Annotated in this window: 50 protein-coding genes and 1 tRNA gene (2 of these 51 running past the window's edge); 29 read left to right on the forward strand and 22 right to left on the reverse strand. The window is 68.9% G+C overall.

What is annotated here, in order from left to right; all coding sequences use genetic code 11:
• From L3V18_RS01755 to L3V18_RS01785, 7 genes are all read left to right on the forward strand, one after another.
• Positions 1–920: the 3' portion of an agmatine deiminase family protein gene (locus L3V18_RS01755; protein WP_237052887.1), read on the forward strand. 142 nt of this gene lie to the left of the window's left edge; 920 of the gene's 1,062 nt are visible here — the last part of the coding sequence; its start codon lies beyond the left edge, outside the window; its stop codon occupies positions 918–920.
• A gap of 91 nt (positions 921–1,011) precedes the next feature.
• Positions 1,012–1,527 carry a DUF1697 domain-containing protein gene (locus tag L3V18_RS01760; protein ID WP_255783576.1) on the forward strand — a complete coding sequence of 172 codons (516 nt, stop codon included), beginning with the start codon at positions 1,012–1,014 and terminating at the stop codon, positions 1,525–1,527.
• Between the two features lie 58 nt (positions 1,528–1,585).
• A complete protein-coding gene (locus tag L3V18_RS01765) occupies positions 1,586–2,497 on the forward strand; it encodes a carbon-nitrogen hydrolase (protein ID WP_237052889.1) in 912 nt (303 codons plus the stop codon).
• 2 nt (positions 2,498–2,499) lie between these two features.
• Complete coding sequence (locus tag L3V18_RS01770) at positions 2,500–3,054, forward strand: GNAT family N-acetyltransferase (RefSeq protein ID WP_237052890.1); 555 nt, start codon at positions 2,500–2,502, stop codon at positions 3,052–3,054.
• Between the two features lie 52 nt (positions 3,055–3,106).
• On the forward strand, positions 3,107–3,751 hold the full coding sequence (locus L3V18_RS01775; protein WP_237052891.1) for a TetR/AcrR family transcriptional regulator: 645 nt from the start codon (positions 3,107–3,109) through the stop codon (positions 3,749–3,751).
• 64 nt (positions 3,752–3,815) lie between these two features.
• Complete coding sequence (locus tag L3V18_RS01780; protein ID WP_237052892.1) at positions 3,816–4,697, forward strand: alpha/beta fold hydrolase; 882 nt, start codon at positions 3,816–3,818, stop codon at positions 4,695–4,697.
• 303 nt (positions 4,698–5,000) lie between these two features.
• Entirely contained in the window at positions 5,001–6,215 is a 1,215-nt protein-coding gene (locus tag L3V18_RS01785) for a TraB/GumN family protein (protein WP_237052893.1), read from the forward strand.
• Positions 6,216–6,429: 214 nt separating this feature from the next.
• On the opposite strand, the gene L3V18_RS01790 is transcribed toward L3V18_RS01785, so the two are convergent.
• From L3V18_RS01790 to L3V18_RS01800, 3 genes are read right to left on the reverse strand one after another with little or no spacing between them, the layout of a single operon-like run.
• Positions 6,430–9,519, reverse strand: a complete 3,090-nt coding sequence (locus L3V18_RS01790; RefSeq protein ID WP_237052894.1) for an efflux RND transporter permease subunit — start codon at positions 9,517–9,519, stop codon at positions 6,430–6,432.
• A complete protein-coding gene (locus L3V18_RS01795; RefSeq protein ID WP_237053680.1) occupies positions 9,516–13,034 on the reverse strand; it encodes an efflux RND transporter permease subunit in 3,519 nt (1,172 codons plus the stop codon). Before L3V18_RS01795 ends, L3V18_RS01790 begins: the two co-directional genes overlap by 4 nt.
• A gap of 30 nt (positions 13,035–13,064) precedes the next feature.
• Positions 13,065–14,207, reverse strand: a complete 1,143-nt coding sequence (locus L3V18_RS01800; RefSeq protein ID WP_425493449.1) for an efflux RND transporter periplasmic adaptor subunit — start codon at positions 14,205–14,207, stop codon at positions 13,065–13,067.
• 557 nt (positions 14,208–14,764) lie between these two features.
• Here L3V18_RS01800 and L3V18_RS01805 point away from each other — a divergent pair.
• The 3 genes from L3V18_RS01805 (at position 14,765) to L3V18_RS01815 (ending at position 16,060) form a co-directional block, all read left to right on the forward strand.
• A complete protein-coding gene (locus tag L3V18_RS01805; protein ID WP_237053682.1) occupies positions 14,765–15,166 on the forward strand; it encodes a c-type cytochrome in 402 nt (133 codons plus the stop codon).
• A 14-nt stretch (positions 15,167–15,180) separates the two neighbouring features.
• Positions 15,181–15,630: a c-type cytochrome gene (locus L3V18_RS01810; RefSeq protein ID WP_237052896.1), complete on the forward strand. Its 450-nt coding sequence runs from the start codon at positions 15,181–15,183 to the stop codon at positions 15,628–15,630.
• Between the two features lie 154 nt (positions 15,631–15,784).
• Entirely contained in the window at positions 15,785–16,060 is a 276-nt protein-coding gene (locus L3V18_RS01815; protein ID WP_237052897.1) for a DUF4242 domain-containing protein, read from the forward strand.
• Between the two features lie 45 nt (positions 16,061–16,105).
• Here L3V18_RS01815 and L3V18_RS01820 read toward each other — a convergent pair whose 3' ends face one another.
• A complete protein-coding gene (locus L3V18_RS01820) occupies positions 16,106–17,848 on the reverse strand; it encodes a hypothetical protein (RefSeq protein WP_237052898.1) in 1,743 nt (580 codons plus the stop codon).
• A 21-nt stretch (positions 17,849–17,869) separates the two neighbouring features.
• Complete coding sequence (locus tag L3V18_RS01825; RefSeq protein ID WP_237052899.1) at positions 17,870–18,466, reverse strand: NfuA family Fe-S biogenesis protein; 597 nt, start codon at positions 18,464–18,466, stop codon at positions 17,870–17,872.
• Positions 18,467–18,604: 138 nt separating this feature from the next.
• Between L3V18_RS01825 and L3V18_RS01830 the strand changes: the two genes are divergently transcribed.
• Positions 18,605–18,946, forward strand: coding sequence for a 4a-hydroxytetrahydrobiopterin dehydratase (locus L3V18_RS01830; protein WP_237052900.1), 342 nt, complete (start codon positions 18,605–18,607; stop codon positions 18,944–18,946).
• A gap of 60 nt (positions 18,947–19,006) precedes the next feature.
• On the forward strand, positions 19,007–19,423 hold the full coding sequence (locus L3V18_RS01835; RefSeq protein ID WP_237052901.1) for an energy transducer TonB: 417 nt from the start codon (positions 19,007–19,009) through the stop codon (positions 19,421–19,423).
• A gap of 60 nt (positions 19,424–19,483) precedes the next feature.
• Here L3V18_RS01835 and L3V18_RS01840 read toward each other — a convergent pair whose 3' ends face one another.
• Positions 19,484–20,494, reverse strand: coding sequence for an RluA family pseudouridine synthase (locus tag L3V18_RS01840; RefSeq protein WP_425493450.1), 1,011 nt, complete (start codon positions 20,492–20,494; stop codon positions 19,484–19,486).
• 566 nt (positions 20,495–21,060) lie between these two features.
• Between L3V18_RS01840 and L3V18_RS01845 the strand changes: the two genes are divergently transcribed.
• On the forward strand, positions 21,061–24,354 hold the full coding sequence (locus L3V18_RS01845) for an Rne/Rng family ribonuclease (protein WP_237053684.1): 3,294 nt from the start codon (positions 21,061–21,063) through the stop codon (positions 24,352–24,354).
• 421 nt (positions 24,355–24,775) lie between these two features.
• Here the strand turns inward: L3V18_RS01845 and L3V18_RS01850 are convergent, their stop codons facing one another.
• A complete protein-coding gene (locus L3V18_RS01850) occupies positions 24,776–25,420 on the reverse strand; it encodes a response regulator (RefSeq protein WP_237052902.1) in 645 nt (214 codons plus the stop codon).
• A 203-nt stretch (positions 25,421–25,623) separates the two neighbouring features.
• On the opposite strand from L3V18_RS01850, the gene L3V18_RS01855 reads away from it, so the two are divergent.
• A complete protein-coding gene (locus L3V18_RS01855; RefSeq protein WP_237052903.1) occupies positions 25,624–26,544 on the forward strand; it encodes a M28 family metallopeptidase in 921 nt (306 codons plus the stop codon).
• Positions 26,545–26,556: 12 nt separating this feature from the next.
• Here L3V18_RS01855 and L3V18_RS01860 read toward each other — a convergent pair whose 3' ends face one another.
• Entirely contained in the window at positions 26,557–27,906 is a 1,350-nt protein-coding gene (locus L3V18_RS01860; protein WP_237052904.1) for a DHA2 family efflux MFS transporter permease subunit, read from the reverse strand.
• Positions 27,907–27,973: 67 nt separating this feature from the next.
• Between L3V18_RS01860 and L3V18_RS01865 the strand changes: the two genes are divergently transcribed.
• The gene (locus L3V18_RS01865; protein WP_237052905.1) at positions 27,974–28,609 is read left to right on the forward strand and encodes a TetR/AcrR family transcriptional regulator; all 636 of its coding nucleotides are present in this window, start codon (positions 27,974–27,976) and stop codon (positions 28,607–28,609) included.
• A 238-nt stretch (positions 28,610–28,847) separates the two neighbouring features.
• Here L3V18_RS01865 and L3V18_RS01870 read toward each other — a convergent pair whose 3' ends face one another.
• From L3V18_RS01870 to L3V18_RS01895, 7 genes are all read right to left on the reverse strand, one after another.
• Positions 28,848–29,390, reverse strand: a complete 543-nt coding sequence (locus L3V18_RS01870) for a transglycosylase domain-containing protein (RefSeq protein WP_237052906.1) — start codon at positions 29,388–29,390, stop codon at positions 28,848–28,850.
• Positions 29,391–29,426: 36 nt separating this feature from the next.
• Positions 29,427–29,918, reverse strand: coding sequence for a hypothetical protein (locus tag L3V18_RS01875; RefSeq protein WP_237052907.1), 492 nt, complete (start codon positions 29,916–29,918; stop codon positions 29,427–29,429).
• A 116-nt stretch (positions 29,919–30,034) separates the two neighbouring features.
• Entirely contained in the window at positions 30,035–30,238 is a 204-nt protein-coding gene (locus L3V18_RS19290) for a YegP family protein (protein WP_343226300.1), read from the reverse strand.
• Positions 30,189–30,695, reverse strand: a complete 507-nt coding sequence (locus tag L3V18_RS01880) for an O-acetyl-ADP-ribose deacetylase (RefSeq protein WP_237052908.1) — start codon at positions 30,693–30,695, stop codon at positions 30,189–30,191. Before L3V18_RS01880 ends, L3V18_RS19290 begins: the two co-directional genes overlap by 50 nt.
• Positions 30,696–30,767: 72 nt before the next feature.
• Positions 30,768–31,232 (reverse strand): GlcG/HbpS family heme-binding protein, encoded by a 465-nt coding sequence (locus L3V18_RS01885; RefSeq protein ID WP_237052909.1) that lies wholly within the window; start codon positions 31,230–31,232, stop codon positions 30,768–30,770.
• Positions 31,233–31,851: 619 nt separating this feature from the next.
• A tRNA-Ser gene (locus tag L3V18_RS01890) sits at positions 31,852–31,941 on the reverse strand.
• A gap of 78 nt (positions 31,942–32,019) precedes the next feature.
• Positions 32,020–33,027 (reverse strand): LysR substrate-binding domain-containing protein, encoded by a 1,008-nt coding sequence (locus L3V18_RS01895; protein ID WP_425493451.1) that lies wholly within the window; start codon positions 33,025–33,027, stop codon positions 32,020–32,022.
• Between the two features lie 121 nt (positions 33,028–33,148).
• Here L3V18_RS01895 and L3V18_RS01900 point away from each other — a divergent pair, with 121 nt between their 5' ends.
• The 6 genes from L3V18_RS01900 (at position 33,149) to L3V18_RS01925 (ending at position 43,251) form a co-directional block, all read left to right on the forward strand.
• Positions 33,149–33,733: an FMN-dependent NADH-azoreductase gene (locus L3V18_RS01900; RefSeq protein ID WP_237052910.1), complete on the forward strand. Its 585-nt coding sequence runs from the start codon at positions 33,149–33,151 to the stop codon at positions 33,731–33,733.
• Positions 33,734–33,964: 231 nt separating this feature from the next.
• Positions 33,965–34,546 carry an ECF-type sigma factor gene (locus L3V18_RS01905; protein ID WP_237052911.1) on the forward strand — a complete coding sequence of 194 codons (582 nt, stop codon included), beginning with the start codon at positions 33,965–33,967 and terminating at the stop codon, positions 34,544–34,546.
• A gap of 16 nt (positions 34,547–34,562) precedes the next feature.
• The gene (locus L3V18_RS01910; RefSeq protein WP_237052912.1) at positions 34,563–37,364 is read left to right on the forward strand and encodes a serine/threonine-protein kinase; all 2,802 of its coding nucleotides are present in this window, start codon (positions 34,563–34,565) and stop codon (positions 37,362–37,364) included.
• Positions 37,365–38,568: 1,204 nt separating this feature from the next.
• On the forward strand, positions 38,569–40,017 hold the full coding sequence (locus tag L3V18_RS01915) for a peptidoglycan DD-metalloendopeptidase family protein (protein WP_237052913.1): 1,449 nt from the start codon (positions 38,569–38,571) through the stop codon (positions 40,015–40,017).
• A 289-nt stretch (positions 40,018–40,306) separates the two neighbouring features.
• Positions 40,307–41,149: a hypothetical protein gene (locus L3V18_RS01920; protein WP_237052914.1), complete on the forward strand. Its 843-nt coding sequence runs from the start codon at positions 40,307–40,309 to the stop codon at positions 41,147–41,149.
• Positions 41,150–41,385: 236 nt separating this feature from the next.
• Positions 41,386–43,251: a serine hydrolase gene (locus L3V18_RS01925; protein ID WP_237052915.1), complete on the forward strand. Its 1,866-nt coding sequence runs from the start codon at positions 41,386–41,388 to the stop codon at positions 43,249–43,251.
• 199 nt (positions 43,252–43,450) lie between these two features.
• On the opposite strand, the gene serS is transcribed toward L3V18_RS01925, so the two are convergent.
• Positions 43,451–44,731: a serine--tRNA ligase gene (gene serS / locus L3V18_RS01930; RefSeq protein WP_237052916.1), complete on the reverse strand. Its 1,281-nt coding sequence runs from the start codon at positions 44,729–44,731 to the stop codon at positions 43,451–43,453.
• A gap of 324 nt (positions 44,732–45,055) precedes the next feature.
• Here serS and L3V18_RS01935 point away from each other — a divergent pair, with 324 nt between their 5' ends.
• From L3V18_RS01935 to L3V18_RS01945, 3 genes are all read left to right on the forward strand, one after another.
• The gene (locus L3V18_RS01935; protein WP_425493467.1) at positions 45,056–45,658 is read left to right on the forward strand and encodes an energy transducer TonB; all 603 of its coding nucleotides are present in this window, start codon (positions 45,056–45,058) and stop codon (positions 45,656–45,658) included.
• A 9-nt stretch (positions 45,659–45,667) separates the two neighbouring features.
• On the forward strand, positions 45,668–46,162 hold the full coding sequence (locus L3V18_RS01940) for a GNAT family N-acetyltransferase (RefSeq protein WP_237052918.1): 495 nt from the start codon (positions 45,668–45,670) through the stop codon (positions 46,160–46,162).
• 233 nt (positions 46,163–46,395) lie between these two features.
• Positions 46,396–46,884 (forward strand): energy transducer TonB, encoded by a 489-nt coding sequence (locus L3V18_RS01945; RefSeq protein WP_237052919.1) that lies wholly within the window; start codon positions 46,396–46,398, stop codon positions 46,882–46,884.
• Between the two features lie 26 nt (positions 46,885–46,910).
• Here the strand turns inward: L3V18_RS01945 and aroA are convergent, their stop codons facing one another.
• From aroA to serC, 4 genes are all read right to left on the reverse strand, one after another.
• A complete protein-coding gene (gene aroA, locus L3V18_RS01950; RefSeq protein WP_237052920.1) occupies positions 46,911–48,245 on the reverse strand; it encodes a 3-phosphoshikimate 1-carboxyvinyltransferase in 1,335 nt (444 codons plus the stop codon).
• Positions 48,246–48,470: 225 nt separating this feature from the next.
• On the reverse strand, positions 48,471–49,661 hold the full coding sequence (hisC, locus tag L3V18_RS01955) for a histidinol-phosphate transaminase (RefSeq protein ID WP_237052921.1): 1,191 nt from the start codon (positions 49,659–49,661) through the stop codon (positions 48,471–48,473).
• The gene (pheA, locus tag L3V18_RS01960) at positions 49,658–50,893 is read right to left on the reverse strand and encodes a prephenate dehydratase (RefSeq protein WP_237052922.1); all 1,236 of its coding nucleotides are present in this window, start codon (positions 50,891–50,893) and stop codon (positions 49,658–49,660) included. The genes hisC and pheA overlap by 4 nt, the downstream gene beginning before the upstream one ends.
• Positions 50,894–51,036: 143 nt before the next feature.
• Positions 51,037–52,122 carry a 3-phosphoserine/phosphohydroxythreonine transaminase gene (gene serC, locus L3V18_RS01965; protein WP_237052923.1) on the reverse strand — a complete coding sequence of 362 codons (1,086 nt, stop codon included), beginning with the start codon at positions 52,120–52,122 and terminating at the stop codon, positions 51,037–51,039.
• Between the two features lie 183 nt (positions 52,123–52,305).
• Here serC and msrP point away from each other — a divergent pair, with 183 nt between their 5' ends.
• Positions 52,306–53,274, forward strand: coding sequence for a protein-methionine-sulfoxide reductase catalytic subunit MsrP (gene msrP / locus L3V18_RS01970; protein WP_237052924.1), 969 nt, complete (start codon positions 52,306–52,308; stop codon positions 53,272–53,274).
• An 87-nt stretch (positions 53,275–53,361) separates the two neighbouring features.
• Entirely contained in the window at positions 53,362–53,973 is a 612-nt protein-coding gene (msrQ, locus tag L3V18_RS01975; RefSeq protein ID WP_237052925.1) for a protein-methionine-sulfoxide reductase heme-binding subunit MsrQ, read from the forward strand.
• Here the strand turns inward: msrQ and L3V18_RS01980 are convergent.
• Positions 53,942–54,745, reverse strand: a complete 804-nt coding sequence (locus tag L3V18_RS01980; protein WP_237052926.1) for an FHA domain-containing protein — start codon at positions 54,743–54,745, stop codon at positions 53,942–53,944. The two genes, msrQ and L3V18_RS01980, sit on opposite strands and share 32 nt — an antisense overlap.
• A 112-nt stretch (positions 54,746–54,857) precedes the next feature.
• Here L3V18_RS01980 and L3V18_RS01985 point away from each other — a divergent pair, with 112 nt between their 5' ends.
• Positions 54,858–55,133: a polyhydroxyalkanoic acid system family protein gene (locus tag L3V18_RS01985; RefSeq protein ID WP_237052927.1), complete on the forward strand. Its 276-nt coding sequence runs from the start codon at positions 54,858–54,860 to the stop codon at positions 55,131–55,133.
• Here the strand turns inward: L3V18_RS01985 and L3V18_RS01990 are convergent.
• Positions 55,126–55,866: a DUF8198 family protein gene (locus L3V18_RS01990; RefSeq protein ID WP_237052928.1), complete on the reverse strand. Its 741-nt coding sequence runs from the start codon at positions 55,864–55,866 to the stop codon at positions 55,126–55,128. The genes L3V18_RS01985 and L3V18_RS01990 overlap by 8 nt on opposite strands.
• Positions 55,867–55,962: 96 nt before the next feature.
• Here L3V18_RS01990 and L3V18_RS01995 point away from each other — a divergent pair, with 96 nt between their 5' ends.
• On the forward strand, positions 55,963–57,288 hold the full coding sequence (locus tag L3V18_RS01995) for a patatin-like phospholipase family protein (RefSeq protein WP_237052929.1): 1,326 nt from the start codon (positions 55,963–55,965) through the stop codon (positions 57,286–57,288).
• A gap of 85 nt (positions 57,289–57,373) precedes the next feature.
• On the forward strand, positions 57,374–57,525 hold the start of the coding sequence (locus L3V18_RS02000; RefSeq protein ID WP_237052930.1) for a phasin family protein. It continues 472 nt past the right edge of the window; the window shows 152 of its 624 coding nt (coding positions 1–152); its start codon is at positions 57,374–57,376; its stop codon lies off the right edge, out of view.

The following is a 57,525-nucleotide window of genomic DNA, read 5'->3' on the forward strand; positions in this document are numbered from 1 at the left end:
CCCGCTTCCAGCCGGTGGTGATCTGCGTTGCCGATGCCGACATCGAGACCTATGCGGAGATGCGGCTGCGCTCCAACCGCGTCGACATGGCGCGGGTGCGCTTCGTCGAGGCCGCTTACGACGATACCTGGCTGCGGGATTCGGGGCCGATAAGCCTGACGTACCCACCCGGCCAGTCGCGACGGTTCCGGCTGCTGGACTTCCGTTTCACCGGCTGGGGCGGCAAGTTCGAAGCCCATCGCGACGACGCCCTGGTCGGCGCGCTCGACGATATCGGGTTGTTTGCGAACAATGACCGGCAAATCATTGATTTTGCATTGGAAGGCGGCGCAATCGATACCGACGGTAAAGGCACGCTGCTGACCACCTGGCAGTGTTTGCACGAACGTCACCCGGAGCTCGAACGCGAGGAGCTCACGACCCGCCTGGCCGGCTGGCTGCAGCAGGAACGGGTGTTGTGGCTCGACCACGGCTACCTGGAAGGCGACGACACCGACGCCCATGTCGACACCCTCGCCCGCTTCGCCAGCACTGACTCGATCGTCTACCAGGCCTGCGACGATGCGGCCGACAGTCATCACGCCGAACTGACCGCGATGGGCGCCGAGCTGGCCGCGCTGCGCACCCGCGACGGCCGTCCGTACCGGCTGTTTCCTCTGCCGTGGGCCCGTCCCGTCATCGATCAGGGCCGGCGCCTTGCCGCGAGCTACGCCAATTTCCTGATCATCAACGGCGCGGTGCTGATGCCGGCCTATGGCGTCACGCCCGATGAAAGACGGGCCGACGACGCTGCCGCCGCGGTGCTGGCGCAGGCGTTCCCCGATCGCGAGATCGTCCAGGTGCCGTGCCGCCCGCTGATCTGGCAGAACGGCAGCCTGCACTGCATCACGATGCAATTGCCGCAGGGCCTGCTCGGCTGAGCCCCGCAGCCCGGCACGGTCCGCCACCGACACCGGCAGGCCGTCCGCACCGCCTATACTCCGAGGCTGCTCCGCCATCCAGCCCCAGCCCATGCCCCGCTACGTGGCCTTTCTGCGCGGCGTCAGCCCGATGAATGCGAAAATGCCCGAGCTCAGGCGCTGCTTCGAAACCGCCGGGTTCGGCAACGTGCGTACCGTGCTGTCCAGCGGCAACGTGGTCTTCGACGCCAGCGGGCGTTCCGGAACCGCGCTGGCACGCAAGGCCGAGGCCGCGATGCAGGCCTCCCTCGGCCGCAGCTTCCACACCCTGGTGCGGCCGCTCGCCCACCTGCAGGCGCTGCTGGATGCCGATCCCTTTGCCGCGCTCCCGGTGCCGGCGAACGCCAAACGGGTAGTGACCTTCCTGCCGAAGCCGCCTCCGCGGGAACTGCGGTTGCCGATCGAGCAACAAGGCGCGGTGATCCTGGCCGTGCAGGGCTGCGAAGCGCTGACCGCCTACGTCCCGGTCCCCGGCAAGCCGGTGTTCATGACCCTGATCGGGAAGACCTTCGGCAGCGACGTCACCACCCGCACCTGGGACACGCTGAAGAAGTGCGCGGCGGCCTGAGCGCCGCCACCGTGTCGTCGGCTCCCCGATCGGCCGTGCTTGTCCCTACAATCCGCGTATGAACTCCCACGCCCATACCTCCAGACTCCCCGTCGCCCTGGTGCAGGAACGCGCGATCATCGACCAGGGCCGCGACAACGCCGACGCCAACCTGGCGGTGATCGAGGACCGCGTCGCCGAAGCCGCCCGCCGCGGGGCGCGCCTCGTGCTGCTGCAGGAACTGCACAACGGTCCCTATTTCTGCCAGCACGAGTCGGTCGACGAATTCGACCTGGCCGAAACCATTCCCGGCCCGAGCACGGAGCGTCTGGGCCAGCTGGCGAAACGGCACAAGGTCGTGCTGGTCACTTCGCTGTTCGAGAAACGCGCGACCGGGCTGTACCACAACACGGCGGTGGTGTTCGACGCCGACGGCTCGATGGCCGGCAAGTATCGCAAGATGCACATTCCCGACGATCCGGGGTTCTACGAAAAGTTCTACTTCACCCCGGGTGACATCGGCTTCGAGCCGATCGACACCTCGGTGGGCCGGCTCGGGGTGCTGGTGTGCTGGGACCAGTGGTATCCGGAAGGCGCGCGTTTGATGGCGCTGGCCGGCGCCGAGTTGCTGCTCTACCCGACCGCCATCGGCTGGGACCCGGACGACGCCCAGGACGAGAAGAACCGTCAACGCGACGCCTGGGTGCTGAGTCACCGCGGCCACGCGGTCGCCAACGGTTTGCCGGTGCTCAGCTGCAACCGGGTCGGTCACGAACCCTCGCCGCTCGGTGCGTCCGGCATCGACTTCTGGGGCAACAGCCATGTGCTCGGCCCGCAGGGCGAGTTCCTCGCGGAGGCCGGCAGCGGACCCGGGATCCTCATGGCCGAGGTCGACCTGCAGCGCAGCGAGCACGTGCGACGGATCTGGCCGTTCCTGCGCGATCGTCGCATCGACGCGTACGGCGACCTGCTCCGACGTTATCGCGACTGACGATGGCCGCGGCGCCGTTGCTGCGCGACGCCGTCGAGGCCGACGTGCCCGCGATCGCGGCGCTGTACGCGCATCAGGTCGAGCACGGCGTCGCGACCTACGAGTACGGCGCACCGGATCCGGCCGAAATGCGGCAACGCTGGCGGTACCTGGCCGATCGCGGCTTTCCGTACCTGGTCGCCGAACTCGACGGACGTTTCGCCGGCTATGCCTATGCCGGGCCTTACCGCGGTCGCATCGGCTACCAGTGGACGGTCGAGGACACCGTCTACGTACAGCCGGATCTGCATGGTCGCGGCGTCGGCCACGCGCTGCTGCAGGCGCTGATCGAGCGTTGTACCGGCATGGGCTTCCGGCAGATGGTCGCGGTGATCGGCGATGGCGACAACCGGGCCTCGATCGCCCTGCACGAGCGGCTGGGTTTCCGTGCCGTCGGTGTGTTCCGTGGCCTAGGCCGCAAGCATGGGCGCTGGCTGGATACCGTCCAGATGCAGCGCCCCCTGGGCGAGGGCGACCGGACGCCGCCGTCCTCCACCGCCGTGGCCTGGCCCGATTGAGCCCCGACGGACGGTCATCCAATTATCGAACGGTCGTGCTATTTTGCGGGCCGTGAACGCATCGGCCACCACCCGCAAAGGTTCTGCCACCCGCGAGGCGATCATCGAACAGGCTTACGGTTTCGCCTGTGCCGGCGGACTGGAAAGTCTGTCGATCGGTCCGCTGGCGCAGGCCGTCGGCATGTCCAAGAGCGGTGTATTCGCCCACTTCGGCTCCCGCGAGGATCTGCAACTGGCCGTGCTCGAACAGGCCGGCGAGCGCTTCGTCAATGCCGTGCTGCTGCCGGCGCTCGCCGCGCCCCGCGGCCTGGCGCGACTCAGGGCGATCGTGCTCGGCTGGTTCGACTGGGTGCGCCAGAACGAGGGGGGCTGTCTCCTGCTCGCCGCGATCAGCGAATACGACGACCGTCCGGGCCCACTGCGCGACCGGATCCTGCAGCACCAGCGGATCTGGCGTCGCGAGCTCGCCCGCGCGATCGGACTGGCGGTCGAATCGGGCGAACTTGAGGCGGCCACGGACCCCGAACAGCTCGCCTTCGAGCTGTACAGCATCGCCCTCGGCGTGCACCACGATGCCGGGCTGTTCGGCTATGCATCGGCCGCCGAACGCGGCCGCAAGGGGCTGGAGCGCCTGTTGTCCGCATATGCGTCGACCCGCCGCGCTCCCGGCTCCTCTCCTCCATCGGCTGACGACTGACCTCATCGGGTGCCTTGCCATGAACCGATCCTCCGCAAAAAATAGCACGACCGTTCGATCCAATATGCAGTATTTGCTGATACGGACCGGGTTCGCCCTGGGCGGCTGGCTCGCGCCAGAAGCAACCGCGGCGCGCGCCGGCCGCCTGTTCGGCACACCGCTGCCGAAGAGTCGCGAGGCCGCCAGGCACCCCCTGCCCCAAGGCTCGACGCGGATCGATGTCCCGGTCGGAGACCACGCGCTGGCCGCCTACGTCTGGGGCGACCCGGCGCGGCAGCCGCACGTGTTGTTCTCGCATGGCTGGTCCAGCCACGGCGCCCGCATCGACAGTTGGCTGCCCGCCCTGACCGCCACCGGCTACGCCGTGATCGGCTTCGACCAGCTTGCCCACGGGCGCAGCCCCGGGAATCACACCACCCTGCCGGGCTTCCGCGACAATCTGCTCGCGGTTGGCCGTCATTTCGGCCCGGCCGCGGCGGTGATCGGCCACTCGCTGGGCGGCGCGGCGGCGATGCTCGCGCTCGACGCAGGCCTGCATGCCGAACGTGTCGTGCTGGTCGCTCCCGCGGCCGATCCGATCGACGCCAGCCGGCGTTTCGCCAGTACGATCGGTCTGGCCATGCACGTATGCCGACGGATGCGTGCGCAGTTCGAGTCGCATCTGGGTGTCCGCTTCGAGGACATGCAGGCGCACGCCGTGGTCCCGCACCTCGCACGGCCGGCACTGATAGTCCACGACCTGCGCGACCGCGAGGTGCCGTGGAGCGAAGGCGAACGTTATGCCCGCTACTGGCCCCACGCGCGGCTGTTGACCACCGACGGCCTCGGCCATCGCCGCATCCTCGATGATCCGGAGGTGATCCGCGCCGGCGTCGATTTCATCGGTGGCCGTGTCGTCGGCGAACGCGTGGTCTCGACCCTGGAACTGCCCTACGGCTTCGCCTGAGCGGCACGGGTGCCTGCAGCGCCGCGCAAACCCGTCGCGGCTCACGCCGCTCCTGCGCCATCGGGTCCAGCCGCTGAGCCGGGGGTGATTCGCGCATGGCACGAATTGGGGGACGGGAGCCGCAACGGGAGCCCGAGGCCCGCTCAGCACGCCTCGGGAGATCCAGGCGCTGCCGGAGACGAGCCCTCACGGATTGGCGGTGCGGGCTCGTCTCGCGCATCATGGGGCTCCAGATCGGTCGTCCGGCTCATCCCGCCTGCCGAATGCCGGCCCGATCGCCCGCCCCTACACAGCCTCCCCTGCATGACCGAAACCGCGACCGCAGCGCCGCCGACCTGGCGCGACCAGCCCCATGAAATCGTCGAACGCGAGGGGGTCCGCTATACCCTGCTGGGGACGGCCCATGTGTCGCAGGCGAGCGTCGACGCGGTCTGCGACGCGATCGCCGGTGGCGATTTCGACGCGGTGGCGGTCGAACTCGACCCGCAGCGCCTGCAGTCGCTGACCGATCCCGACGCGCTTGCCCGCCTCGACCTGGTGCAAGTGATCCGCACCGGGCGCACCGCGCTGTTCGCGGCCAACCTGGCGTTGTCCTCTTACCAGCGCCGTCTGGCCGAGCAGCTCGGCATCGAACCCGGCGCCGAGCTCAAGCGCGCCGTGCTCGAAGCGCGCGCGCGCGAACTGCAGGTGCATCTGATCGATCGCGAGGTCGGCCTGACCTTCAAGCGCGCTTCCGCCAGGCTTGGCTTCTGGGGCCGCGCAAAACTTGGCGGCGGACTGCTGGCCGGGCTGTTCGTCGACGAGCCTGTCGGGGAGGACGATATCGAGAAGCTGAAGACCGGCGACGTGCTGGCTTCCAGCTTCAGCGAGTTCGCCAGCGACAGCCCGGCGCTTTACGAGACCGTGATCGCCGAACGCGACCGCTACATGGCCGCGCGCCTGCGCGAGAGCGCCGGGGCCGCGCGCGAGGTGCTGGCGGTGGTCGGCGCCGGACATTTGCAGGGACTGGCACGGCATCTGCGCGAGGAATCGAAGGCCCCTGCAGCCATCCGCGAAGAGCTGGAAGCGCTGCCTAAGAAGAGCGACGTGCCATGGTTCACGATCGCACTGTCGGCGTTCGTGCTCGGCGGCTTCGCCTGGGGCTTCTGGCAGGGCGGCCTGGACGTCGGTTCCGACCTGCTGCTGCAATGGGTGCTGGCCACCGGCCTGCTCGGCGCGCTGGGCTGCGCCATCGCCGGCGGCCATCCGCTCAGCATCCTGGTCGCGTTCATCGCCTCGCCGATCACGCCGCTGCACCCGGCGCTGGCTTCAGGCACCTTGAGCGCACTGACCGAGGCCTGGGTCCGCAAGCCGACCTACGCCGACTTCATGGCCCTGCGCGACGACGTCGGCACGCTTCGAGGCTGGTGGCGCAACCGGGTCGCCCGGGTACTGCTCAATTTCTTCCTGACCAGTCTCGGCACCGCGATCGGTGTCTGGACCGGCGGACTGCGGATGCTCGGCAAGCTGTTCGGCTGAACTGGAACCTGCAGGAGCGGCATAAGCCGCGACGGGTTCTCGCGGAAAACTTCATCGCGGCTTACGCCGCTCCTACGGAACGCTCGGCTTACCCCCCTGCCTCGACAGGACGACAAACAGAGCGACCCGGACGGTTCGCCGCCCGGGTCGTCTACCTCGCCGGAAGCATGAAGCCGGCGTCGGCGGCGGGGGCACTGCCCGCCGCGCGGCCGCATCACTCCACGTGCATCGCCGCCACCGCCGCGCCGGCCGGGATGGCCGGCTTGCCGCGGGCCCGGCGGATCAGGCGCACCATGCCGTTGCGCAGGTCGTCGAGGATCGCGTAGATCGTCGGCAGGAACAGCAGGCTGACCACGGTGGAGAAGGCCAGGCCACCGGCCACCGCGCGGGCCATCGGCGAATACTCGGCGCCACCCAGCACCACGGTGTCGCTCAGCGAGATCGGCACCATCGCCAGGATCGCGGTGCCCATCGTCATCATGATCGGGCGCAGGCGTTCGCGACTGCCTTCCACCAGCGCATCGGTGCGCGACAATCCCCGTCGCCGCAGGTTGTTGATGTGCTCGATCATCACGATGCCGTTGTTCACCACCACACCCATCAGCACCAGGATGCCGATGAAGGCCATGATGCTGAAGGTGGTGCCGCTGATCCAGAACAGCCAGAACACGCCGAATACCGAGAACAGCACGCAGCTCATGATCGCCGCCGGGAACAGCAGCGATTCGAACACCGCCGCCATCACCACGTAGATCATCACCAGCGCCAGCAGGGTATTGAACATCATCTGCTTGGCCGCTTCGTCGTCGCGCTGGAACGCGCTGCCGTCGAACGAATAGGTGTAGCCCGGCGGGAAAGAGATCGCCTTCAGCGTCTCCTCCATCGCCTTGCGCGCATCCGGCGTGGTGGTCTCGCCGGCCAGGTTCGCGGCGATCGTCACCGTGGTCTGGCGGTTGGTGCGGCTGATGTGGGTCGCCGCCGGCACCACCCGCGCATCGACCATGCTCAGCAACGGTACCGAGCGGCCGTCGGCGGAACGGACCATGAAGCTCTCCATGTCCTCCACGCCGTACTTCTCGGCCCCTTCGAAGCGCACCCACACCGGCACCTCGGTCTGGCCGCGGCGGAACTCCCGCAGCTGGGCCCCGCGCAGCGCCAGGCCGACGAAGCTCGACACCTCCTGCACGCTGAAGCCGAACGCGGCGGCGCGCTCGCGATCGACGGTGACGACCAGCTCGCTGTTCTGGTCTCCGGCGTCGACTCGCACGTCGCGCAGCTCGCTGCGCGCGGCGAGCACCGGCACGATGTCGCGGGCCAGCTCGGTCAGCATCTGGGTCGAATCGCCGACCAGCTGGACCTGCACGCCCTCGTCGCCGCCGTCGCGGTTGCCCTGGCCGCGGATGCCGACCTCGACCCGCGCCGACTTCGGCAACTCCTTGCTGATGATCTCGGTCAGCGGCTTGATGTCGCCGATCCCGTCGTCGAAGGTCACCATGGTCGCGGCGTCGCCCTGCTCGCTGTACCACGAGTAGATCTGCTCGATCTTCAGGCGCTCACGGTTGGCCTCCAGGTACTTCTCGATCCGCAGCACCTCGTCGGAGATCTGTTCCTTGGTGTAACCGCCGTTCCACTGGTAGTAGATCTGCGCTTCCTTGCCGCCGCCGCCGCCGAACATGTCGAACTTGGTCAGCGTCATCGGCACGACGCTGAGCGCGATGATCAGCAGGATGCCGACCACGCTCCAGCCACGATGCTCCAGGGTCCAGCGCAGCGTACCCGCGTAACGGCGCTGCAAACGCGCGATCACGCCCTTCTCGTTCTGTACCGCCGGCGGCGTTTTCATCCGCGACGACAGCATCGGGATCAGGCTCACTGCGACCAGCCAGGACGCCAGCAGCGACACCGAGATCGTGATCGCGATCTGGGCCATGAAGATGCTGATGTTGTTGGTTTCGCCCAGCAGGTTCGGCAGGAACACGATGCAGTGGCACAACGTGCCCGCCGACAGCGCGATGGCGACGTTGCGGGTGCCGACGATCGACGCCTTGGCCGGCGCGCCCGGCATCCGCTCGCGCTCCTGGTAGATGCTCTCGACCACCACCACCGCGTTGTCGACCAGCATGCCGACCGCCAGCAGCAGGCCCATCAGGGTCAGCACGTTGAGGGTCACCCCGGCGAAGTGCATGAAGCCCAGCGTCATCACGAAGCAGATCGGAATCGCCAGGGTCACCATCAACGTCGACGGCCAGTGGCGCAGGAAGAAGAACAGCACCGCGATCGACAGCAGCAGGCCGATCGCACCGGCCTCCGCCAGTTCGATCAGCGAATCGGTGACTTCCTCGCCCTGGTTCTGGATCACCTTCATGTCGATGCCGGTCAGCTCCGGCGACTTGCGGATCTCCTCGACCACCGCCAGCACCTGCCTGGACACCTCGACCAAGTTGGCGTTGCGCTCTTTGTAGATGTCCAGGCCGACCGCGGCGCGGCCGTCCAGGCGGCGGCCGTAATCCATCCTCGAACCCTTGAGCCGTACTTCGGCGATATCCGACAGGCGCAGGCCGTTGGCGCCGACGACCAGGCCGCGCAACTGCTCGAGCGAGGCCAGCTCGCCGATCGGCTGCACACGCAGGCGCAGCCCGGCGTCGTCGATCGTGCCCGCGGACACCGAGAAGTTGACCGCGCGCAACGTCGCGTTGAGGTCGTTGAGGTTGACGCCGTGGGCGGTCAGGCGCTCGGGATCGATCGCGACCTCGATCTCGTTCGGCGGCGCGCCACTGATCTCGACCCGGGCCACGCCCGGCACGCGCTCGATCCGCCGCTTCATCTCGCGGTCGATCAGCTCGTAGGCTCCGGTCAGGTCGATGTCGGCTGCCAGGCGGACACGCAGGAACGCTTCGTCGCTGGTCGAGAACTTGCGGACGAAGTAGCGCTGGAAGTCGTCGGGCAGCTCGTCGCGGATCGCATCGATCCGCTCGCGCGCCTCAGACGCGGTGATCGCGATGTCCTTGTCCCAGTCGGAGAACTCCATGAACACGTAGGCGCCGTCGGCCTGGGCGCCGCCGCCCATGCGCTTGACGCCGTTGAGCGTGGCCAGTGCCTCCTCGACCGGCCGCAGCACCGTGCGCTCGACCTCCTCCGGCGTCGAACCCGCGTACGGCAGCTGCACGAACAGGAACGGCGCCGACACGTCAGGCAATGCCTCCAGCGGCAGTCTGAACGACGCGATCAGGCCGACCACGAACATCGACACGAACAACATCACCGTGGTGACGGGACGCTTCAGGCTGAGCTCGGCGACGGTCATGCCTGCTGCTCTCCGGTCTGCAGTCCGCCTTCTCCGCTGCCGGGCAGCGCCGCCCCGACATGCAGGCCGCGCCTGCCGCGCTCGCGGTAGTACTCGTCACCGCGACGGTCGAGCAGATCGTAGACCACCGGGATCACCACCAGGGTCAGCAGGGTCGACACCAGCAGTCCGCCGATCACCGTGATCGCCATCGGCGAACGTACCTCGGCGCCCTCGCCCATCGCGATCGCCAGCGGCAGGAAACCGAACAGCGTGCACAGCGTGGTCATGACGATCGGGCGCAGGCGCGAACGTGCGCCCTCGACCAGTGCCTCGCGCTTGGCCAGGCCGGCCTCCCGCAGCTGGTTGACCTTGTCGATCAGGATGATCGCGTTCTTGGTGACCAGGCCGACCAGCAGGATCAGGCCGATGAACACCACCACCGAGATCGTGTTGCCGGTCAGCATCAGCGCCAGCACCGCACCGACCATCGCCAGCGGGATGGTGAACAGGATCACGAACGGGTGCAGCAGCGATTCGAACTGCGAAGCCATCACCAGGTAGACCAGGAAGATCGCCAGGCCGAACGCGAACACCAGCGAAGCCACCGATTCCGCCAGCTCCTCGCCCTGGCCGCCGATGTGCATGCGCACCCCTGGCGCCAGCGGCCGCTCGTCGACCATCTTCTGGACTTCCTCGACCGCGGTGCCGAGATCGATCCCGCGCAGGTTCGCCGAGACTACCGCGACCCGCACCTGGTCGGCGCGATGGATCTCGCTGGGGCCGGTGGTGGCCAGCACCTCGGCGACCGACTCCAGCGTCACCGGCCGGCTGCTGCCGGGATTCACGATCAGCCGGCGGATGTCCTCGACCGAGGCACGGTCGGACTCCTGCGCCCGGACCAGCACGTCGATCTTGCGGTCGCGGAAGCTGTAGCGGGTCGCGACTTCGCCGCGCACCTTCTTGACCACCGCGTCGGCGATCTCGCGGGTGGTCAGGCCCAGCGCGCCGGCGCGGTCCTGGTCGAAACGGATCTGGATCTCCGGAAAGCCCTGCTCGACGGTCGAGGTGACGTCGGCGTAGTTGTCGTTGCCGCGCAGCATCGCCGCCATCTGCTGGCCGGCCTCCTGCAGCACGCCCAGGTCCTCGCCGCGCAGCTCGATCTCCAGCGGCGTGGAGAAGCTGAACAGTTCGGGGCGGCTGAAATCGACCTGTGCGCCCGGGTGCGCCTGCATCGTCTCGCGCAGACGTTCGGTCTCCTCGGCCTCGATCTTCTCGCTGCCGCCGTCGGCCATCACGATGCTGATCTTGCCGATGTTCTCGCCGCTCTCGGTGGGGTTCGCGTCCAGGCGGGTCCCGCTGCCGGAGACGCCGAACATCGTGCGCACGCCCGGATCGCTGCTGTGCCGGCGCTGGATGTCCTGTACCAGCGCGTCGGTATCGCGCAGCGGCGTACCCGGCGGCAGCTTGACCGTCATCTCGAAGCGGTCCTGGGCCAGCTGCGGAATCAGGTCGGTGCCGAGCATCGGCACGATCGCCAGCGAAGCCGCGAACGCCAGCGCGGCGACGCCCAGCACCAGCCCCGGTCGCGCCAGTGCGGCCGGAAGCAGACGCAGGTAACCGCGTTCGGCGCGGCCATACGGCGCCATCGCGATGTCGCTCGCCTTGCGCATGACCGGCCCGATCACCGCGACCGCTCCGCGCCACGCGCGCACGACCAGCCAGGCGATGCCGAATACCGCGCCGCGGATCGCCGCGCCGATGCCGCGTCCGGTCGCCGCGACCGGCTTCTGCAGCTTCGACTTCGGCTGCCAGCGTGGATGCGCCGGCTCCTCCGGGAAGCTCATCGGCGCACGCCCCTTCAGCGAGCTGAGCATCGGGATCAGGGTCATCGACACCAGCAGCGAGATCGCGATCGCCAGCGCCACGGTCAGGGCCTGGTCGCGGAACAGCTGGCCGGCGATGCCCTCGACGAACACCAGCGGCAGGAACACCGCGATCGTGGTCAGGGTCGACGCGACCACCGCCATGCTGACCTCGCGGGTGCCGACGATCGCCGCTTCCAGGATTCCCAACCCGCGTTCGCGTGCCTTGGCGATCGATTCCAGCACCACGATGGAGTCGTCGACGACCAGGCCGGTCGCCAGCGCCAGACCGCCGAGCGACATCACGTTCAGGCTCAGATCCATCTGGCCCATGAAGAAGAACGTGGTGACGATCGAAACCGGCAGCGACAGGCTGATCACGAAAGTGCTCCAGCCATCGCGCAGGAACAGGAAGATGATCAGGATCGCCAGCACGCCGCCGATCACCGCATCCTTCTTGACGTCGCTGATCGCGCTGCGGATGAACTGCGACTGGTCCTCGATCACGGTCAGCTCGAACTGCGCCGGCAGCGTCGATTCGATCTGTTTCAGGCGCTTGTGCACCTCGTCGGCGGTCGACACCGTGTTGGCGTCGCCTTCCTTGTAGATCGCCAGCTCGACCGCTTCCTTGCCGGCCAGGCGGATGATCGCCTCGCGCTCCTTGTAGCCCTGACGGACCTCGGCGATGTCCTTCAGCCGCACCGGCATGCCGCCTGCGGCGACGTTCTGGCCCGACGAGGACGCGTTCTGGACCGAGGCGGCGGCGGCCATCGCGCTGGCGTCGCCGGTCGCCGCCGCGACACGCGCCATCTGTTCGGCGGCGCTGGCGGCATCGCTGCCACCGACGCTCTGGGTGGTCACCAGCATCTCGCGGATTTCCTCGACGCTGGCGAACTGGTTGACGGTGCGCACCAGGTAGCGCTGCGAGCCCTCTTCCAGACGCCCGCCGGACACGTTCACGTTCTCCTGTTGCAGGCGGTTGATCACGGTGTCGATCGGCAGGTTCAGCTGGGCAAGCTTCTGCTGGTCGATGTCGACCTGGATCTCGTCCTCCAGACCGCCGCCGACCTTGACCGCGGCCACGCCCTCGACCGGCTCGAGCTTCTTCTTCAGGTCGTCGTCGGCATAGCGGCGCATCTCGGTCAGCGAGCGCAGCGCACTGCCTTCGGCGGCCGCGCCCTCGTCCTTGACGCTCAGCGCGAGACGGACGATCGGCTCGGTCGACGGGTTGAAGCGCAGCAGCACCGGCTGCTCGGCTTCCTGCGGCAACTGCAGCACCTCGATCTTGTCGCGCACCTCCAGCATGGCCTTGTCCATGTCGGTGCCCCAGGCGAACTCGAGCACGACATCGCTCTGGCCGGTGCGCGAGACCGACTTCAGCTTGCGCAGACCCTTGACCACGCCGACAGCCTCCTCGACCGGCTCGGTGATCAGGGTCTCGATCTCCGACGGTGCCGCACCGGTGTACTCGGTGCGCACGGTCAGCGTCGGGAAGCTCAGGTCGGGCAGCAGGTTGACCTTCAGGTTGCCCAGCGAGATCGCTCCGAACAGCAGCATGCTGATGGTGATCATCCAGATCGTCACCCGGCGACGGGTGGAGAACTCGACCAGGCCGCCTCCGCGGCCTGTCGAAGCGTCGTGGCCGTGCGGCTCGTTCGGGGCGTGCTTCATTGCGGGATCGCTCACGTCGGGCTCCGGCGCTTACTGCTGGGTTTCGGTGCTGTCTTCGGAGCCGGACTTGTCGGCCGCGGCGACCTTCCCGGCCCCGGGCGCGCCGACCACCTGTACGGCGGTGCCCTCGCGCAATGCGCTCTTGCCGGCAGTGACCACCTCGTCGCCCGGCTTCACGCCCTCCAGCACCTCGACCCATTCGCCGTCGACGTAGCCCAGCTTGACCGGCACGCGCGCGGCCTTGCCGTCGCGCAGCACGAACAGCGTCGGATCGCCCTCTGCGTCGACCACCGCATTGCGCGGGACCACCAGCGCATTGGCGCGCTGGTCGTAGTCGATGCTGATGCGGCCGAACATGCCTGGCTGCAGGACTTCATCGCTGTCGAACGCGCAGATCACCCGGAACGTGCCGCTGCCGGCGTCGACGACCGGTGCGACGCGGTCGACGGTGCCGTTGAAGGTCCGGCCCGGCAGCGCATCGACCTGCATCCGCACCGGCAGGCCAGGCTTGAGCGTGGCCAGCTCGCGCTCGGGCACGTTCAGGGTCGCCTCCAGCTTGGAGACGTCGACGATGCGCAGGATCGGGGTGTTGATCTGGACGAAATTGCCCGGCTTGATCGAGCGCGACGCGACCACGCCGGAAATCGGTGCGGTGACGTTGGTGTAGGACAGCTCGAGCTGGGCCAGGCGGTTGGCGGCGCGCGCGTTCTCCAGGTCGTACTTGAGCTGGTCGTTGTCGTTGGCGCTGATCAGATTCTGCTCGGCGAGCTGGCGGGCACGGCTGTAGTTGTTCTGCAGCTTGGCCATCTGCGCGGCGGTCTGTGCGGCCTGCAGGCGTGCGCGGTCGGCATCCAGCCGCACCAGCTGCTGGCCGGCGCGGACGTGGTCGCCCTCCTCGACCATCACATCCAGGGCGACGCCGGAGGTCTTGGCGATGACCTGCGATTCGGCGCGCGCCTCCAGCGCCGCGGTGCCGGTGTAGCTGGCGGAGATCGCGTGGTGGCTGGCCTGGGCGACCTCGACAGGAACCGCTTCGGCCTTCTTGTCCTCGCCCTCCTTGGCCGCTGCCTCGCCATTGCCGCCCTTGCAGGCGGACAGCGCGATCAGGCAGCTCAAGGTCAGGACGGCGGCGCGGGCGCGGAAAGCGCCTGTGGAACGCATGAGGGGAGACATGATTCTGGGACCCTGGAGATTGATGAGTTGTCTGGAACCGAGGACGGACGGGCATCAGCGCGGGCTGCCCCGGACCCGACCGTGGTGTATGCCGGTGTTGTAGATATGTATATCACCAGTTCTGATTCCGGCATGCGCCGAAGGTCATGGTGACTGCCGCCATGCCCCCTGGGTCTGGCCGATCCAACGCTTCCCGCGACACGGGCAGGACGTGCACGGCACACGGGGCGACATGATCAGGGATGCAGGATGGGGCGCCGGGGTTGCACCGTCATGTCCCGCAAGTCGTGCTTGCGACAGAAGGACGCATCGTGTTCTGCCGCGATGCCGGCGATCGGCGCCGGGCGCACCGCATCATTCCGTACCGTCCCGGGCGACGCCACCTCTTGCAAGCCGTGCGCGTCATGGCCTCCTGGCCCGATCGGACGCTCCCTAAACAGAGCCCGGATCGCAGGCTATACTTGCGCGCTTATGCGTGGTCGGAGTCCGGGGCAGCTCGTGTCCCGCCGCCAGCCAGCCTTCCCAGCCAGCCATTCGAGATTGCGGACATAGACATGATGCGACCGCTGACGATCGCCGCCAGCCTTGCCCTGACCACCGCCCTGGCCTTCGCGCCCAGCCGCGCCCAGGACGAGGCCGTGACCCCGCCGCCCGCCGGGCAGGCGCCTGCCACCGAAGCCGCGCCCGCCGCTGCTCCGGCCGCCCTGCAGGGCGATGCCGGGAAGGGCCGCATGCTGACCTACACCTGCCAGGGCTGCCACGGGATCAGCGGCTACAAGAACGCCTACCCGAGCTACAAGGTGCCGAAGATCGGCGGCCAGTCCGAGGAATACCTCGCCAACGCGCTGCACGAGTACCAGAAGGGCACGCGCAAGCACCCGACGATGCAGGCCCAGGCGCAGAGCTTCTCCGACCAGGACATCGCCGACATCGCCGCCTTCCTGTCCAGCCTGAAGTGAGTGAGCAGAAGTCCATGACGAACAAGATCAGCCTCATCAAGATCAGCGCCATCGCGGCTGCCCTGCTCGCCCTCTCCGCCTGCTCCGGCGGTAGCGGAGAATCCGGCCACGCCGAGGAAGGCGCAGCCCACGCCGCTCCGGTCTCCTCGTCCGCCGGTCTGCCGCAAGGCCATGTCGCCGCCGGCGAGCAGCTCGCCAGCGCCAAGGGCGAGGCCACCGGCCAGTCCTGCATCGACTGCCATGGCGCCGAGGGCAACGCCCCGATCGACGCGACCTATCCCAAGCTCGGCGGCCAGTACGCCGACTACCTGGCGCATGCGCTGCAGCAGTACCGCAATGGCGATCGCGACCATGCGCTGATGTCCAGCCAGGCCAAGAGCCTGACCGACCAGCAGATCGCCGACCTGGCCGCCTACTTCGGTTCCCGCGAGAGCCAGCTGCGCGACCTCCACGACGTGCACTGAGCCGGAGTCTCCTCGTGGACGACGAAGGCCCGCGCGAGCGGGCCTTTTCCGTTGCAGCCCGGCATGCGGGCCTCTTTTCCGGCGGTTCCGCGTTCTTTCGGATCATCCCGGCTGCTCCGGCGCCGGGGCATCCACGCGGAACGGGAGACGCCACATGCCCAGGTTCGTGATCGAACGCGAAATCGCGGGTGCCGGCCAGTTGGGCCCGCGGCAGCTGGAGGAGATCTCCCGGGCCTCTTGCGCGGTGCTGGAACGGATGGGACCGCGGATCCAGTGGCAACAGAGTTTCGTCACCGGCGACAAGGTGTACTGCATCTACATCGCCCCGGACGAAGCCACGATCCGCGAGCACGCCCGCCAGGGCGGCTTCCCTGCCGACAGCGTCGCGCAGGTGACCGCGATCATCGACCCGACCACGGCCGAGGGTTGATCCGAAGGTCCCCGCGGGCTTCCGTCCCTACCGCCGCAAAGTCGCTCAGCCGTCGCCCACCGGCCGCAGGCTGCCGTTGTCTTCCTGCAGTTCCGGCTTGAACGGAATGTCCGGCGGCGGCCGCGCCTCGGCCGGCTGCTCGTTGAGATTGGGATCGCTGATACCGCAGGCGCCGCCCAGCGCCAGCAGCGAGATGGCGCAGCTGATCTTCTTGGTGGTGCCCGGGATCGGGATCTCGACTGCCTTGACCCCGCGCCGCACCCATTCCTGCAGCAGGGTTTCGTTCGGACGCCAGTAGCGGTCGAACAGGGTCGGCTCGTAGCCGATCGGTGGCCGCTTCAACCAGGTGCCGTTGCGGTCGAGGTCGCCGATCTCCTCGGTGAAGGTACCCGGCGGCTGCCCGGGCGAAGCCGAGCCCGGAGTTTCGGCCAGGCGCACGCTGCCATCACTGTTGTAGAGCCCGGGCCCCTCGCCGCGCTGGCCGCCCGGCACGTTGCGGTCGGATGTACCCCAGTCGTCGGCCTTGGCCGGCGTCGGCCAGCCGCCCGGAGCGGGCTCGCTGCGCGGTCCGCTGCCGGCGGTCGCGGGCGCCGGCGCATCGCCTGCGAGCGATGCGGAACCGGTCGGCGCCTCCGCCGGCGACGAAGACGTGGTGGGTGCCGACGCCGATGGGCCGGACGGTTGCGACGAAGCCGCCGCGGCCGCAGTCGTGGCCGAAGACGCCGCCGGCCGCGCAGGCATCGGCACACTGGCCTCGCGCACCGGCACGCTGCGGGCCTCCAGCTGTGGATCGGCGATCGGCGCCGACGCTGGCGCCTGCAATCGCGGACGCTGCACCGGAGCCGGCACCGCCCGTTCCGTCACTCCGGGCACGGCCGCGGCCACCTCAGGCAGCCCGGCCTGCTCGGTGATCTGGATATCGAGTGCCGGACGCGAAGGCGCCTGCGCCGGCATCGGCACCTCCCGTGCCTGCACGACCGGACGCGTCGCCTCCAGCTCCGGCGTGGCGACCGCCTGCTGCGCGATCCGTGGCGTGGGAGGCGGCAGGAAGAAGGCCGCGGTGTCGTCCGGTGCCGGCTCGCTGACGGTCAACCGCTGCTCCGCGGCCGGTGTCTCGGGCACCGGCACGGTCGGCGTCGGCACCTCGCGGCTGGCCACCGGCTGCGGCGGTGCCTGCAGCGCCGGAACATCGATCGCGGTATCGGTCCGCGGCAACGCGGGGGCCGTCGCCTCTGCCATCGGCACGTCCGCGGCAGGCTCGTCGCCGGGCGGCGCCGGGCGCGGTGCCGGCGCCGCTGCTTCAGCCGTTTCGGTCACCGGCTCCGGGCCGCCGCCGACCTCTTCCGGCGTGCCCTGGCCGATGAACTCGACCTGCACCACGTTTTCACCTTCGGGTGGCGCGGTGGCGGAACGCGGCGCAGCGAACAACAGCCACAACAGCATCACGCCGAGCAGAATGTGGACGACCGCCGACAGGATGCCCGCGAACCAGCGGAGTCCGCGCTCCTGCGGCTCGGGCGGATGCCATTGCTGGCGCCAGACCGAGGCGAAGACCTGCCATCGGTTCATCGCCGCGATCGCCCGCGGAGGTGGATGCGCCGGCGGACGCGCCAGCAGCACCTCCATCATCGCCTCGGCGGTGGCGCCGGTGACCGCGCCTACACGCTCTCCCATCTGCTCGAACCAGGCGGCCCAGCCCGGCGGGAACTCCCCAGGGGGTTGCGAACGCCGCTGGATCAGCCGCAGCTTGCGCTGCACGGCCAGGATCAGTTCAGCGGCCGAATACATGCGGCACGCGGACCCGTCGGTTCAGGCCGCCGAATCGCGGCGGATGTACGGCGCCGTGCCGGTGTCGTGGTCGGTCGCGTCGCGTACCGCCGTCACGCCATGCACCTTGCCGATCAGGGTCTTTTCGATGCCCTGCTTGAGAGTGACGTCGACCATCCCGCATCCATGACAACCGCCGCCGAAGCGCAGGTAGACCTCGCCCTCGGCGGTGACCTGTTCCACCGATACATGGCCGCGGTGCTGGGCCAGCTGCGGGTTGATCTCGTGCTCGACGGTCCAGCGCACGCGCTCGACCAGCGATGCGTTCTCGGCAGGCGCCTCGCCCTTGATCTTCGGCGCGCGGATCTGCAGCTGGCCTCCGGTCGCGCGAGTCTCGTAGTCGATCTCGGCGCCGTCGAGGTAACGCACGCTGGCGCCGTCGAGCCAGAGCGTGAAGCCCTCGCAGTCGATCGCCCATTCATCGCCGTTCAGATCGTCGGGCTCAGCGAACTCCAGGCGCACGTCGGCCGTCGGCGTACCCGCGCGGACCGCCGACAGGCGGACGCCGAGCCCGGGTATGGCTTCGCGTTCGATCAATCGACGGAAGTGCGACTGGGCGGATTCGGAAATCTGGATCATGCGGCTATTCTAGCGGGGTAAATCCGGCGCCGCGGCGCCGGAACCGCGCGCCCGCCCCGCGCACTGTCGTTCGTTCATCCGGGCGCCCGGCCCGGTGCCGGCGAACAGCACGACCGAACTGGATTACAGGACCCCGCCATGAACGACCTCATTCCGCTCGCCAAGGCCCACTGCATCCCGCGCCGCGGCAAGGAGCACCGCCTCAACGAAGCCAGCATCCGCGAGCTGATGCCACAACTGCCGGGTTGGGAACTGGTCGAAGACGGCCATGCGCTCAGCAGGACCTTCACCTTCGACAATTACTATCGGACGCTGGCATTCGTGAACGCGCTGGCCTTCGTCGCCCACCGCGAGGATCACCATCCGGATCTCGGGGTGCACTACGACCGCTGCGTGGTGCGTTTCTCCACCCACGACGTGGGCGGGCTCAGCGAGAACGACTTCATCTGCGCGGCCAAGGCCGACGAGCTGGCCGGCTGAGCCGGCACCACCCGACCGCCGGCCGGCGCAGTACGCAAGGCACAACGACTGGAGATCGCCATGAACCGTCGAAGCACATTGCTGCTGGCATCGATCGCCGTACTGGCGGCGAGCAGTTGCCGGGCGCCGGCCCCGCCGCCGGAACCGGACCAGCCTTCCACCGAGGTCGCCGCGACCCACACGCCCCCGCCGGACTATCCGCTCGAACAGGCCTGCTCCGACATCGGCGGCACGGTCCTGATGCAGGTGGTGGTGGGTCCGGAGGGGCGTGCGACCGAGGTCGGCATCCTCGAAAGCAGCGGCGTTCCGGAACTGGACCGCGCCGCCGAAGCCGGCGTACGCGCCTGGGAGTTCAGGCCCGCGACCCGTCGCGGCCAGCCGGTCTCCCAGACCATCCAGGTGCCGATGAACTTCACTCCGACGCCGGAATCCGAGCTGTGCCTGGAGCGCGAGCAGCGCCAGGTCGACCAGCTTTAGTCCAGGCTCGCGCTGCCCCTGTCCCCTGCCGATGCGGGACTGGCGTAACGGTCAGGCAGCTCACGCCAACCGGTCGAGGACGGCGGCGAGCTCCGTCGGCAGCGGTGCGTTCAACAGATAGGGCGTGCGGCCGTCATCGAGCGCGAACTCGAGAGTCGACGCGTGCAGGAACATCCGCCGCAGGCCGGCTTGCTCGCGCAGCCGGCGGTTGACGCTCTCGTCGCCGTATTTCTGATCGCCGGCGACCGGATGGCCGATGTGCCGCGCGTGCACGCGGATCTGGTGGGTGCGTCCGGTCTCGATCCGGACCTCGCAGTAGGAATGCCCTCCGCGGCGTTCGATCACGCTGAAGTGACTCAGCGAGGGCTTGCCGTCGGGGTGCACCTGCACGTGCCGCTCGCCACCCTGGCGCAGACCGACATGCAGCGGCGCATCCACGCTCATCACTCCATCCGGCATCCGCCCTGCCAGCAGGGTCAGGTAGCGCTTGCCGATGCTCCGCCCCTTCACGGAAAGATCCTCCCGCATCAGCGCCTGCAGTTCGGCCAGCGCCGAACGCTTCTTCGCGACCACCAGCAGACCCGAGGTGTCGCGATCGAGCCGGTGCACCAGCTCCAGCGACTGGCCTGGCCGCAGGGCCCGCAGGATCTCGATCGCGCCATGGCTGATCCCGCTGCCGCCGTGGCTGGCGATCCCGGCCGGTTTGCTGATCGCCAGCAGGCGCGCGTCCTCGAACACGATCGCCCCTTCTATCGCCCCCAGCAGGCCCTTCGACGGTCCGCTGGTCTCTCCCGGTTCAGCCACGCGGACCGGCGGAATCCGCACCTCGTCGCCGCCCGCGAGCTTGCGTTCGGCCTTCGCGCGGCCCCCGTTCACACGCACCTGCCCGGAGCGCACGATCTTGTAGATCAATGACTTGGGGACACCTTTCAACTGCCCGGCGAGGAAGTTGTCGAGCCGCTGCCCGCTACGGTCGTCGGGTACCCGCACGGTGCGGGCGCCGCCGCGCGCCGTCTCTGGAGCGATGGCGACGGAACGGGAAGAACGATCTGAGGAGTCTGAACGGGGCATTTGGCAAGGCTTATCTGATACACTCGCGACGCGAGCTAAGGTTTTGATTTCGCAGGAAGTCACTGCCCGGCCATCCCGGCGGACAACCTCTGGCGCATCCCGGGTTCCAGGTCTCTGGTACAGGGGGTGCTCCGTGGCATCGACCTTCCTGCGGATCCGGTCCGCGTGCGATGGCGCCCACGAAGCGATCTGAACGATCGGCGGTGCCATGTTAGCAAGGGCGGACGGCGGAACCCGGTCTCGTCCGGCGGGTCAAACCGCCTGCAACCTGAAATGAACACACCTGCGCGGCGCGAGGGTCTCCGGACCGGAGCCGCCGCCGGGTCCCCGTCCCGGAGGCGCATGCACGCAGGTGCCTGCATCGCCGGGACTCCAACCGGAAAGCAACAACAAGCGCTCCCGCGGCGTGCCGTGGTGTCGTAGCGCTGGAAATTGAAACCTTGCCGGCGCCTGCCCCGGGCATGGCGACGGCACGGACGCAGTATCCAGAGGCGAAACGCCACGGCGTTCCGCGCGACCTGCCTTCGGGCGGGATGCAGCGCGCGAGGACGTGAACAATGAAGCGAATGCTGATCAACGCAACGCAGGCCGAAGAGCTGCGTGTCGCGATCGTGGACGGCCAGACCCTGTACGACATCGACATCGAACAGCCGTCCAAGGAACAGAAGAAGTCCAACATCTACAAGGGCAAGATCACCCGTCTCGAGCCCTCCCTCGAAGCCGCCTTCGTCGACTACGGCGCCGAGCGCCACGGCTTCCTCCCGCTGAAGGAAATCTCCCGCGACTACTTCCAGTCCGGCGTCGATCACAACAAGGCGTCGCTCCGCGAGCTGCTGCGCGAGGGCCAGGAGGTCGTGGTCCAGGTCGACAAGGAGGAGCGCGGCAACAAGGGCGCCGCTCTGACCACCTTCATTTCGCTGGCCGGCCGCTACATGGTGCTGATGCCGAACTCGCCCAGCGCCGGCGGCGTCTCGCGCCGGATCGAGGGCGAGGACCGCGCCGAGCTCAAGCGCGCGATGGACGCGCTGCAGATTCCGGACGACATGGGCGTGATCATCCGCACCGCCGGCGTCGGCCGCGACGCCGAAGAGCTGCAGTGGGACCTGGACTACCTCATCAGCGTCTGGAAGGCGATCACCGATGCCGCACTGGCCAAGCCTTCGCCATTCCTGATCTACCAGGAATCGAGGCTGATCATCCGCGCGCTGCGCGACTACATGCGTCCGGACATCGGCGAGATCCTGGTCGACACCGACGAGATGTACGCCGAGGCGCGCGAGTTCGTCGAGCAGGTGATGCCGCACAACCTGCGCAAGCTCAAGCACTACACCGACGACACCCCGCTGTTCAACCGGTTCCAGATCGAGTCGCAGATCGAGAGCGCCTATGAGCGCGAGGTGCGGCTGCCGTCCGGCGGCGCCCTGGTGATCGACCAGACCGAGGCGCTGACCGCGATCGACGTCAACTCCGCGCGCGCGACCAAGGGCGGCGACATCGAGGAGACCGCGTTCAACACCAATCTCGAGGCGGCCGAGGAAGTCGCGCGCCAGATGCGCCTGCGCGACCTCGGCGGCCTGGTGGTGATCGACTTCATCGACATGTCGAGCAACCGCCACCAGCGCGAGGTCGAGAACCGCCTGCAGCACGCGCTTAAGCAGGATCGCGCGCGCGTCCAGGTCGGCCGCATCTCGCGTTTCGGCCTGCTCGAGATGAGCCGCCAGCGCCTGCGCCCGAGCCTGGGCGAGTCCAGCCAGATCGTCTGCCCCCGCTGCGAGGGTCACGGGCGCATGCGCAGCGTCGAGTCGCTTTCGCTGTCGATCCTGCGCCTGGCCGAAGAGCACGCGATGAAGGACAACACCGGCCAGGTGCTGGTGCAGGCTCCGACCGAGATCGCGACCTTCCTGCTCAACGAGAAGCGCCGCGCGCTGATCGAGATCGAGCAGCGTCACGACGCGCCGGTGGTCATCGTCGCCGACGAGCAGCTGCACACTCCGCATTTCGAGGTGACGCGCATCCGCGAGAACGAACTCGAGGAGGAAACCAGCAAGCCCAGCTACCGTCGCGGCACTCCGCGCAAGCTGCCGACGCACGCACTGACCAAGGCCCATCTGAACATTCCTCCGGCGCCGGCGGTGACCAAGGTCAAGCCCAACCGCCCCGCCCCGCAGCGCGAGCCGCGCGAGACCGAGGAAGCGCCCGTCGCCGCGCCTGCGCCTGCACCGGCGGTGCAGGCACCGACCCATTCCGTCGGCGTGGTCGAGCGGATCCTGCGTTTCTTCCGCGGCAGCAATGCAATCGAGGTCACCAAGCCGGCCGAAAGCAAGCCTGCTGCCGGCAGGCCGTCCCAGGGCGAGCGCGGCGGCAGCCGCGCCGACAACCGCGGCGAGGCGCGCGGCAACGGCCGCCGCGGCAAGGGCGGACGTCGCGACGAGCCCAGGCGCGGTCAGGGCCGTAGCGGCGAGAAGCAGGCCGAGAAGCAGGCCGAAAAGCAGACCGAGAAGCAGGTCGACCGCACCAGCGAAGCGAAGGAAACCGCACAACAGACCCGCGATGGCCGAAAGGGCCAGAAGGGTGCGCAGGCGGCGGACAGGACGCAGGGCGAAGGCGGCCGCAAGCCGCGCAGCGAAGTCCGCACGGAGACCGCCGGCGACAAGCGCGACGACAGGGGTGCACGCGCCGAGGTCATGAGCGAAGACGCGGCCGGTACGAAGGCCGCAACGGCCGCCGCCGCCGCGGCAACGGATATCGCCGCGTCGGCAGCGCCTGCCCAGGATCCGACGACGAACGCCGCTCAGCCGACCTCGGTCGGCGATGCCGCATCGAACTCCGACGAATCGGGCGAAGGCGGCAGTCGTCGCCGTCGCGGCCGTCGCGGAGGCCGTCGCCGCCGTCGCGGTGCCACCGCTGCCGGTGCGGAGAACGCAGGCGAGAACGCGTCAGGCAGTGCCGGCGCCGGAGAGGACGATTCCTCCACCGATGCCGCCGACGCTTCGGCGAAGGACATGCCGACGGACCGTCCGGCATCGTCCGATCGCGGCACCACGACAGTTGGAACCGCCACTTCCACCGCAGCAGCTGCCGCGACGGTGATCGCGTCCGACGGCGGCGACGACGATGCACCCGTTGCGACCGTCAGCCGCTCCCAGCCCGAGTTCGACTTCGACGATGTCGAGCTGCCGCCGGTACCGCCGTCGGCCGCGGAAACGCCCCGCGGCTCCGAACCCGCGACGGTGGTTCCGGCACAGCCGGCATCCGCTGCGACGGCCGGCGCCGACGCTGGGAATACCTCCGGGTCCGCCGATACCGTTGCCGAGGATGGCGACACCACGGGCCAGGACGACAGCCGGAGCATCGCCACGGTCGCGCCGCCCGGCATCGCCGAAACCGCAGCGTCTGAACGGGCGGATGCCGACGACGGCGACGTCCCCGCAACGGCCCCCGATGCGCAGGCCGGGAAGCCGGACGACACGACCGCCGAGGCGGACGCGCCGGCACCGGACACTGCCCGGGTCGAGCCGACGACGAACACAGCGGATTTCACGGAGAAGTCTTCCGCCGACGTCGAGCCGGCTGCCGCTCCCGTCGTCGAACCTGCAGTCGCCGCGGCCGAAGCCGCCGAATCGGTCGTCGCCGAACCTGCCGCCGTGGAAGAAGACGCGGAAACGCCAGAAGCGGAGGAGCCGGCGCCTGTCGCGGCCGGAAACGCGACCCGCCAGGTCAGCCTCTTCGACGTCGAAGCCGATGCGTCCACTCCGGACACGGACGAAACCACGCAGGCCGACGACGGCACGGCGAACGCAACGAAATCGGCCTCCAACGATGCCGACGACGATGCCGAGGCCGGCAAGCGCCACGCCTGATTGCGACCCGCCGGACACGGCGGTCCCAAGCCCGCGCCCATGGAGGGGCGCACAGCATGAAGGGCTGCCCGCACCTGGTGCCGGCAGCCCTTCATCGTTTGTCGGCGATGAATCGTCCGGAGCTCAATCGGATGGAGGGCGCCGCACGGCACTGTCCGTTGGCGCCGCTGTGTCAGTGCGAGCGGACCGGATGCCGACCGCTACCGGTCCGCCACTCGCTCGATGGGGGCCGGCACGGGCGATCGCGTCTCGCCAATACCACGCAGGTCCGCGCATCCTGGCTGGCCAGTCGTCGACGCGGCGCGCGGCCGGGATCGCGGCGTGGCCGCCGGGCGGTGGGCGCTGAGCCGGTCGGGTCACCGGGCCCCGGACGGCTCCGGACAGGATCACAGGAGCCAGCGCGGCCGTCGGCCTGTTGCGCTCAGAGCGCGAGCGAAGGGTCGGCCAGCCCGTACTGGCGCGCCAGCCGCGCCAGGCCAACGGTGTCCTCCACCGCCAGCTTCGCGAACACGTTGGCCTTGTGCGTGTAGACGGTCTTCGGACTGAGGCTCAGTCGCTTCGCGATCGCGTCCTGGCGCATGCCCTGGACCAGCAGCATCGCGACCTCGAGTTCGCGCCGGCTGAGGCTTTCGAACGGCGATTCTCCATCGACCATTGCTTCCAGCGCGATGTGCTGCGCGACGTTGCCGGCCAGGTAACGCTTGCCGCGGGAGACCTCGCGTATCGCGCGCAGCAGCTCGGCCGCGTCGCCGCCCTTGCCGACATAGCCGGAAGCACCGGTGGCCAACAGCCGTCGCGGCATCGGACCGTCCTCCAGCACCGAGACGATGATGACGCGGGAACGGCCCATCGCGACGATCTGCTCGGTCAGTCGCAATCCGCCCACCCCTGGCATGTGCAGGTCGCACAGCACCACGTCGGGCTGCAGTTGCCGGATCTCCGGGAGCGCCTGTTCGCCACTTCCCGCTTCGCCCACGACTTCAATGTCGACCTCGGCCGACATCAGCATGCGCATTCCCGTGCGCACCAGCGCATGATCATCGACGAGGTATACCCGGATCGTCATCCCTGTCCCTCTGGCGGCCCGTCGGCGCCGACGGCTGCCCAGAAGGCTACGTCCGGACCCTCCCCCCTGCAAGTCGCGCGGCCAGCCGGCCTGTCTCCCGGCATGCGATTGGCGGGCATCCGCAAGCCCGTGACCTGCGGCCCATGGGCGTGCACGCCGGCCTGCGGCACACTCGGATTCCGCCCCCAACCAACGAGTCAAGGATGCGCCGTCACCACGCTCTCGCCATCATCGCCAGCCTCGCCCTGGCCCTGTCCGCCTGCACCAGCCTGCCATCGCCGTCCAGCGACCGCGCCGCGACGCCATTGTCGCCGGCCGCAAGCGGCTGGCATGGCGACGTGGTCGCGATCGTCGCCGGCGGCGACAACGCCGGACGTGGCGAGGCCATCGTGCGCCAGCTGGAGGCATTGCGGATTCCGTGGCAGGCGCAGCCGTTCGAGATCGACGAACAGAGCGGTCGCAATCTGCTGGCGACCGTCAGCGGTACCGCCGACGCGCCGTTGCTGCTGCTCGGCGCGCATTACGACAAGGTCGATGTCGGCGACGGCGTGACCGACAACGCCTCCGGCAGCGCGGTGGTGCTGGCGCTCGCCCAGCGCTTCCGCGAGCGCCCCCTCGCCCATCACCGTGTCGCGGTCGCGTTCTGGGATCTGGAGGAGCGCGGCCTGCTCGGTTCCCGCGCCTATATCGAACAGGACAGCGAGCAGCCGGCGCTGTACGTGAACTTCGACGTGTTCGGCTGGGGCGACACGCTGTGGATGATGAGTCCGGATCCCGCCTCGCCGATGACCGACGCCAGCCGTGCCGCCGCCGACGCCGCCCGGCTGGCGTTCGCGCCCGGTGAGCAATACCCGCCGACCGACCACCGCGCCTTTCTCAAGGCCGGCTGGCCGGCGGTGTCCTACTCGATGGTCGGCGCCGAGGAGATCGACGGTATCCTGGCGATGTACCAGGGCAGGAAGCCGAAGCGGACGCCGAAGGTGATGAAGGTGATCCACAGCGACGACGACACCCTGTCCGCACTCGATGCCGAGGCCGTCGCGCGCGGCGTCGACGTGGTCGAAGCGGCTTTGCGGCGATGGGATGCCTCGAAGGGAGTGGGTGCCGCCGCTGCCGGCCATTGAACCGGGGCGGCATCACGCCGGACCGCGGGCTCGCGACAACGGCAACGCCGTGAACATCGCCGCCGCCGCGAGCACCGCCAACAGCAGGAAACCCCGGTCGTAAGCGTGTGCGCCGCCGCGTTCGAGCAACGCCACCACGGCAACCGCGCCGGCGGCGCCACCCAGCCGCTGGGCGATATTGACCAGGGTCGCCGCATCACCGCTCACGCCGCGACCGGCCGTGGCGTAGGCGGCCGTCATCGCCGGCATCTGCGCCAGCGCCAGTCCGGCCCCACGAACAAGCAGCAGGACCGTTGCCGGCAGCAACGCCCACGATGCCGGCGCGAACAGGAACGGTGCCGTGCCCAGCAGCAACAGCCCGCCGCCGGCGACGCCGACCGGCGTCGCGCCGACGCGATCGGTCAGGCCTCCGGCAAGCGGCAGCGCGCAGGCCGAACCGATTCCCATCGCCAGCAGCAACGCGCCCGCATCGGGCGGCCCGAATCCGGCCCCGCGTTGCAGGTACAGCGGCAGCAACAGCAGCCCGCCGTACATGCTCGCTCCGGTCAGCGCGACCGTGGCCAACGACACGGCGACCCCCGGCCGCCTCAATAACGCCAGATCGAGTAGCGGCGCCTGTGAACGCAAGGTGCGGACGACAAACGCCACCAGCAGCAGTGCTCCGGAGGCGAGCCAGCCGATACCGCGCCCGCCTTCGCCATGCCCGGAAACGCCATACAGCAGCAGCGGAAGGCCGAGTCCCGCCGTCATTGTTCCGAGCAGGTCGGGAGGCGGACACGCGTTCGCCTCGCCGTCCGGCAGCCAGCGCCTTGCGGCCAGCAACGCGAGCGCACCCACCGGCAGGTTGAGCCAGAAGATCCATCGCCATGACGCCTCGACCAGCCAGCCGCCCAGCCACGGCCCAAATGCCGGGCCCAGCGCCACCGCGAATCCGACGCTGCCCATCAGCCGTCCGAGCTGGCGCCGGTCCGCCTGTGCCGCCAGCACTGCCTGCCCGGCCGGCACCATCGCCCCGGCCGCCAACCCCTGCAAGATGCGCGCAACGACCAGTTGCGGCAGATCCCGCGACAACGCGCACAACGCCGAGGCGGCGATGAATCCCGCCAGGCCCGCCGTCCACACCCGGCCATGACCGAAGCGGCGGATCAGCCAGCCCGTCACCGGCAGTACCACCGCCAGCGCGATCAGGTAACCGGTCGCGACCCATTGCACGCCCCCCAGCCGCACGTCGAGGTCGATACGGATCGTTTCCAGCGCCAGATTGGCGGCGGTCGAGTCGAGCATCGCCATGAACGCTCCCGCTCCTGTGAGCGCGGCAAGCGCCCACAGTCGCGGCGGGATTTCCGGCAGGTCATGCCGCATGCGAGAGGCCTCGTTCGACACAGAGGATAATGATACAATTGTATCACTCAATCGCCAGTGCCTGCCGATGCCCAGAACCGCCGACCATGCACAGCGCCGCGAGCAGATCTTGCAAGCGATGACCGCTGTCGCCCTGCGCGATGGACTGCCCGCGGTGTCGATGCGCGCCGTAGCCGCCGAAGCCGGCATCTCGCTGCGGCTGGTGCAGTATTACTTCGGCAGCAAAGCCGCGCTGATGCATGCAGGCCTGGAGCAACTGGAGTCCCGCAGCCTGCAGCGCTGGTCCTCCCGGACCGTGGGAGGTGGGCAGGCGTCGGCCTTCGACACCCTGTTGGCGTTGTTCGCCGAAGCCTTGCCGGTCGACGACGAACAACGGGCATTCCATTTCCTGTGGATGTCGTATGCGGTTCTGGCAATGACCGATGGCGACATTCCCGGGCGCACATTCATCCAGGGCCCCGACCGGCTGCAGGCACGGATCGCCGCCGAACTGGAACGGGGCATCGCGAACCGCGAATTCCGCGCCGCTATCGATCCTGCGATCGAATCGGCCGCCCTGCTCGCCCTGCTGCACGGCCTTGGCACCGCAGTCCTGGTGGGACAGCAGGATTCGGCCACGGCGATGGCCGCGGCCACGCTGCAGCTGGACCGGCTCCGATGCGCGGACGGCATGAACCGACCGCCCGGCCCGGGCGCGGACTGACCGGAGCCGGCCCCCCCGGCCGTCATGGCCGGACATGCGAAGCGGATCCAGACATCCGCCACCACCCGTCGCCGGCCAGCTGTCGCAACGCGCGTCACTCAACCCGGCTGCAGGCCGCAATGCCCCTGCTTCAACCACTGCCACAGCGCCTGCGCGACCGGTCCATGCGGCCGGTCTCCGCGCCGGATCGCCGCAAACGTCTCGTCGCGGCCCGGCAGATGCGGGTTGTCGCGGGGGACTACTCCGGCATCCGGCCGCTGGCCTCCGGCAACCGCCTGGCGCGACGATCCAGCCCTTCGCGATCCCTGAGATAGAACGACGGCGCACGGGTGATCGCCACCGTCGTTGCCGCCTGTTTCGGCGAAAGCCGGCTCAACGGTTTTCCGAACTCGCGTTCGGCGAAGTCGTTCAAGCCTCGGCCGGTGCCGTTGTAGGACAAGGCGCAATACAGGCCATAGATCTGCGATTCGTCCAGATGCAAGGGAAGTAGCCAGACCAGCATCGCCTCATGCAGGTGCCTCCAGCCGGATCTGTCATGCGGACGCAGCAGGTGCGCAACCATGCGCGCGATGGACAACTCGGGGCCGCCGGTTTCGTGATCGATCATTTCGCGGACCCGCTCCGGCGGCGCGGCATCCTCCGGATCCGCCGCGGCGAGAACCGCCTCGATCCGGCCCAGATGAGGTCGAACAGCAGCGATGTCGTAGGCGAACAGCACCAGCGCCGGGAGACCGATCAACAGCGCCAGGGCCCTGGCCGCGTTGCCCACGACACCGCTCATCACGCTTCTCCCCTGGAAACGATAAACGGCCAGACCTCAGGCGCTTTCCAGCGGCAGCGTCCGCATCTGCACATCGGAAGCCTCGATGAGCCAGTGCGCATGCAATCCCGGCGCGCCCGCCCACTCAATCTCATGGATCACATTACCTGCATCGCTGAGCCGGACTTCACTGTAACGCCAATCGAAGTGACCTGCCCCCGATCGGGGATTGTTCAAGGTGTAGGAGAAGACCTCTGGGTAGAACAGCTCGATGTAGCGGTCGTGGTACGCACCAAGCAGGCGCACTCGCAAGCTCAGAGAACGGAATTCACGACGCTCTCCCTCCGACGGTTCCTCGAACCTGGCCCATTCGAGCCAGCTGTCATGCGGACAATTCGGATCCGTTGCGTCGAAGAGCAGGCCAGATGCCGCCAACTCGTACGCGGCAGCCGGGAATCTCGGCCGGTTCTGCTCTAGGTATTCGACATACCTGCGGAAAGGAGCATTCGGATCACCGTCTGCGTGCAGTTGCCGGGAAAGGAGAAACATGGGAATCCACCGGGTGGTTCTGGTGTGTGGCGAGTGAGGTGCGGGGAAGGTGCTGCCAAGACCTGCAACGGATCATAAGACCGGACGGACGGGCATTCGTCCGGTCTTGGGTCAAGTCACTCCCTGACCGGCGTTGCGTAATGGGTGGATTTGACAAGATCGATGCCTGCCTCGGCGCCCGACCTGTTGTAGTAGCTCTCACCCGAGTCGGCGATCTTCCTGTTGTTGGCGGCATAGAGAGTCCACCGCCAATAGCCGCCATGGTCCGACTCAACTCCCGAACCGCGCCAAGGCTTCCCGGTAGATCCCAAGATCATCATCGCTGAAGCAGCAGAATATGGCCTGTTCAATGCATCCTGCCCGGTGCGAGGAAACGGTACCGATGGCGATCCGTGCGGCCTCGGGCTTCGGGTACCCGTAGATGCCGGTGCTGATGCCCGGGAAAGCGATGGAACGGACGCCCAGCGTCTCGGCCACCATCAGGGAGTTCGCATAGCAATCCGACAGCAACTCGGCTTCCCCGTCGTTTCCACCACGCCAGACCGGGCCGACCGTGTGGATGACATGCATCGCCGGCAAACGGTAGCCCTTGGTGGCCTTGGCCTGCCCCGTCCTGCAACCACCCAGCAGCCTGCATTCGTGAACCAGTTCAGGGCCGGCCGCCCGATGGATAGCGCCGTCCACGCCGCCGCCTCCCAGCAACGAACTGTTTGCCGCGTTGACGATGGCGTCGACGGCCAGCGTGGTGATGTCGGCCCTGAGGGCTGTAAGCTGCACCCGCTCTTTACCTTTTGCCGGGACGGCCCCGTATCCCGAGACCCCGGCCCGCGCGAGTTGCCTGCGGCTCTTTCATTCGCCGAGCCAGTCGACGCCGGCCTGGGCGATCCTGCCGTCCTCGGAAGCCTGGACGCCGGAGACACCGATCCCGCCGATCACGTTGCCGTCGACCACGAGCCGCAGGCCTCCTTCGATGGGCATGCCCGCCGGCAGCGCCAGCACCACGTTGTTTCCATCCGCCAACAGGTTCTGGTGAAAACCCGTGTCCCGCCGGTAGTTCGCGGCATGCTGGGCCTTGGCGATCGCGATATCGACGCTGGAATTGGACGAGTCGTCCATGCGGAGGAAATGAAGCAGACGTCCCGACTCGTCCACGATGGCGATCGAGACGTTCCAGTTGTTGCGCCGCGCCACGGCCTCGGCCGCCGCCGCGATCTGCCTGACGGTCTCGAGGCTGAGGACGGTTCTCGTCCGCAGGTGCTTGTCGGCTGAAGAGCCGGCGATCCCCTGCACGGGAACGAGCAGACCAAGCAGCAATGCAGCCAGAAGGTTCTTTCGTGTCACTACGATGCTCCTGAAGGATAGCGAGATGGCGGGATGACGACTGCTCGACAGCGTAGCGCAAGAACATTGCTGGCCGGGCACACCGTGACGGGTACCTCCGCGGCAATGCCGCCCCAATACCAGACCGAGCAACCAGCTCGTCACCTGGGCCATCGCCGAGGCGCCGGGCGAGGACTACGGAGCATGAAAGGCGCTGCTCCGCACTCCGGAAGACGTACGCCGTCCGCAAGAAGAAGCGGGCCGAGCGCAACGCGACAGCCCCGAAGATGAAGAAGCGCGCGACGATGATCCGCCGCGGTCGCTGGCCGAACGGAATGTCCCGGCAGTGACGCATCGCGTCCGTGTTGCGCTCCGGTGGAGGTCAGGATGTGGACTTCTGGACGTGCGCCTGGACGCGATGAGAGAGCAGCCATGCGGCTGTCCAGATCGGCATCCTGCCGAGCTGTCGAACCGGCGCCTCCGGCGCCGGTTCTCATCCAGATCCACTTCCACCCCCACATACGCGAAACGCCCCATTCGGGGCGCTTCGCGTATGTGGCGGAGAGATGGTATGCACACAGGCCGGCAATCCCACGAACGCAGCCATCGAAGATGGCGGAGAGAGTGGGATTCGAACCCACGGAAGGTTTGACCCTTCGCCGGTTTTCAAGACCGGTGCCTTAAACCGCTCGGCCATCTCTCCGGTGTCGGCATGTCGCCGTCTGGCTGTTCCCTGCATTGCGCCGGGCGGGCGCATTGTCGCACGGGTGCCGGGCAATCCCTAGCCGCTGGCGGCCGCGGCGCCGGGCAGCGCGATGACCGGTCCGCCGGCCGTTTCCTCGTCGCTGCAGGGCCGTCCGCGGATCTCGGCGCACTTCAGGCGGTCGGCCTCGACCAGGCCCGGTGCCTTCTCGGCAAGGAAGTCGATGAACACCCGCACCGCAGGCAGCATGCCGCGGCGCGATGCGAACACCGCGTGGAAGATCCCCTGCGGCAGGCGCCAGTCCGGCAGTACCACTTCCAGCTCGCCGTTGCGCACCGCATCCGAGCAGATCGTCTCCGGCAGCATGGTGATGCCGACGCCCTGCTTGGCCATCGCCATCAGCATCGGGAAGTCGAAGCCGGCCACGCGCGGCTTGAGGTCGACCCGGCGCACCGCGCCATCGGGGCCGTGCAGCTCCCAGCGCTGGCGCTGCTCGTCCTCGTTCATGCTCAGGGTGATGTGCTGGTCGAGGTCGTCCGGCGACACCGGCCGGCCCATCTTGCGCAGGTAGTTCGGGCTGGCGACAAGCAGCTCCTGGATCTGGCCGAAGCTGCGCATCACCAGGCTGCCGTCGTCGTCCAGTCGCGAGCGCACCCGCAGGGCGACGTCGATGCCCTCGTTGATCACGTCCACACGGCGATTGCTGATCAGCAACTGCACGTTGACCTGCGGGTACAGGGCGAGGAACTCCGGCAGCAGCTTGGGCATCTGCTGCTGGGCGACGCTGACCGGCACGCTGACCCGGATCGCGCCGCGTGGCTCGGCGCTGAGCCGGTCGACCGCCTCGCGGGCGGCCTGGGCCTCGGCCAGCATCGCCTGGGCGTGACGGTAGACGCTCTGGCCGACATCGGTCACCGCGAAACGGCGGGTCGAGCGCTGCAGCAGGCGCACGCCCATGTCGGTCTCCAGCTGGCTGATGCGGCGGCTCAGCCGCGACTTGGGTATGCCCATCGCGCGCTCGGCGGCGGCGAATCCGGAGTGCTCGACCACCATAGCGAAGTAGTAGAGGTCGTTGAGGTCGTACATGGCCACCTTTCCGAATATGGAACGATTTGTGACATTTACCTATATTTATCTCGATATTGCAACACCCTAGATTGGCCTCACCGCGGCGCCAAAGCCGCCCGTGCTCCCCGAGAGGCCCGTCATGAAACTTCTGCACATCGACTCCAGCGCCCTGGGCGCGAACTCCGTGACCCGTGAGTTGTCCGCCGCGATCGCCGGCCGCTGGCGCGAGTCGTTCCCGGACATCCAGATCGAGTATCGCGATCTGGACGCCAACCCCCTGCCTCACCTGACTGGAGGTTCGCTGGCCCAGGCCGACGCCACCGAGGCCGCGGATGCGGCGCGGACGCTGGAGCAGTTCCTCGCCGCCGACGTGATCGTGATCGGCGCACCGATGTACAACTTCAGCATCCCGTCGACGCTGAAGGCATGGATCGACCGCATCGCGATCGCCGGCAAGACGTTCAGGTACACCGAAACCGGTCCGGTCGGCCTGGCCGGCGGCAAGAAGGTGATCGTCGCCAGTGGCCGTGGCGGCATCCACAGCGGCGCCCCGAGCGACTTCCAGGAGCCCTACCTGAGCCAGGTGTTCGGCTTCCTGGGCATCGACGACGTCGAGTTCGTCCGTGCCGAGGGCGTGGCCTACTCGCCGCAGCACCGCAGCGAGGCGCTGGCCGCCGCCCACCGGGCGATCCCGGCCCCGGTTGGACTGCGCAAGGCGGCGTGAGTCGCGGCCCGCGACTCTCGTGAGCCGCGATTGGGCGTTCCCGATGAAGGCTCCATCGCGGCTCAAGCCGCTCCTGCGGTCGCTCCCGCGGGTCACGCCTGCCGGCGATCTGCGGAGCGGGTCGCGGTCCCCGTCGCGGCCGGTCCGCCGCGACGCGACGGCGCGCTATGCTCCCGGCTACAGGGCTCCGGGACAAAGGGCTCCGAAGTACAGGGGCTGGGGCAGCGCGACATGGGGTATCGCGACATGGACAGGGAAGCATCCAACGACATCACCCGCCTGCTGCAGCGTCACCATGAAGGCGACCGCGATGCGTTCGACCGGATGGTGCCGCTGGTCTACGAACGCCTGCGCGCGATCGCCCGTGGCCAGCTGGCCCGGGCCGGGCGCCGCGGGCAGACCCTGGACACCACCGCGCTGGTGCAGGAGGCCTATCTGCAATTGGTCGACGCCAATGCCGTCGACTGGCAGGACCGCGGCCATTTCTTCGCCATCTGCGCACGGGCGATGCGCCGGATCCTGGTCGACTATGCGCGCCGGCGGCATGCCGCCAAGCGCGGTGGCGGAGCGGTTGCCGTCACGCTCGAGGCCGACATGGTCGCCGCCGACTGCCAGTCCGAGCAGGTGCTGGCGATCGACGCGGCGCTGACTGGGCTGGAGGCGTTCAACGAGCGCCTGGCGCGGGTGGTCGAATGCCGCTACTTCGCCGGCATGACCGAGGAAGAGACCGCCCGCGCCCTCGACACTTCGCTGCGGACCGTGCAGCGCGACTGGATGCGTGCACGTGCCTGGCTGCTGAAGGCCCTGGATTGATGCCGGCGCCGCGCCGATGAGCGACCAAGACCCGCCACCCGGCGTTCCCCGCACGCCCGATCCGCGACAGCGGATCGATGCGCTGTTCGAACAGGCGCTGGATCTGGACGAGGCCGCGCGGGTCGCCCTGCTCGACCGCGAGACCGCCGGCGATCCCGCCTTGCGCGCGGAGGTCGAGGCGCTGCTCGAACTGGCCGGACGCGAAGCGCCGCAGTTGCGGCCCGACGCGCTGCTCGAGGGCGCGCTGTTGCGCGCCTGGGCGGCCGAGCACGGCGACGGCCACGCAGCCGCGACCGGGCTCGACGGGGACGCAAGCGGTCTCCAGCTCGGCCACTGGCGACTGCTGCGGCGGCTCGGCCAGGGGGGGATGGGCACGGTCTACCTGGCCGAACGCGTCAACGCCGGATTCCGCCAGCTCGGCGCGCTCAAGCGGCTGCACGTGGCGCTGGGCTCGAGCGAGTTCCTGCACCGTTTCGCCCAGGAACGGCAGATCCTGGCCTCGCTGAACCATCCCGGCATCGCCCGCCTGCTCGATGGCGGCCGCGACGACGATGGCCACCCGTTCCTGGTGATGGAGTACGTCGAAGGCGAGCCGCTGGATCGCTACTGCGACGACCGCAGGCTCGACATCGGCCAGCGGCTGGCGCTTTTCGTGCGCATCTGCGAAGCGGTCGCGCACGCGCACCGGCACCTGATCGTCCACCGCGACATCAAGCCCTCCAACATCGTGGTCACCGCCGACGGCGAGGTGAAGCTGCTCGATTTCGGCATCGCCAAGGTACTCGGCGACGCCGAGGCACCGCTGCAGCCGCTGACGCGCACCGCGATGCGCGTGTTCACGCCCGAGTACGCCGCGCCCGAACAGGTCACCGGTGCGGCCGCGACCACCGCCACCGACGTCTATCAGCTCGGATTGCTGCTGTACGAGCTGCTCGGCGGGCACCGCGCGCAGGAAACCGGCGCCGGCTCCGCGGCGGCGCTGGAGCGCGCGATCTGCGACAGCGAACCGGTCCGCCCCAGCCAGCGGATCGACTCCGAAGTCGCCGCGGCCCGCGGAACCACGGCATCTGCGCTGCGCCGGCGGCTGCGCGGCGACCTCGACAACATCGTGCTCAAGGCCCTGCGCAAGGTTCCGGAGCGTCGCTACGATTCGGCGCTCGCATTGGCGGAGGACATCGGTCGCTGGCGCCGGCGGCGGCCGGTGCACGCGCGCCCGGAAGGCATCGCATATCGCGGTTGGAAGTTCGTGCGCAGGCATCCATTCGGGATCGCCGCCTCGGCAGCGATGCTCGCGATGCTGGTCGCATACGCGGTCACCGTGACCCGCCAGGCCAATACGATCGCCCATGAGCGCGACCGAGCCCAGGCCGAGGCGACCAAGGCGCGCCAGGTCCAGGCGCTGGTGCTGCAGTTGTTCGAAGGCGCCGACCCGACCCTTTCCGGCGGCACCAAGTTGAGCGCCCGCGAACTGCTGGACCGCGGCTGGGAAGGCATCGAGCGCGAGTTGGGCGGACAGCCCGAGGCACGCGCCGAGCTGCTCGACACCGTCGGCGAAGCCTACCGTCAGCTCGGCGAGTACGAGCGCGCCGGACCACTGTTCACGCAAGCCTTGTCCATTGCACGTGAGCATGCGGGCACGGCACCATTGCAGTTGGCCAGGGCGCTGCGCAGCCGGGGCCGCCTGCACAGCGATCTGGGCGAATTCGAGCAGGCAGAGGCCCTGCTCCGCGATGCCCTCGCACACTACAGGCGGGCATTGGGCGAACCGCACGTGGAGATCGCCAACACGCTGGGCGATCTGGGTTTCATGTTGACCCGTGCGGCAGACTACCCGGCGGCCGAGCGGGTGCATCGTGACGCGCTGGAGATGCGACGACGGCTGTTCGGCAACGAGCATCCCGACGTGGCCGACAGCCTGGTCAAGCTCGGAATGGCCCTGCGCAACCAGGGCAATTACGCCGCCGCCGAGCCGCTGTTGAGCGAGGCGCTGGCGATACGCAGGCGCCTGCTGCCCCCCAGCCATCCGCATCTGGCCCACAACATGTCCGATCTCGCCCTGCTTCGCGCGGACCTGGGCGAGTATGACTCGGCGGAGTCGCTCTACCGCGAAAGCCTGACCCTCACCGCCCACGCCCATGGCAGGCGGCATCCGCATGTCGCCACGGTACTGAACAACCTGGCCCGCCTGTTGCAGGCGCAGCGCCGGTTCGACGAAGCCGAATCACTGCTGCGGGAGGCGCTGGACATCCGGCGGCAGGCATTGGGCGATATCCACCACACCGTTGCGATGAACCTCAACGATCTCGGCCAGGTACGAGCCGAGGCCGGCGATCTCGAAAGCGCGGAACAGCTCTACCTAGAGGCCTTGTCCACCTACGCTCCCGACCATCCATGGCGAGCGGCGACGATATCCAACCTCGGCCAGCTGGCAGAACGTCGCGGCGATCTGCTCGAGGCCGAGCGCCTGTACGTCGAGGCGCTTGAGGGCCAACGCAACCACTACGGGGCCGACCACGACCGCGTCGCCAACGTGCTCGTGCCCTTGGGAACGGTGCTGCACCGGCAGGGGCGGCTGGACGACGCCGAAGCAAGCCTTCGCCAGGCCTTGGATATCTACCGTCTCCGCCTGCGCCCCGGCCACCCACGGGTGGCCGGGGCGCTGCTGCCCCTGGGGCTGTTGCTTGCCGAACGAGGCCGCGATGCCGAGGCCACGGCCCTGCTCGAAGAGGCCGTGCGCATACGGCATGCGGCGTACGGGGACGGCGACGTCCGCACGACCGAGGCAACCCAGGCACTGACCCGGCTGCGTCGGCACTGACCCGTTAATCGCGCCCCCGGAACCCCGGCGATCCTTCTCCACGACGCCCCGCACGTTGCGCATGTCGTCGGTCTCGTCATCCTCGACAACCGGTGCAGACGCATCGGCGTGCAACACTTCGGCGCCCGCGACGAATGGCCGCTGGAGTTCGAAACCGCTTCCGGCGCGAGCACGGGTCCCGGTACCGGCCTCTTCTGGAGATCGGGCACGGCCCTGCTGGTCGTAGTCCCGGGGCCGAGTCTCCCCGGTTGTCGGCCTAGAAATCGCCGGCCAGCGTCGGGTCGGCGCGTACACCGTCCGCCGCGCCCTGGATCGGCTCACCCGCCTCCGGCCCCATGCGCTGCGGTAGCGATCCTGTCGGGACCACGACCTGCGCGGGCAAGCAGCGCATCATCGGGTTGACCTCGGGAGACACCGGCCTCCAGCCCGTCGGGCAACCCGGCGGAGGCGCCGCCCGGCCTGCGCGTGCCGGCGAAGGGGTCGCGATCTCGTTGGGCAGGCAACGCAGGATCGGGTTCACCCCAGGAGGGACCGGCCGCCACCCTTCCGGGCAACCGACCGGAGGTCGCGGGGCCGCATCGGGCCGGCGCGCAATCGAGAGGCTGCCGGGCTGGCAGCGCAGGACCGGATTGAGTTCCGGGGGAACGGGCTTCCAGCCTGCTGGACAGCCAGGCGGCGGCACGGCGGTACGGATCGCCCCCCCGGTCGGAGCGAGCAGATCGCCGGGCAGGCACCTCAATGCCGGGTTGACGCCTGACGGGACCGGTTGCCAGCCCGTCGGGCACTGAGACTTGAGCTCCTCTCCCGGCGGATCACGGTGCGGACCGTCCTGTTGCGGCGGTATTTCCGCCGTGATCCGGGTCGGTCGCGCCTGGGCCTGCACATCGACAATGCCGGCCAGGCCGACGAAGTGGATGGCCGTGATGACCGCGACCGCGAGCTTGGAAGTGATTCTGGACATGGTGCCCTCCTTGTTGGTGACAGGCGCCGCGCCGACCGCTGCGCCTCAGCCCTGCTTGTCGACAAATCCAGGCGGATCCCGCCACCGCCGATGCTGCATCCATTCAGGTTGAAGCCGTGTCACGGCGCGGTCGCTGCGCATGCGAAGCCGCATGGCGGGCTGGCGTGTCCGGCCGCGACTACCCGGCTGCGGGCGGCGATGCACCTGTAGCCGCTCCGCCCCCGTCCATACCGGAGCAGGATCATGAACATCCGAATTCTCCATCGCCATGGCCTGTGGCTCGGCGCCTGCGTGCTGCTGGGGGCCGTCCCTTCGGTCGCCGCTGCGCAGACCCGGGCCCCGACCGCCCTCGCGACTATCCCCATGGAGCGGTCGAAAGGCGTCTACCGCATCCCCTACGCCGACGATACCCGGATCAGGGTCAGCCGCGATCACAACACCCACACGCCCAAGGGACGCTACGACATCGGCGGCCAGGGCGGCGGCAGCCATCGCATTGTCGCCGCGGCCGACGGCCACGTCCGCTACATCGAGGACCGCTTCAGCCAGCGCCTGGACTGCGACGGCCTCGCCGCCAGCGAGAAGAAGAACAACTACGTCTGGATCGAGCACGCCAACGGCGAATGGAGCAAGTACAGCCACATGCAGCGCAACTCGACCACCGGCAAGGCCGGGCTCGAGGTCGGCGACTTCGTCCGCGCGGGCACCTACCTCGGCGACGAGGGCGACGTCGGCTGCGCTGGCGGCGATCATCTGCACTTCGAGGTCGCGCTACCACGCGCGACCGATCCGATCACCATCGTAGGCGGCTTCCTCAGGGACAATGCCGGCAGCAAGCGCAACCGCATCGCCCGGGTGTGCGGGGTCGACAACGGCGTGTTCGCGGCCGGCCGCAGCTACACCGCGCGCAGGGTGCCCGGCGTGATCGCGCCCGGCGCCAAGGAAGTCGCCCGCCACGGCGTTCCGGCCCGCGACTACCAGTGCCTGTTCGACCAGGCGGTCGCCGCCGGCTACATGCTGGAATGGATCGATGGCTTCGACGTCAACGGCAACGTCTACTACAACGCGATCTTCCGGCCCGGGAGCGGTGCCTGGGCCGCCTTCCATGGACTCAGCGGCAGCCAGTACCAGCAGCGGTTCGACCAGTACACCGGCCAGGGCTATCGTCCCTACCAGGTCGAGAGCTACGCCGGCTCGTCCGGCGTGCGCTACGCGGTGATCTTCCGCAAACAGCCCGGGCCGGCCTACTCGGCCTACCACGGCCTCGGGGCCGGCGCCCACCAGGCCCGGATGGATGCACTCAGCCAGGCCGGCTACCGGCCGCGCAATGTCTCGGTGGCATCCGTCGGCGGCGAACGCCGCTACGCCGCGCTGTACGAAAAGGCCGACATCGGCAGCTGGCAGGCGAAGTCGCAACTGAGCGCGACGCAGTACCAGCAGGCATTCGACGCCAATGCCCAGGCCGGACGCCGGCTGGTTTATGTCAATGCCTACGTGCATGGCGGACAGCCGTATTTCTCGGCGATCTGGAGTTCGAAGGCGAGCGCTACCTACAGGGCCCGCCACGGCCTGACCGGCAGCCAGTACCAGAACGAGTGGGAAAGCACGACCCAGGCCGGCTACCTGACCCGCGACGTGACGGGGTACGCGGTCGGCAATTCCGCGCGTTACGCGGCGATCTGGCGCAAGTAGGCGTCCGTCATCGCAATCGGCGAACGCCACGGTCGGCGGCCGGGTTTCGGCCGCTCGACCGTGGCTGCCGAAGGGCCCGCATCGCGGGCCCTTTTTCACTCTTCATCCGCGTGCGGGACACGGCGTCGACTCCCGGCGACGGAAGAAGAGCCCTCGCCGGCTCCGGGACTTCGCGCCGCGAACCGGTCCCGCTGCGATCGCGGTGGCGGGGTTCGCCGCGGCATTGCGACTACTGCGATGCGACCGGCTGCAGCGCCGGATCCGCATCCATCCACATCGGAGAATCCGCATGCACTTCCCTCGCACTTCCCTCGCGGCCGTGATCGCGGCCGGACTCCTGCTGCTGTCCGCCAATGCCGACGCCTCCTACAAGGCCTGGTACATCGACGACGGCAACGGCTTCTACCAGTACGGCGATCTCGTCGCAGGCAGCACCAAGCTGAGCATCCCCAACAGCGCCTGCGGCCGGCGCTGGACGCTGCCGTCGTACTACCGCTGGGTCGGCCAGTACAGCAACACCATTTCCTCGGCAGATCTGTACTCGACCGTCGAGATCTGGGTGCCCAAGCCTGGATGCCCGAACGGCAACACCCTGGTGTTCCAGAAGCAGTCCGGGCAGGTCTACACGCCGCCGTCCGGAACGCACTACCTGGAGCTGTACTCCAACTATGGCAGCACCTGGATCGGCGCCGACGGCAAGCACCTCTCCTGCCTGCCCGGCTGCGTCGGCCTCGGTGGCTGGGGGTACAAGGTCAACAATCATTCGTGGGGGGTTGTCGAGCTGATGCTCGAAGACCTCAAGCAGGCCCTTCCGGGTGGCGATACCCGGCGCGCCGACGCGCTGCTCGCCGAAATCCAGCAGCGCATGCCCGAACTGGTCGCCCAGCTCGATGCCCGCGTGCAGGAGCGCCGCCGGACCAACCTGGACGGTTTCGAACGCTACATCCGCGACGTCGAGGACACCGCGGGGCGGAGCCTGCAGGTGAGCGCGAAGCGTCTGCTGGATTGCCGCGGCGACCTGGCCACCGGCTCGCGGGACGGTGCGTATGCCAGCTGCAGCCAGGCACTGGATGCGATCCGGCAGGCCGGGGAACTGCTCGAGCTCGCCGAGTCGGAGTGGTCCGATCTCTAGGCCCTACCGCTGCCACGCTCCCCCGCGGGAGCGTGGCGGCGGCAATCGATCCTGCCCGCGCGGGTTGGAGCATCCGCCGACCGGTCCGGCCCGCGGTCGAAGGCCGCCGGCATCGCGGCGACGCGCTGCCGTTGCGACGCGATGGCGGGGTTCTCGCGGGCATTTCGACTTACCGGTCGGGAAAGGCAGCGGCGACCCGCCAAAGCGCCCGTCGTGCAACGATCAAGGAGAGCATCATGAAACCGCACAACCCACCGATCGCCCCGGACCGGCGTGTCGCGGCCGCGAGGATCGACAGGCGCCTGCGCCTGGCCTTCGTCTCGCTGGCGATGGCCGGCCTGGCGATGGCCGCCAGCGGCAGCGCCTCGGCGGCGGCCTGGGCCGCGCGCCATGGCCTGACCGGCGCGCAGTACCAGCAGGCATTCCAGAACTACGCCAGCCAGGGCTATCGCCTGGTCTCGGTATCGGGCTACGACCAGAACGGCGGCGCCCGCTATGCCGCGGTCTGGCGCAGGCAGGCCGGTCCGGCCTGGGCGGCACGCCATGGCCTGGATCCGCAGCAGTACCAGGCCGCCTTCAACCAGATGCTTGGCCAGGGCTACCGGCTGAACTATGTCAATGGCTACTCGGTAGCCGGCAAGCCCTACTACGCCGCAATCTGGGACAAGAGCAGCGGCCCGGCATGGAAGGCCCGCCACGGACTGACCGCCGACCAGTACCAGGCCGCCGTGAACGAGGCGGTGCGGCAGGGTTATGCGCTCAGCCACGTCAGCGCGTTCGACCTCGGAGGCTCGCCGCGTTTCGCCGCGATCTTCGAGAAGGGCGGCCCGGCCTGGGTCGCCCGCCACGGACTGACCGCGAGCGGCTACCAGCAGGCCTTCGACGGCTTCGCCGCGCAGGGCTACCGGCTCAAGGTCGTCAGCGGCTACCGTCAGGGCAACAGCGACCGCTACGCCGCGATCTGGGTCAAGACCACCGGCCCGCAGTGGTCGGCGCGGCATGGCATTCCCGCTGCCCACTACCAGCACGTGTTCGACAATCACGCCTACCAGAGCTGGGAGCCGCAGTATGTCGAAGCGTTCAACTCCAACGGCGGCGTCCGCTTCAACGGCCTGTGGACGAACACGGTTTTCAAGCCGCAGGACCTGAAGCTGATCAACGACAAGGTGCAGGCCTACATGAAGGCCAACGGCATCCCCGGCATGTCGGTCGCGGTCAGCAAGGACGGCCGCCTGGTGTACGCGGCAGGGTTCGGCCAGGCCGAGACCGAGACCGGGATGCCGGTTGGACCGAAACATCGCTTCCGCATCGCCAGCGTGACCAAGCTGATGACGTCCGCCGCGATCCGGCACCTGGTCAACGACACTTCGCTGGAGATGGGTTCGCGGGTGTTTGGCGCCAATAGCGTGCTCGGTGCCCAGTACCCGACACCGCCGGAGAATCCCGACATCGAGGACATCACCGTCGACCACCTGCTGCGCCATCGCGGCGGCTTCCTGCGGATCGACAAGGACGGCAAGGGCAGCGACCCGATGTTCGACTACACCGGCACCACCCACCAGGGGCTGATCGAGTGGGCGCTGAAGAACTACCCGCTCGGCTATGCGCCCGGCGCCGGCTCCGAGTTCACCAGCAAGCAGAGATACTCCAACTTCGGCTACTGCCTGCTCGGGCGGGTGATCGAGGCACGTACCGGCAAGAGCTACGAAGCCTACGTGCGCGACCGTGTCCTGAAGCCGGCCGGCGCCAACGGCATCGTGATCGGCGGCGACAAGCTCGCCGACCGCAAGTCCAACGAGGTCAGGTACTACGGCCCCGGCGCCTACTCCAGCGTCAAGCCGCAGCGCTTCGACTCGCATGGCGGCTGGATCGCGACGCCGATCGACCTGCTGCGCTTCATGCGCCACGAGACCGTGCTGGGCACCTCCTACGGGCACTATGGCGAGATGAGCGGCACCCAGTCGGTCTACATCCGTCGCAACGACGGCATCGGTTACGCGGTGAACGCGAACTCCGACAACGGCGAGGTCGAGAACATCGACGCGATGATGAAGGAGATCATCGCCGGCGTATCGGCGTGGCCGAGCGGCGACCTGTTCTGAGCACCGATGCGCCCGGACGTGACGTCCGGGCGCAGTCGTTTCCCCGACTCGCGGCTCACGCCGCTCCTACGGAAACCGGATGCCGTTCGCAAGACGATTCAGCCGCGGATGACGCTTGATTTCGCTTTCCGGAATCGCCTTCCTCGCAGGAGCGGCGTGAGCCGCAATGAGGCTTTCGTTGGAGTGCCCCACGGCAGGCTCAGGCGATCCGCTCCAGGCCGCCCATGTATGGCCGCAGCACTTCCGGCACCATGATCGAGCCGTCGGCGTCCTGGTAGTTCTCCATCACCGCGATCAGCGCACGGCCGACCGCGACGCCGGAACCGTTCAGGGTATGCACCAGCTCGGGCTTGCCGGTTTCCGGGTTGCGCCAGCGCGCCTGCATCCGGCGCGCCTGGAAGGCCTCGCAGTTGGAGACCGAGGAGATCTCGCGCCAGGCCTGCTGCGACGGCAGCCAGACTTCCAGGTCGTAGGTCTTGGCCGCAGAGAAGCCCATGTCGCCGCTGCACAACAGCATGCGGCGGTACGGCAGGCCGAGCTTCTCCAGCACCACCTCGGCGGCCCGGGTCATCGCCTCGTGCTCGGCGTAACTCTCCTCGGGCCGGGCGATGCTGACCAGCTCGACCTTCTCGAACTGGTGCTGGCGGATCATGCCGCGGGTATCGCGGCCGTGGCTGCCGGCTTCGGAACGGAAGCACAGCGAGTGTGCGGTCATCCGCAGCGGCAGGCGGTCGGCCTCGACGATCTCGTCGCGCACGATGTTGGTCAGGGAAATCTCCGAGGTCGAGATCAGGTAGCGCTTCTGCTCGCCCAGTTCGGTGGCGAACATGTCCTCCTCGAACTTCGGCAATTGGCCGGTACCGTACAGGCTCTCGGCATTGACGATCAGCGGAACATTGGTCTCCTCGAAGCCATGTTCGCCGGTATGCAGGTCGAGCATGAACTGCGCCAACGCCCGGTGCAGGCGCGCGAGCTGGCCGCGCAGTACTGTGAAGCGCGCGCCGGACAGCTTGGCGGCGGTGTCGCCGTCGAGCCAGCCGTGGCGGGCGCCGAGCTCGACATGGTCGCGAACCTCGAAATCGAACGCGCGCGGCGTGCCCCAGCGATGCTGCTCGACATTGGCGGTCTCGTCGGCGCCGGCCGGCACGCTGTCGTGCGGCAGGTTCGGGATGCCGAGGGTGATCGCATCCAGACGCGCCTTGATGCCCTCCAGCTGCTCTTCGCAGGCCTTCAATTCGTCGCCGAAGCCGGCGACCTCGGCCAGCAGCGGCGCGATGTCCTCGCCCTTGGCCTTGGCCTGGCCGATCGCCTTGGAGCGGGTATTGCGCAGGTTCTGCAGCTCCTGCGTACGCACCTGGACCTGCTTGCGCTCGGCCTCCAGCGAGGCCAGCGCGCCGGCATCGAGCTCGTAGCCGCGCATCTCGCGCAGGCGGGCGGCAAGGTCGGCGGGGTGCTGGCGCAGCAGGCTGGGATCGAGCATCGGGTCGTGGCGCGCGTGGCGTGTGGACGAATGGGCCGGTGATTATCGCCGCTAAGGCGTCGGCTGTCGCGGCCCCGACGCCCGCGCAGACGCCGGGAAGCCCGATCGATGCATTGCCGGCAGGTTCATCGCCGGGCGTGCAAGAATGCGGACAGGCGCAGGTCGGCGTGCCGATCGGCCCGCTTGCCCGATCCGCTTCCCGGCGCCTTTCCCGCTTCCGCTTCCGCATCGCCGTCCATGACCTCTCCGTCGCAATCCTCCTCCGGGCCGCCCGCTACGAACTCCCGCCGCTTCGACCTGGCCGCCTGGCTGCCATCGCGGCGGATGCTGCTGTGGGCCGTCGCGGCCGCGTTCGTGCTCGGCCTGCTCCTGTTCGCGCTGGTCCTGCTGGGCGGGCGCGACGACGACTTCTACCGGGCAGGCGACGACGAGGCGCCGCCGATCGCGACGACGCCGCAGTACACCCCGCTGCCTGCTCCCCTGCCCGCCGATGACGAAGGCGCCAGCGGAATGGGCGACACGCCGGCGCCGGTCGGCGACAACGGCGAGCGTCCGCGTCTGGTCGAGACCGCGCCGCCGCCCCCGCCACCGGGACCGGCCGCACCGACCCCGGCTCCGGAGTCCACGCCTCCCGCGGGCGTGCCCACCGCCGCGACCTCAGATCCGATGCCGCTGGCCGGCGAGACTCCGGCTCCGCGCTACCCGGCCGCCTCGCTGCGGCGCGGCGAAACCGGCACCGTGCTGGTCCGTGCGACGATCGGGCTGGATGGGCGGCCGCGCCGCACCGACGTCGCCCGCAGCAGCGGCTCGCGCCGTCTGGACCGTGCCGCCGAAGAGGCCGTTCGCCGCTGGCGCTTCCAGCCGGCGATGCGCGACGGCCAGCCGGTCGAGGCGGAGGTCAACGTGCCGATCGAGTTCAAGCAATAGGCTCCACCCGTGACGGAAGCGGTCGCCGCGACGTTCCGGATCCGCCCGCTCGTGCCGGCCGATGCCGGCACGGTCAGCCAGTTGGTCCTGTCGCTGTCGCACCGCTTCCTCGACGATCCCGGCGGCGCATCCGCACGCCGGCTGCTCGCGACGCTGTCGCCCGATGCCGCGCTGGAGCGGCTGGCTTCGCCGCACTTCCACGGCTGGCTCGCCGAAGACAGTAGTGGCGCCTGCGGGCTGATCCTGATGCGCGACACCACCCATCTCTATCACCTGTTCGTGCGCGAGGACCGGCAACGCCGCGGCATCGCGACGGCATTGTGGCAACGGGCGTTGTCGCAGCTAGGGGCGATCGCGGCGACCAGGGTCACCGTCAACGCCGCACCGGGAGCGGTCGCCTTCTACCGCGCGCTGGGTTTCACAGCGAGCGAATCGCTGCACGAGGAGGACGGTCTGCGCTTCCTGCCGATGGCGCTGTCGCTGGACGCCTCAACCGCGGGTTGAGCAGCGGATCGACTGGATTCCGTCCGCCTCACGGGTCCGCGCGTGCCGACGGGAGCGCGGCGACCTGGACGGCCCGACGGTCGCTCGTTCCGGCTCCGGGGCGATTCGTGATCCATTCCGCGGCCCGCCGCGCCCTCCCCGCGCATCCGCCGCGGGTCGGGACCTCACAACGGAATGCATGCAGGCTAACATCCGCGGATCCGCCGCCCGATCCGGCCAGAGGAATCCAAGCAATGAGCCGAACGAATTCATCGTCCCGCCTGCTCCTGGCCGGTCTGGCCATCGCCGCGCTGCTGCTGGCGCTCGCGGTCTGGTTGACGAAGCGCGGCGACACGCCGGCCGCGGCCGGCGACGGCATCACCATCGGCCCGATCGATGCCACCGAGGTGGACGGCAGCTCGCTGGCCCCCGCCTCCGTCGTCGACGGGGCCGCCGCCGTGCGCAGCCGCCGCGCGTTTCCGGTGGTCGGTTCGGCGGTACCGCCGCCGTTCCCGATCGAGGCGATCAAGCGTGGCGAAAGCGGCAAGGTCGTCCTGGAGGTGGTCGTCGACCCCCGCGGCCAGGCGACCGGAGTCCGCGTGGCCACCAGCAGCGGTTCGACCATCCTCGACGATGCCGCGCGCGATACGGTGAGCCGCTGGCAGTTCGAACCGGCGCTCGAAGACGGCAAGCCGGTTGCCGACACAATCGAGGTTCCGATCGACTTCGAGCCGGCCGGCTGAGCGCCCGCACCGGCTGGATCGGCACCTCAGCCCGCCTGCAGCCCCATCCCGATCGCGCTCGCCAACTCGACGAAACCCGGAAACGAAGTCGAGACGTTGGCGACGTCATCGACGATCACCTCGTCGCCGGCCAGTTGCGCGGCGACCGCGAAACTCATCGCGATGCGGTGATCGCCGTGGCTGTCCACGCGACCGCCGCCGATGCGCCCGCCCTCGATGACCGCGCCGTCGGGGGTTTCGCCGATCTCGACGCCCAGGGCCTTCAGCCCGGCCGCCATCGTCGCGATGCGGTCGGACTCCTTGACCCGCAGTTCGGCGGCACCGCGGACCACGGTCCGGCCCCGCGCGCAGGCCGCGGCCACGAACAGCGCAGGGAACTCGTCGATCATGTCCGGCACCAGCGCCTCGGGCACCTCGATGCCGTGCAGCGGCGCGTGACGCACGACCAGGTCGGCCACGGGTTCGCCACCCGCCCCGCCGCCGTGTCTGCCTCCTGACGCCGGCTCCTCGCGGATGTCGGCCCCCATCAGCCGCAACGCGGCCAGCAGCCCGGTGCGACGCGGGTTCATTCCGACCGCCTGCAGACGCAGCTCGGAGCCGGGGACAAGGCTCGCGGCAACCAGGAAGAAGGCCGCCGACGAGAAATCCGCCGGCACCTCGACCTCGCCCGCGCGCAGCACGTGGCCGCCGCTCAGGCGGGCCCGGCCGGGCGCGAACTCGATCGGCCAGCCGAATGCCGCCAGCATCCGCTCGGTGTAGTCGCGGGTCGGATGCGGTTCGAGCACAGCGGTCTCGCCGCGGGCATAGAGACCCGCCAGCAGCACCGCCGATTTGACCTGCGCGCTGGCTATTGGCGTTTTATATTCAATGCCTTGCAACGGGTTATTGCCGTGGATTCTCAATGGGGGCAACCCGCCCGGTCCGGCCTCGATGCGCGCGCCCATCATCGACAGCGGATCGATCACCCGCCGCATCGGCCGTCGCGACAACGAAGCGTCGCCGATCAGCTCCGAATCGAAGGACTGCCCCGCGAGCAGGCCCGACAGCAGCCTCATCCCGGTGCCGGCATTGCCGCAGTCCAGTTCGATGCCCGGCGCTCGCAGGCCATGCAGGCCGACTCCATGGACGATCCGCTCGCTCGCATTCGGAGTGTCGATGCGCACGCCCATCGCCTCGAACGCCCTCGCGGTCGCCCGCGTGTCCTCGCCCTCCAGGAAGCCGTGCACCCGGCTCGTCCCCTCGGCCAAGGCACCGAGCATCACCGCCCGATGCGAGACCGACTTGTCGCCCGGCACGCGCAACTCGCCGCGCAAGGGCCGGTCGGGACTGGCAATCCAGGAGGCGTTGACTTGTTCGCTCATAGGTATCGATTCGTTATCCCGGGCGCTGCGGGGAAGCGGCCTTGGCGGGCTGCGCCCCGCCTGCCCGCGCACTGTCCGGGACGTGGCCTGATATCAGTTCAATTCGGCTGGAAGCGGCATGAATGCCGCGCCCAGGCCGCGATGGCTGGATTCGCGGCGCGGCCTGCCGGGGATGCCCGGCCGCGTCCGGATTCCTCGCCGCCCACACGACGCGCATGGCTGCGGTCAAAGGCATTCGTCCAGCGCGGCCAGCAGGCGCCGGTTCTCGTCGGGATTGCCGACACTGATGCGCAGGCAGTCCGGCAGGCCGTAGCCGCCCATCGGTCGCAGGATCACGCCGCGTTCGGTCAGCGCCCGCTCGATCGGCGCGGCATCGCGGCCGAAGCCGACCAGCACGAAGTTGGTCTGCGACGGGAACACCTCCAGCCCGCGTGCGCGCAACGACTCCGAGAGCGCGGTGCGCTGCCCGGCGTTGCGCGCACAGGCCGAACGCAGATGCGCCTCGTCGCGCAGCGCGGCCTCGCAGGCGGCCAGCGCCAGGCCGTTGACGTTGAAGCTCTCGCGCAGGCGTTCCATCACCGCGACCAGGCCCGGCGCCCCGATCAGGTAGCCGGTGCGAAGGCCCGCGAGCCCGTAGGCCTTGCTGAAGGTGCGGGTGACCACCACGTTCGGATACGCGTCGAGCAGGCCCAGCGCGCTCGCATAGTCCGGCGCGTCGGCCATCTCGGCGTAGGCCTCGTCGACGACGACGATCACCTCGCGCGGCACCCGGGCGATGAACGCCGCCAGGGCGTCGGCTCCGAACCAGGTGCCGGTCGGGTTGTTCGGATTGGCGACGTAGAGCAGGCGCGTGTCCGTGGTGATCGCCGCGAGCAGCGCATCGAGATCGTGTCCCAGCGGCATCGTCGCGTCGCGCGGCAGCGGCTCGGCGACGCGCATGCGCGCACCGGCAGCCTGGGTCGCCAGCGCGAATACCGCGAATGCGTGCCGGGCGAAAACCACCTCAGGGGCCGCCACGTCCAGTCCCGGGCCGGCAAACACCTGTCCCAGCTGCATCAACAGCTCGTGGGAGCCATTGCCGAGCAGGATCCGTTCGCTCGCGACCCCGTGCTTCGCCGACAGCGCGCGCTTGAGATCGCCGCCGAGCGGGTCCGGGTAGCGGTGGATCGCATGCAGGTTGTCGAGAATCGCGGCGCGAGCGGCGTCGGACGGGCCATAGGGGTTCTCGTTCGAACCCAGCTCCACCAATGCCGCGTCGCCGGCACGTCCGGCGAACCGGCGCCGGAACGCGACCAGGTCGTGGCCGGGATCGTAGGCCTTCAGGCCGCGCACGCCCGGTGTGGCCCGCGCCGCGAACCAGGCTTCGTCCAGAGCGGCAACGGTGCCGGCGGCCGCCTCGTCGGTCATCGCGTTCATGCGATCGCGACCGGATAGGACCCCAGGACCTTCACTTCCTCGACGAAGTCGGCCATTTCATCCAGCGAACGGCGCATGCCCTCCTCCTCGACGTGGCCGGCGACATCGATGAAGAACGCGTATTGCCAGAGCCCGGTATGGCCGGGGCGCGACTCGATCCGGTTCATGCTCAGACCATGCCGGGCGAACGGCGCGAGGATGTTGAACAGCGCGCCCGGCTGGTCCTTGATGAACACCAGCAGCGAGGTACGGTCGTTGCCCGAGGTCGGAAACAGTTCGCGACCGAGCACCAGGAAGCGGGTGGTGTTGTCTGGGCGGTCCTCGATCGGTCCGGCGACGTTCTTCAGGCCATACACGGTGCCGGCACTGATGCCGGCGATCGCCGCCGCGTCGTCGGCATTGCGGGCGCGACGGGCGGCTTCGGCATTGCTGCTGACCGGAATCTTCTCCGCCTGCGGCAGATATTGGCGCAGCCAGGCCTTGCACTGGGCGAACGACTGCGGGTGCGAGTAGACCCGCTCGATGTCCTCCAGCCGGCCGCCGCGCGAGAGCAGGTGCTGGTGGACGCGGAGCTCGACCTCGCCGCAGATCTTCACGTTCGAGGTCAGGAACATGTCGAGCGTGGACTGGATCGTGCCCTGGGTGGAGTTCTCCACCGGGACCACGCCGAAATCGGCGGCGCCGGACTCGACCTCCTGGAACACCTCCTCGATGCTCGCCAGCGGCAGGCCATGGATCGAGTGGCCGAAGTGCTTGTAGACCGCCTGCTGGGAGTGCGTGCCCTCCGGGCCGAGGAAACCGATCTTCAACGGCTCCTGCTGGGCCAGGCAGGCGGACATGATCTCGCGGAACACCCGCACCAGCACGTCGTCGTTGAGCGGCCCGTCGTTGCGGTCGACCACCCGGCGCAGCACCTGCGCCTCGCGCTCGGGCCGGTAATAGTCGACCGCCGCCGCCAGCTTGCCCTTGGCCTGGCCGACCTGGCCGGCGAACTGCGCACGCTCGGCGATCAGCGCCTGGATGCTGCGGTCGATGCCATCGATGCGGACGCGCAGCTCGGCCAGGTCCGGCCTGGCCTTGACGGCCGGCACGCCAGCGGCCGGCTTCGCAACCGCCTGCCTTGCCGGGGCTTTCCTGGCGGCGGCCCTTTTTGTTCCGGACTTCTTCGCGACTTCCGGCCGGGGCTTGTCCGGCTGGACGGACTTCGCGGGTTTACGGGACTTGCTCGTCATCTGATTGCCTGACTCTCGATTGAGGCGTCCGCGGGTGCGTGCCGCCTGCCGGGACTACATCCTGCGTATGACCTGTATGCCAACGGCTCCGGATGGAAGCCGCCGTCCATGGCACAACTCCGGCGCCTGTTGCACACGGCTGCTCACCCATGCCGCTGCTGGAAATCGCGCATGAAGGAGGCCAGTGCCTGCACGCCCTCTTCCGGCATAGCGTTGTAGATCGATGCGCGCATGCCCCCGAGCGCCCGGTGTCCCTTCAGCGAGATCAGGCCGGCAGTCTTGGCCTCGTCGAGGAACGGCTTGTTCAGCGCCTCGTCCTTCAGGAAGAACGGCACGTTCATCCGCGAGCGCACCGCCGGCTCGACCTCGTTGCGGTAGAAGCCGCCGGAATTGTCGATCACCTGGTACAGCAGCGCCGACTTGCGCGCGTTGCGGCGCGCGAACTCCTCGACCCCGCCCTGCGCGAGCATCCACTTGAATACCAGCCCGGCGAGGTACCAGTTCCAGGTCGGCGGGGTGTTCAGCATCGACTCCTTCGCCACGTGCGAGGCATAGGTGAAGATGTCCGCGCGCGGCTGGCCGGCCCGCTCCAGCAGATCGCGACGGATGATCACGACGCTGACGCCGACCGGCCCGAGATTCTTCTGTGCGCCGGCGTAGATCACTGCATATTTCGACACGTCCAGCGGCTCGGACACGATGCTGGAGCTGAAATCGGCCACCAGCGGCACATCGCCGACGTCGTGGGTATCACGGAACTCGACGCCGTGGATGGTCTCGTTGGCGGTCACGTGGACGTAGGCCGCGTCGTCGGACAGCCGCCAGTCGGCGCGCGCCGGGATGCCGCGGAAGCCGCCGTTCTCGCTGCTGGCGGCGATGTTCACGTCGACGTAGGGCCGGGCCTGCTTGATCGCGGTCTTGCCCCAGTGCCCGGTCAGCACGTAGTCGGCCTTCTGCCCGGGCACGGCGAAGTTCAGCGGGATCAGCGCCTGCTGGGCGGTCGCGCCGCCCTGCAGGAACAGCACCGCATAGTCGTCCGGGATCGCCATCAGCGTGCGCAGGTCGGCCTCGGCTTCCTGGGCGACCTGCAGGAACTCCGGACCCCGGTGGCTCAGCTCGACGATCGACGCCCCCGCACCATGCCAATCGAGCATTTCCGCCTGGGCCTGCTGCAACACGGTTTCGGGCAGGGTGGCCGGGCCGGCACTGAAGTTGTACGCACGCGTCATCGGGAACTCCGGGGTGGGGGGGGCATTGATAGTCGGGAAAACCGGTCCGCGGACCGCCGGTCGCGGCAGCGGGTTCCGTAGTATGCCGCAGCGCAACACCGTGCACGGCGTCGGTTGCGGGCGTAACCTTCTGGTATCCGGAAACGTACATGCATAGAGTGCGTGGACGCGACGGAGCCGGTCATGACTTTGCGTAATGCCCTGAGAATCCCGGAGTCACAGGTCACCGACGAGCAGGTCTACCTGCAGCGGCGGCGGCTGGTCGCGGGGCTGTCCGCGCTTCCGGCGCTTGGCCTGTCCGGCTGCGCCGAAGCCGACCCGCCAGCCCCGCCGGGGCCGGTGATCAGTGCCGAGGAGGCGGCGTCGGGCTTCAAGACCGACGAGACGCTGACCCGCTACGAGGACGTCACCACCTACAACAACTTCTACGAATTCGGCACCGGCAAGGGCGATCCGTCGAACGCGCCGAAGACCCTGCGCACCTCGCCGTGGACGGTCGCGGTCGGCGGCGAATGCGCCAGGCCCGGCAGACTCTCGCTCGACGATCTGCTCAAGGGCCTGACTCCGGAGGAACGGATCTACCGGCTGCGCTGCGTCGAGGGCTGGTCGATGGTGATCCCGTGGCTGGGCGTGCCGCTGGCCGACGTGCTGAAGCGCTTCGAGCCGAACTCGGATGCGAAGTACGTCGCCTTCACCACCCTCGCCGACCGCGAGCAGATGCCGGGCATCCGTTACCGCTCGATCGACTGGCCGTATCGCGAGGGTCTGCGCATCGACGAGGCCATGCATCCGCTGACCCTGCTCGCCACCGGTCTCTACGGCAAGCCGTTGCCGCAGCAGAACGGCGCGCCGTTGCGGCTGGTGGTGCCATGGAAATACGGCTTCAAGAGCATCAAGTCGATCGTCGCGATCACCTTCGTCAAGCATCGTCCGCACTGCAGCTGGAACGCGCTGCAGCCGAGCGAGTACGGATTTTTCTCGAACGTGAACCCCGACGTCGACCACCCCCGCTGGAGCCAGAAGACCGAACGCCGGATCGCCGGCAGCGGCAGCCAGCTGTTCGCCGAGCGGATCCCCACCCGGCTGTTCAACGGTTACGGCGAGCAGGTCGCCGACATGTACGCCGGCATGAACCTGCGGCGCTGGTTCTAGGGCCGTCGCTGCATGACCGACCCGAGTCGAGCGGCCTCCGCGGCCCGTCCCCGGCGCAGGCCTGCCCGTCCACGCACGCCTCGCTGGGTGATCGCCGCCAAGACGCTCGTGCACGCGCTGGCGCTGACACCCGCGGCGATCCTCGCCTGGCAGATCCGCGAGGAATGGCTGACCGGCAGCGGTGGCCTTGGCGCGGACCCGGTCGCCGAGATCGAACACCGCCTCGGCCTGTGGGCGCTGCGCCTGCTGATGGTCACACTGGCGGTCACCCCGCTGCGGCAGTTGACCGGCCAGGCGTCGCTGCTGCGATTCCGGCGGATGCTGGGGCTCTACGCATTCGCCTACGCGACCCTCCACCTGCTCGCCTATCTGGTGCTGGACCTGCGCGGCTACTGGACCCAGATATTCGAGGAGATCGTGAAGCGGCCGTACATCACCGTCGGCTTCCTCGCGTGGCTGCTGCTGATCCCGCTGGTGGCGACCTCGACCACCGCGGCGATCCGTCGCCTGGGCCGCAACTGGGGCCGTCTGCACAAGCTCGTCTACCCGATCGCCGTGCTGGCCGTACTGCACTTCTGGTGGCTGGTGAAATCCGACATCCGCGAGCCGCTGATGTATGCGGCGATCCTGGCGATCCTGCTCGGCTGGCGGCTGGGCCGCAGGGCGCTCAGCGCACGCCGTACAGCAGCAGCAGGCTGAGCGCTCCGGCCAGCAACAACGCGGCCAGCAGCAGCCAGGGAATCCGCAATGCGGTGCGGGCGACCGCCGGGACGCTCTCCATCGGCCGCAACGATGCCGGCTCCGGATCGAAGGCCGGCAGGCTCAGCGACGGGTGCTGCGGCATCGTCGCGGCTTCGACCACGAAGCGCTGCTGGGTGCCGAACATCACCTGCGATCCCGGCGTCAGCATTGCGTGCCGTACCGGCCAGCCGTTGACCCGACTGCCGTGCTGCGAGCCCAGATCGCGCAGGATCACACCTTCCGGGTGCGGCTCGAGGCGGGCGTGCCGCTCGGCGAAACCGGGCTCGTCGATCCTGATCTCGCAGGCGCGCTGGCGACCGACCAGCAACGGCCGGTCGAGCACGACCGCGCGGCCGTGATGGGCGCCCCCGACTCCGCGCAGCACCATCGCCGCTCCGGAGGACCCGGTGGATCCGGGCTGGCCGTCGGGTGGCGGCGCCGGCTCGGGACCGATCAGCGAAACCTGGTATCCGTCCACGTGCAGGACATCGCCCATCCGCAGCATCGCCATGTGCCGGATCGGACGGCCGTTGACGTGGATGCCGCGCACGTCGTCGCGCAATTGCAGCCAGATCCCCCGGCGATCGATGCAGAACTGCATGATGCCGCGATCGGGGTCGTCGACCAGGACCGGCAGGCCGCCGTCGTCGCGGCCGAGCGCGTGGACGCCCGGCCCCAGCGGCAGGTCGCTGCGTTCGCGATTGGGAAATTGCAGTCGTATGGCATTCACGCGAGCGCAATCTAGCACGACGCAGACGCTTCCCGGGACTCTACCGCGCCGCCCTGGACGGGCTGGCCGAAGCCGCGAGACGACCGCACAATAGCGGCCAGGAGGGAATCCCATGCCCAGCATCGACATTCGACATGCCCACTCGCTTGCCCACGACGACGCCCGCCGGGCGGTGCAGGAGGTCGCCGAAAAACTGGCCGACCGCTTCGGTGTCGAATACGACTGGAGCGGCGACGACCTGAACTTCCGTGCCGCCGGCGTGGACGGCCGGATCGCGCTGGCGCCGAGCGCACTGCGGGTGACAGCGCAACTGGGCTTCCTGATGTCCGCGTTCAAGGGGCCGATCGAGAACGAGATCCGCCGGGTGCTGGACGAGCGCTTCAGCTGAACGACGCCCCCGGACCGAACGGATCGGGCTCGGCGGCGAACAACCGGCGCGATACTTCGCGCTCGTCCCTTTCGATCTCGGCGACGAAGCCGCGCACGTCGCCCAGTTGCGCGAATGCGGCCGCCCCACGCTCGAGGAAGGCCTGCAGCTCGTCGAGCCCGGCCGCCCGCGCCGGCCCGCGCGACAGCCTCAGCAGCGTGGTCACCCCCGGCGTCTTCAGCGCCTGGGCAAGCCCGAACCCCGCACGCACGATCAGGTCGATCTGGCGGCCGCGCACCCGCGGCAGGCCGGTCGCCCGATAGGCCCTTGCGTACAGCTCGACGTCGAGCGTCTTCCTGCGCGCCGCGTTGCGCTCCAGCCACACGGCCATGCGCAGGTCCAGGGCGTGGGTCAGCAGCCCCAGTTCGATCGCATCGGCAACCGCCGCCAGCAGTCGCGTCGGCAGCAGCTTCTGCATCATCGGCAGGACCCGGGCGATGTCGGCGTCACGGCGGCTGAAGTCCTTGTCGGCGTAGACGTCGCTGAGGAAGAAATTCGCGGCCGGCCGGCGCCGCGGATCATCCAGGAAATGGCCGAAACTCGCTTCCAGCCGCGCCGACTGCCAGCGTCGCAGCTCCGGCAGCCAGCGCGACCCGTTGCGCGGGTCGCGTTGCGGATCGTGCAGCGTCTGGTGCGCCGCCAGCAGGCGCGCCAGGCGTTCGACGGCATCGTGGTGGCGGTGCTTGCGGGGCATCCTGCGACGATCGTACGGGAGACGGCGCCGGCAGTGTGGGCCGGCGTCGCAGCCGCTACACTCGGCCCGACACCGCAAAAGGTACGGCTGCCCGCGATGCTTTCCCTCCACAGCGCCCACTCACGCTCCCGGCACGGTGCCGGAGGCGAACCGCGGATCGGCCTGGCCGTCGCCGGCGGCGGCCCGATCGGCGGCATGTACGAACTCGGTGCGCTGCGGGCGCTCGACGAGGCGCTCGACGGACTCGACCTGACCCGGCTGGACGCCTATGTCGGCGTCAGCAGCGGCGCCTTCCTGGCCGCGGCACTGGCCAACCGGATCGATACCGCGCAGATGTGCCGGATCTTCATCACCGGCGACAGCGACGATGTCCGCTTCCGTCCGGAGACCTTCATGCGCCCGGCGGTGTACGAATACCTGCGCCGCGCCGCCAGCCTTCCGCGGCTGACGCTGGAATGCTGGCAGGCGATGTTGTTCTCGCCGGCGACGGTACGCTGGCCCGACCTGCTGGCGCGCTTCGGCGGGCTGGTGCCGACCGGCCTGTTCGACAACGAGCACGTCGAGCGCTTCCTGCGCGACGTGTTCACCCGTCGTGGCCGCAGCAACGACTTCCGCACACTCGACGCCGACCTGTTCGTGGTCGCCGTCGACCTGGACAGCGGCGACACCGTGCGCTTCGGCGACGAGGGCTGGGACGACGTGCCGATCTCGCGCGCCATCCAGGCCAGCGCCGCCCTGCCCGGCCTGTATCCCCCGGTGGCGATCCACGGCCGCCAGTTCGTCGATGGCGCGCTGCGGCGGACGATGCATGCCTCGGCGGTGCTGGACCGCGACATCGATCTGATGATCGGGGTCAACCCGCTGGTGGCCTTCAATGCCGGCGACCCAGGCGGGGCCGCGCCAGGCCACGCGTCCGACAGCCACGCGCGGCTGGCATCGGGCGGCCTGCCGGCGGTGCTGTCGCAGACCTTCCGCAGCCTGCTGCAGTCGCGGATGCAGGTCGGTCTGGCCCGCTATACCAGGCAGTATCCGCATGTCGACCAGCTGGTGTTCGAGCCCAATCCCGACGACGGCGAGCTGTTCTTCACCAACGCCTTCAGCTTCGCCGCGCGCCGGCGCATCTGCGAGATCGCCTACCGCAACACCCTCGACGACCTGCGCCGACATCGCGACATACTGGCGCCGCAGCTCGCCCGGCATGGCATCGGGCTGCGGCAGGCGGTGATCGAGGACCGCCAGCGGACCCTGGTCGGCAGCCTGGACGCATCCGGCGGGCCCGATACCGACACCGTCGCCGAACTCAAGCGCGCGCTCGACGACGTCGACCGGATCGTCGCACGGCGGGAAAGCAAGCCACGTACCCGCCCGCGGGCACGCAGCTCCGCGCGCGGGAAATCCTCCGCAGGCGAACCGTTGGTGTGAAAGCTCTAGAGTCCCGGCGCATGGTCGGGAACAGAGCCACATGACAATGCGGGCCACTTCTGGCCCACCGATCACGGAGCGACGCATGGCCAAGTTGAAGAAATCCGCCAAGAAGGCGGCATCCCCGGCGACCGACCCGCAGCAGCAGGCCGAGCGCCTGGCCAAGGGCATCAGCGAGTCCGCGCAGCAGATCTGGCTCGCCGGCATGGGTGCGTTCGCCCGCGCCCAGGCCGAGGG

This window comes from Marilutibacter chinensis, assembly GCF_021725675.1.
GTDB lineage: Bacteria > Pseudomonadota > Gammaproteobacteria > Xanthomonadales > Xanthomonadaceae > Marilutibacter > Marilutibacter chinensis.

Coding starts and splice junctions, on each gene's coding strand:
- L3V18_RS01760 (WP_255783576.1), top strand. CDS start 1,012: ATGCCCCGCTACGTGGCCTTTCTGCGCGGCGTCAGCCCGATGAATGCG.
- L3V18_RS01765 (WP_237052889.1), top strand. CDS start 1,586: ATGAACTCCCACGCCCATACCTCCAGACTCCCCGTCGCCCTGGTGCAG.
- L3V18_RS01770 (WP_237052890.1), top strand. CDS start 2,500: ATGGCCGCGGCGCCGTTGCTGCGCGACGCCGTCGAGGCCGACGTGCCC.
- L3V18_RS01780 (WP_237052892.1), top strand. CDS start 3,816: ATGCAGTATTTGCTGATACGGACCGGGTTCGCCCTGGGCGGCTGGCTC.
- L3V18_RS01785 (WP_237052893.1), top strand. CDS start 5,001: ATGACCGAAACCGCGACCGCAGCGCCGCCGACCTGGCGCGACCAGCCC.
- L3V18_RS01790 (WP_237052894.1), bottom strand. CDS start 9,519: ATGACCGTCGCCGAGCTCAGCCTGAAGCGTCCCGTCACCACGGTGATG.
- L3V18_RS01795 (WP_237053680.1), bottom strand. CDS start 13,034: ATGAAGCACGCCCCGAACGAGCCGCACGGCCACGACGCTTCGACAGGC.
- L3V18_RS01800 (WP_425493449.1), bottom strand. CDS start 14,207: ATGTCTCCCCTCATGCGTTCCACAGGCGCTTTCCGCGCCCGCGCCGCC.
- L3V18_RS01805 (WP_237053682.1), top strand. CDS start 14,765: ATGCGACCGCTGACGATCGCCGCCAGCCTTGCCCTGACCACCGCCCTG.
- L3V18_RS01810 (WP_237052896.1), top strand. CDS start 15,181: ATGACGAACAAGATCAGCCTCATCAAGATCAGCGCCATCGCGGCTGCC.
- L3V18_RS01815 (WP_237052897.1), top strand. CDS start 15,785: ATGCCCAGGTTCGTGATCGAACGCGAAATCGCGGGTGCCGGCCAGTTG.
- L3V18_RS01820 (WP_237052898.1), bottom strand. CDS start 17,848: ATGTATTCGGCCGCTGAACTGATCCTGGCCGTGCAGCGCAAGCTGCGG.
- L3V18_RS01825 (WP_237052899.1), bottom strand. CDS start 18,466: ATGATCCAGATTTCCGAATCCGCCCAGTCGCACTTCCGTCGATTGATC.
- L3V18_RS01830 (WP_237052900.1), top strand. CDS start 18,605: ATGAACGACCTCATTCCGCTCGCCAAGGCCCACTGCATCCCGCGCCGC.
- L3V18_RS01835 (WP_237052901.1), top strand. CDS start 19,007: ATGAACCGTCGAAGCACATTGCTGCTGGCATCGATCGCCGTACTGGCG.
- L3V18_RS01840 (WP_425493450.1), bottom strand. CDS start 20,494: ATGCCCCGTTCAGACTCCTCAGATCGTTCTTCCCGTTCCGTCGCCATC.
- L3V18_RS01845 (WP_237053684.1), top strand. CDS start 21,061: ATGCTGATCAACGCAACGCAGGCCGAAGAGCTGCGTGTCGCGATCGTG.
- L3V18_RS01850 (WP_237052902.1), bottom strand. CDS start 25,420: ATGACGATCCGGGTATACCTCGTCGATGATCATGCGCTGGTGCGCACG.
- L3V18_RS01855 (WP_237052903.1), top strand. CDS start 25,624: ATGCGCCGTCACCACGCTCTCGCCATCATCGCCAGCCTCGCCCTGGCC.
- L3V18_RS01860 (WP_237052904.1), bottom strand. CDS start 27,906: ATGCGGCATGACCTGCCGGAAATCCCGCCGCGACTGTGGGCGCTTGCC.
- L3V18_RS01865 (WP_237052905.1), top strand. CDS start 27,974: ATGCCCAGAACCGCCGACCATGCACAGCGCCGCGAGCAGATCTTGCAA.
- L3V18_RS01870 (WP_237052906.1), bottom strand. CDS start 29,390: ATGAGCGGTGTCGTGGGCAACGCGGCCAGGGCCCTGGCGCTGTTGATC.
- L3V18_RS01875 (WP_237052907.1), bottom strand. CDS start 29,918: ATGTTTCTCCTTTCCCGGCAACTGCACGCAGACGGTGATCCGAATGCT.
- L3V18_RS19290 (WP_343226300.1), bottom strand. CDS start 30,238: ATGATGATCTTGGGATCTACCGGGAAGCCTTGGCGCGGTTCGGGAGTT.
- L3V18_RS01895 (WP_425493451.1), bottom strand. CDS start 33,027: ATGTACGACCTCAACGACCTCTACTACTTCGCTATGGTGGTCGAGCAC.
- L3V18_RS01900 (WP_237052910.1), top strand. CDS start 33,149: ATGAAACTTCTGCACATCGACTCCAGCGCCCTGGGCGCGAACTCCGTG.
- L3V18_RS01905 (WP_237052911.1), top strand. CDS start 33,965: ATGGGGTATCGCGACATGGACAGGGAAGCATCCAACGACATCACCCGC.
- L3V18_RS01910 (WP_237052912.1), top strand. CDS start 34,563: ATGAGCGACCAAGACCCGCCACCCGGCGTTCCCCGCACGCCCGATCCG.
- L3V18_RS01915 (WP_237052913.1), top strand. CDS start 38,569: ATGAACATCCGAATTCTCCATCGCCATGGCCTGTGGCTCGGCGCCTGC.
- L3V18_RS01920 (WP_237052914.1), top strand. CDS start 40,307: ATGCACTTCCCTCGCACTTCCCTCGCGGCCGTGATCGCGGCCGGACTC.
- L3V18_RS01925 (WP_237052915.1), top strand. CDS start 41,386: ATGAAACCGCACAACCCACCGATCGCCCCGGACCGGCGTGTCGCGGCC.
- serS (WP_237052916.1), bottom strand. CDS start 44,731: ATGCTCGATCCCAGCCTGCTGCGCCAGCACCCCGCCGACCTTGCCGCC.
- L3V18_RS01935 (WP_425493467.1), top strand. CDS start 45,056: ATGCTGCTGTGGGCCGTCGCGGCCGCGTTCGTGCTCGGCCTGCTCCTG.
- L3V18_RS01945 (WP_237052919.1), top strand. CDS start 46,396: ATGAGCCGAACGAATTCATCGTCCCGCCTGCTCCTGGCCGGTCTGGCC.
- aroA (WP_237052920.1), bottom strand. CDS start 48,245: ATGAGCGAACAAGTCAACGCCTCCTGGATTGCCAGTCCCGACCGGCCC.
- hisC (WP_237052921.1), bottom strand. CDS start 49,661: ATGAACGCGATGACCGACGAGGCGGCCGCCGGCACCGTTGCCGCTCTG.
- pheA (WP_237052922.1), bottom strand. CDS start 50,893: ATGACGAGCAAGTCCCGTAAACCCGCGAAGTCCGTCCAGCCGGACAAG.
- serC (WP_237052923.1), bottom strand. CDS start 52,122: ATGACGCGTGCGTACAACTTCAGTGCCGGCCCGGCCACCCTGCCCGAA.
- msrP (WP_237052924.1), top strand. CDS start 52,306: ATGACTTTGCGTAATGCCCTGAGAATCCCGGAGTCACAGGTCACCGAC.
- L3V18_RS01985 (WP_237052927.1), top strand. CDS start 54,858: ATGCCCAGCATCGACATTCGACATGCCCACTCGCTTGCCCACGACGAC.
- L3V18_RS01990 (WP_237052928.1), bottom strand. CDS start 55,866: ATGCCCCGCAAGCACCGCCACCACGATGCCGTCGAACGCCTGGCGCGC.
- L3V18_RS01995 (WP_237052929.1), top strand. CDS start 55,963: ATGCTTTCCCTCCACAGCGCCCACTCACGCTCCCGGCACGGTGCCGGA.